The 57,068-nt window shown below is 66.8% G+C and carries 44 protein-coding genes, 1 tRNA gene, 2 rRNA genes and 5 pseudogenes (2 of these 52 only partly in view); 28 read left to right on the plus strand and 24 right to left on the minus strand.

Going from position 1 to position 57,068, the window contains the following annotated elements; translation table 11 throughout:
* The 6 genes from IAI58_RS20890 to tnpC (IAI58_RS20915) form a co-directional block, all read left to right on the plus strand.
* Positions 1-2,353, plus strand: a 23S ribosomal RNA gene (locus IAI58_RS20890) (it extends 386 nt beyond the left edge of the window).
* A gap of 138 nt (positions 2,354-2,491) precedes the next feature.
* A 5S ribosomal RNA gene (rrf, locus tag IAI58_RS20895) occupies positions 2,492-2,606 on the plus strand.
* Positions 2,607-2,655: 49 nt separating this feature from the next.
* Positions 2,656-2,732 (plus strand) — tRNA-Met (locus tag IAI58_RS20900).
* Positions 2,733-2,966: 234 nt separating this feature from the next.
* Positions 2,967-3,452: an IS66-like element accessory protein TnpA gene (tnpA, locus tag IAI58_RS20905; RefSeq protein WP_207449807.1), complete on the plus strand. Its 486-nt coding sequence runs from the start codon at positions 2,967-2,969 to the stop codon at positions 3,450-3,452.
* Entirely contained in the window at positions 3,449-3,799 is a 351-nt protein-coding gene (tnpB, locus tag IAI58_RS20910) for an IS66 family insertion sequence element accessory protein TnpB (protein WP_207449809.1), read from the plus strand. The genes tnpA (IAI58_RS20905) and tnpB (IAI58_RS20910) overlap by 4 nt, the downstream gene beginning before the upstream one ends.
* Positions 3,800-3,912: 113 nt before the next feature.
* Complete coding sequence (gene tnpC / locus IAI58_RS20915; protein ID WP_419555865.1) at positions 3,913-5,433, plus strand: IS66 family transposase; 1,521 nt, start codon at positions 3,913-3,915, stop codon at positions 5,431-5,433.
* A gap of 61 nt (positions 5,434-5,494) precedes the next feature.
* Here tnpC (IAI58_RS20915) and IAI58_RS23160 read toward each other — a convergent pair.
* A pseudogene (locus IAI58_RS23160) lies at positions 5,495-6,496 on the minus strand (IS5 family transposase); the annotation flags it as partial.
* Between the two features lie 332 nt (positions 6,497-6,828).
* Between IAI58_RS23160 and IAI58_RS20930 the strand changes: the two are divergent.
* From IAI58_RS20930 to IAI58_RS20940, 3 genes are all read left to right on the plus strand, one after another.
* Positions 6,829-7,110, plus strand: coding sequence for a formate/nitrite transporter family protein (locus IAI58_RS20930; protein WP_272874899.1), 282 nt, complete (start codon positions 6,829-6,831; stop codon positions 7,108-7,110).
* A 228-nt stretch (positions 7,111-7,338) separates the two neighbouring features.
* On the plus strand, positions 7,339-7,992 hold the full coding sequence (locus tag IAI58_RS20935; RefSeq protein WP_237182976.1) for a cytochrome c oxidase assembly protein: 654 nt from the start codon (positions 7,339-7,341) through the stop codon (positions 7,990-7,992).
* The gene (locus IAI58_RS20940) at positions 7,989-8,483 is read left to right on the plus strand and encodes a CopD family protein (protein WP_207451070.1); all 495 of its coding nucleotides are present in this window, start codon (positions 7,989-7,991) and stop codon (positions 8,481-8,483) included. The genes IAI58_RS20935 and IAI58_RS20940 overlap by 4 nt, the downstream gene beginning before the upstream one ends.
* On the opposite strand, the gene IAI58_RS20945 is transcribed toward IAI58_RS20940, so the two are convergent.
* Positions 8,450-8,983 (minus strand): DUF2231 domain-containing protein, encoded by a 534-nt coding sequence (locus IAI58_RS20945; protein ID WP_207451068.1) that lies wholly within the window; start codon positions 8,981-8,983, stop codon positions 8,450-8,452. The two genes, IAI58_RS20940 and IAI58_RS20945, sit on opposite strands and share 34 nt — an antisense overlap.
* A gap of 6 nt (positions 8,984-8,989) precedes the next feature.
* On the opposite strand from IAI58_RS20945, the gene coxB reads away from it, so the two are divergent.
* From coxB to IAI58_RS23165, 3 genes and pseudogenes are all read left to right on the plus strand, one after another.
* Positions 8,990-9,664 carry a cytochrome c oxidase subunit II gene (gene coxB / locus IAI58_RS20950; RefSeq protein ID WP_207451066.1) on the plus strand — a complete coding sequence of 225 codons (675 nt, stop codon included), beginning with the start codon at positions 8,990-8,992 and terminating at the stop codon, positions 9,662-9,664.
* Positions 9,661-12,150 (plus strand): cytochrome c oxidase subunit I, encoded by a 2,490-nt coding sequence (gene ctaD / locus IAI58_RS20955; protein ID WP_207451064.1) that lies wholly within the window; start codon positions 9,661-9,663, stop codon positions 12,148-12,150. The genes coxB and ctaD overlap by 4 nt, the downstream gene beginning before the upstream one ends.
* Before the next feature lie 393 nt (positions 12,151-12,543).
* Positions 12,544-13,186: pseudogene (locus IAI58_RS23165) on the plus strand (IS3 family transposase); the annotation flags it as partial.
* Between the two features lie 74 nt (positions 13,187-13,260).
* Here IAI58_RS23165 and IAI58_RS20965 read toward each other — a convergent pair.
* The gene (locus IAI58_RS20965) at positions 13,261-14,253 is read right to left on the minus strand and encodes a DDE-type integrase/transposase/recombinase (RefSeq protein WP_207451062.1); all 993 of its coding nucleotides are present in this window, start codon (positions 14,251-14,253) and stop codon (positions 13,261-13,263) included.
* 137 nt (positions 14,254-14,390) lie between these two features.
* Between IAI58_RS20965 and IAI58_RS20970 the strand changes: the two are divergent.
* Positions 14,391-14,519: pseudogene (locus IAI58_RS20970) on the plus strand (transposase); the annotation flags it as partial.
* Between the two features lie 7 nt (positions 14,520-14,526).
* Here the strand turns inward: IAI58_RS20970 and tnpC (IAI58_RS20975) are convergent.
* The 10 genes and pseudogenes from tnpC (IAI58_RS20975) to IAI58_RS21015 all read right to left on the minus strand — a co-directional run bounded on the left by tnpC (IAI58_RS20975) (position 14,527) and on the right by IAI58_RS21015 (position 24,313).
* A complete protein-coding gene (gene tnpC / locus IAI58_RS20975) occupies positions 14,527-16,125 on the minus strand; it encodes an IS66 family transposase (protein ID WP_207451060.1) in 1,599 nt (532 codons plus the stop codon).
* 45 nt (positions 16,126-16,170) lie between these two features.
* On the minus strand, positions 16,171-16,518 hold the full coding sequence (gene tnpB, locus IAI58_RS20980; RefSeq protein ID WP_207451058.1) for an IS66 family insertion sequence element accessory protein TnpB: 348 nt from the start codon (positions 16,516-16,518) through the stop codon (positions 16,171-16,173).
* On the minus strand, positions 16,518-16,973 hold the full coding sequence (tnpA, locus tag IAI58_RS20985) for an IS66-like element accessory protein TnpA (RefSeq protein WP_207451056.1): 456 nt from the start codon (positions 16,971-16,973) through the stop codon (positions 16,518-16,520). The genes tnpB (IAI58_RS20980) and tnpA (IAI58_RS20985) overlap by 1 nt, the downstream gene beginning before the upstream one ends.
* 55 nt (positions 16,974-17,028) lie before the next feature.
* On the minus strand, positions 17,029-17,475 hold the full coding sequence (locus IAI58_RS20990; RefSeq protein WP_207451054.1) for an Hsp20/alpha crystallin family protein: 447 nt from the start codon (positions 17,473-17,475) through the stop codon (positions 17,029-17,031).
* Between the two features lie 491 nt (positions 17,476-17,966).
* Positions 17,967-19,961, minus strand: a complete 1,995-nt coding sequence (locus IAI58_RS20995; protein ID WP_207451052.1) for a glycogen debranching protein — start codon at positions 19,959-19,961, stop codon at positions 17,967-17,969.
* A 104-nt stretch (positions 19,962-20,065) separates the two neighbouring features.
* Positions 20,066-20,939: pseudogene (locus tag IAI58_RS21000) on the minus strand (IS3 family transposase); the annotation flags it as partial.
* A gap of 17 nt (positions 20,940-20,956) precedes the next feature.
* Positions 20,957-22,117: an IS30 family transposase gene (locus tag IAI58_RS21005; RefSeq protein WP_208776119.1), complete on the minus strand. Its 1,161-nt coding sequence runs from the start codon at positions 22,115-22,117 to the stop codon at positions 20,957-20,959.
* A 62-nt stretch (positions 22,118-22,179) separates the two neighbouring features.
* Positions 22,180-22,437 (minus strand): annotated as a pseudogene (locus IAI58_RS23170) (transposase); the annotation flags it as partial.
* A gap of 24 nt (positions 22,438-22,461) precedes the next feature.
* On the minus strand, positions 22,462-23,529 hold the full coding sequence (locus IAI58_RS21010) for a universal stress protein (protein WP_207449678.1): 1,068 nt from the start codon (positions 23,527-23,529) through the stop codon (positions 22,462-22,464).
* 85 nt (positions 23,530-23,614) lie between these two features.
* Entirely contained in the window at positions 23,615-24,313 is a 699-nt protein-coding gene (locus tag IAI58_RS21015; protein WP_207449676.1) for a helix-turn-helix domain-containing protein, read from the minus strand.
* Between the two features lie 369 nt (positions 24,314-24,682).
* On the opposite strand from IAI58_RS21015, the gene ppsA reads away from it, so the two are divergent.
* Entirely contained in the window at positions 24,683-27,121 is a 2,439-nt protein-coding gene (gene ppsA, locus IAI58_RS21020) for a phosphoenolpyruvate synthase (RefSeq protein WP_207449674.1), read from the plus strand.
* Here ppsA and IAI58_RS21025 read toward each other — a convergent pair.
* From IAI58_RS21025 to IAI58_RS21040, 4 genes are all read right to left on the minus strand, one after another.
* A complete protein-coding gene (locus IAI58_RS21025; protein ID WP_207449672.1) occupies positions 27,118-28,125 on the minus strand; it encodes an asparaginase in 1,008 nt (335 codons plus the stop codon). The genes ppsA and IAI58_RS21025 overlap by 4 nt on opposite strands.
* Before the next feature lie 127 nt (positions 28,126-28,252).
* Positions 28,253-29,461: a 3-oxoadipyl-CoA thiolase gene (gene pcaF / locus IAI58_RS21030; protein ID WP_207449670.1), complete on the minus strand. Its 1,209-nt coding sequence runs from the start codon at positions 29,459-29,461 to the stop codon at positions 28,253-28,255.
* 32 nt (positions 29,462-29,493) lie between these two features.
* Positions 29,494-30,153, minus strand: a complete 660-nt coding sequence (locus tag IAI58_RS21035) for a 3-oxoacid CoA-transferase subunit B (protein WP_207449668.1) — start codon at positions 30,151-30,153, stop codon at positions 29,494-29,496.
* Positions 30,150-30,845, minus strand: coding sequence for a 3-oxoacid CoA-transferase subunit A (locus IAI58_RS21040; RefSeq protein WP_207449666.1), 696 nt, complete (start codon positions 30,843-30,845; stop codon positions 30,150-30,152). The genes IAI58_RS21035 and IAI58_RS21040 overlap by 4 nt, the downstream gene beginning before the upstream one ends.
* Positions 30,846-30,913: 68 nt before the next feature.
* Here IAI58_RS21040 and IAI58_RS21045 point away from each other — a divergent pair, with 68 nt between their 5' ends.
* Complete coding sequence (locus tag IAI58_RS21045; RefSeq protein ID WP_207449664.1) at positions 30,914-31,663, plus strand: IclR family transcriptional regulator domain-containing protein; 750 nt, start codon at positions 30,914-30,916, stop codon at positions 31,661-31,663.
* Between the two features lie 42 nt (positions 31,664-31,705).
* Here IAI58_RS21045 and rpoD read toward each other — a convergent pair whose 3' ends face one another.
* The gene (gene rpoD, locus IAI58_RS21050) at positions 31,706-33,481 is read right to left on the minus strand and encodes an RNA polymerase sigma factor RpoD (protein ID WP_237182589.1); all 1,776 of its coding nucleotides are present in this window, start codon (positions 33,479-33,481) and stop codon (positions 31,706-31,708) included.
* Between the two features lie 553 nt (positions 33,482-34,034).
* Here rpoD and IAI58_RS21055 point away from each other — a divergent pair.
* The gene (locus tag IAI58_RS21055; RefSeq protein ID WP_207449660.1) at positions 34,035-34,826 is read left to right on the plus strand and encodes an IclR family transcriptional regulator; all 792 of its coding nucleotides are present in this window, start codon (positions 34,035-34,037) and stop codon (positions 34,824-34,826) included.
* Positions 34,827-35,009: 183 nt separating this feature from the next.
* Positions 35,010-36,164, plus strand: a complete 1,155-nt coding sequence (locus tag IAI58_RS21060) for an acyl-CoA dehydrogenase family protein (protein WP_207449658.1) — start codon at positions 35,010-35,012, stop codon at positions 36,162-36,164.
* 15 nt (positions 36,165-36,179) lie between these two features.
* Here the strand turns inward: IAI58_RS21060 and IAI58_RS21065 are convergent, their stop codons facing one another.
* Positions 36,180-36,677 (minus strand): DedA family protein, encoded by a 498-nt coding sequence (locus IAI58_RS21065; protein WP_237182977.1) that lies wholly within the window; start codon positions 36,675-36,677, stop codon positions 36,180-36,182.
* A gap of 552 nt (positions 36,678-37,229) precedes the next feature.
* On the opposite strand from IAI58_RS21065, the gene IAI58_RS21070 reads away from it, so the two are divergent.
* From IAI58_RS21070 to IAI58_RS21100, 7 genes are all read left to right on the plus strand, one after another.
* A complete protein-coding gene (locus IAI58_RS21070) occupies positions 37,230-38,282 on the plus strand; it encodes an ABC transporter substrate-binding protein (RefSeq protein ID WP_207449654.1) in 1,053 nt (350 codons plus the stop codon).
* A gap of 2 nt (positions 38,283-38,284) precedes the next feature.
* Positions 38,285-39,391, plus strand: a complete 1,107-nt coding sequence (locus IAI58_RS21075; RefSeq protein ID WP_237182978.1) for an ABC transporter ATP-binding protein — start codon at positions 38,285-38,287, stop codon at positions 39,389-39,391.
* Complete coding sequence (locus IAI58_RS21080) at positions 39,388-40,224, plus strand: ABC transporter permease (protein WP_207449652.1); 837 nt, start codon at positions 39,388-39,390, stop codon at positions 40,222-40,224. The genes IAI58_RS21075 and IAI58_RS21080 overlap by 4 nt, the downstream gene beginning before the upstream one ends.
* Positions 40,221-41,009 (plus strand): ABC transporter permease, encoded by a 789-nt coding sequence (locus IAI58_RS21085; protein ID WP_207449650.1) that lies wholly within the window; start codon positions 40,221-40,223, stop codon positions 41,007-41,009. Before IAI58_RS21080 ends, IAI58_RS21085 begins: the two co-directional genes overlap by 4 nt.
* Positions 41,009-41,674: an RraA family protein gene (locus IAI58_RS21090; protein WP_207449648.1), complete on the plus strand. Its 666-nt coding sequence runs from the start codon at positions 41,009-41,011 to the stop codon at positions 41,672-41,674. Before IAI58_RS21085 ends, IAI58_RS21090 begins: the two co-directional genes overlap by 1 nt.
* A 233-nt stretch (positions 41,675-41,907) precedes the next feature.
* On the plus strand, positions 41,908-43,179 hold the full coding sequence (locus IAI58_RS21095) for an LTA synthase family protein (RefSeq protein ID WP_207449646.1): 1,272 nt from the start codon (positions 41,908-41,910) through the stop codon (positions 43,177-43,179).
* Between the two features lie 89 nt (positions 43,180-43,268).
* Complete coding sequence (locus IAI58_RS21100; RefSeq protein WP_207449644.1) at positions 43,269-44,270, plus strand: LLM class flavin-dependent oxidoreductase; 1,002 nt, start codon at positions 43,269-43,271, stop codon at positions 44,268-44,270.
* A 9-nt stretch (positions 44,271-44,279) separates the two neighbouring features.
* Here the strand turns inward: IAI58_RS21100 and IAI58_RS21105 are convergent, their stop codons facing one another.
* Positions 44,280-44,483 carry a hypothetical protein gene (locus tag IAI58_RS21105; RefSeq protein ID WP_207449642.1) on the minus strand — a complete coding sequence of 68 codons (204 nt, stop codon included), beginning with the start codon at positions 44,481-44,483 and terminating at the stop codon, positions 44,280-44,282.
* 185 nt (positions 44,484-44,668) lie between these two features.
* Here IAI58_RS21105 and IAI58_RS21110 point away from each other — a divergent pair, with 185 nt between their 5' ends.
* A complete protein-coding gene (locus IAI58_RS21110; RefSeq protein WP_207449640.1) occupies positions 44,669-45,160 on the plus strand; it encodes a hypothetical protein in 492 nt (163 codons plus the stop codon).
* Between the two features lie 21 nt (positions 45,161-45,181).
* On the plus strand, positions 45,182-46,006 hold the full coding sequence (locus IAI58_RS21115) for an NADPH-dependent oxidoreductase (protein WP_207449638.1): 825 nt from the start codon (positions 45,182-45,184) through the stop codon (positions 46,004-46,006).
* Positions 46,007-46,589: 583 nt separating this feature from the next.
* On the opposite strand, the gene IAI58_RS21120 is transcribed toward IAI58_RS21115, so the two are convergent.
* Positions 46,590-46,994 carry an EscF/YscF/HrpA family type III secretion system needle major subunit gene (locus tag IAI58_RS21120; RefSeq protein ID WP_207449636.1) on the minus strand — a complete coding sequence of 135 codons (405 nt, stop codon included), beginning with the start codon at positions 46,992-46,994 and terminating at the stop codon, positions 46,590-46,592.
* Positions 46,995-47,370: 376 nt separating this feature from the next.
* Between IAI58_RS21120 and IAI58_RS21125 the strand changes: the two genes are divergently transcribed.
* Entirely contained in the window at positions 47,371-48,663 is a 1,293-nt protein-coding gene (locus IAI58_RS21125) for an ArgE/DapE family deacylase (protein WP_207449634.1), read from the plus strand.
* A gap of 306 nt (positions 48,664-48,969) precedes the next feature.
* Positions 48,970-49,782 carry an IS5 family transposase gene (locus tag IAI58_RS21130; RefSeq protein ID WP_207449632.1) on the plus strand — a complete coding sequence of 271 codons (813 nt, stop codon included), beginning with the start codon at positions 48,970-48,972 and terminating at the stop codon, positions 49,780-49,782.
* A 61-nt stretch (positions 49,783-49,843) separates the two neighbouring features.
* Here the strand turns inward: IAI58_RS21130 and IAI58_RS21135 are convergent, their stop codons facing one another.
* The 3 genes from IAI58_RS21135 to IAI58_RS21145 form a co-directional block, all read right to left on the minus strand.
* Positions 49,844-50,890: a YihY/virulence factor BrkB family protein gene (locus IAI58_RS21135; protein WP_237182588.1), complete on the minus strand. Its 1,047-nt coding sequence runs from the start codon at positions 50,888-50,890 to the stop codon at positions 49,844-49,846.
* Between the two features lie 107 nt (positions 50,891-50,997).
* On the minus strand, positions 50,998-54,096 hold the full coding sequence (locus IAI58_RS21140; protein ID WP_207449630.1) for an efflux RND transporter permease subunit: 3,099 nt from the start codon (positions 54,094-54,096) through the stop codon (positions 50,998-51,000).
* Between the two features lie 7 nt (positions 54,097-54,103).
* Positions 54,104-57,068 carry the 3' portion of an efflux RND transporter permease subunit gene (locus tag IAI58_RS21145; RefSeq protein ID WP_207449629.1) on the minus strand. Its footprint extends 131 nt past the window's final position, so only the last 2,965 of its 3,096 coding nucleotides appear in the window; the start codon falls outside the window, past its right edge; its stop codon occupies positions 54,104-54,106.

A 57,068-nucleotide genomic window follows, 5' to 3' on the forward strand; every position in this document is an offset into this window, starting at 1 on the left:
GTAGGGGGACCACCCTCTAAGCCTAAATACTCCTTGGTGACCGATAGTGCACAAGTACCGTGAGGGAAAGGTGAAAAGCACCCCGACAAGGGGAGTGAAAGAGACCTGAAACCGAGCGCCTACAAGCAGTCGGAGCCCGCAAGGGTGACGGCGTACCTTTTGTATAATGGGTCCGCGAGTTTCTGTTTGCAGCAAGCTTAAGCCGTTAGGTGTAGGCGCAGCGAAAGCGAGTCCGAACAGGGCGCTGAGTTGCTGGCAGAAGACCCGAAACCGAGTGATCTAGCCATGGCCAGGCTGAAGGTGGGGTAACACCCACTGGAGGGCCGAACCCACGCCTGTTGAAAAAGTCGGGGATGAGCTGTGGCTAGGGGTGAAAGGCCAATCAAACTCGGAAATAGCTGGTTCTCCGCGAAATCTATTGAGGTAGATCGTCAGGCGAACACCGCCGGAGGTAGAGCACCGGAAGGGCTAGGGGGACCCAAAGTCCTACCAAACCCTACCGAACTCCGAATGCCGGTGAGTGCTACCTGGCAGACAGACAGTGGGTGCTAAGGTCCATTGTCGAGAGGGAAACAGCCCAGACCACCAGCTAAGGTCCCCAAATAGTGGCTAAGTGGGAAAGCATGTGAGACGGCCAAAACAACCAGGAGGTTGGCTTAGAAGCAGCCATCCTTTAAAGAAAGCGTAATAGCTCACTGGTCTAATAGCTGTTTTGCGGCGAAAATGTAACGGGGCTCAAGCCACTTACCGAAGCTGTGGATGCATCAGCAATGATGCGTGGTAGCGGAGCGTTCCGTAAGCCTGCGAAGGGAGACCCGTGAGGGCTCCTGGAGGTATCGGAAGTGCGAATGCGGACATGAGTAGCGACAAAGAGGGTGAGAACCCCTCTCGCCGAAAGTCCAAGGGTTCCTGCGCAAGGCCAATCCGCGCAGGGTGAGCCGGTCCCTAAGGCGAGGGCGACAGCCGTAGCCGATGGAAATCAGGTGAATATTCCTGAGCCCGCTAGAAGTGACGGCCGTGAACCGTTGTTCCTCCTTATTGGATTGGAGGGGCTGCCGGATCGGTCCAGGAAATAGCTCTAGCATATGGTCCGTACCCGAAACCGACACAGGTGGACTGGTTGAGTATACCGAGGCGCTTGAGAGAACCATGCTGAAGGAACTAGGCAAATTACTCGCGTAACTTCGGGATAAGCGAGACCCCATCTTGGGCAACCAGGGTGGGGTGGCACAGACCAGGGGGTGGCGACTGTTTAGTAAAAACACAGGGCTCTGCGAAATCGAGAGATGACGTATAGGGTCTGACGCCTGCCCGGTGCCGGAAGGTTAAGGGGAGATGTGCAAGCATCGAACCGAAGCCCCGGTAAACGGCGGCCGTAACTATAACGGTCCTAAGGTAGCGAAATTCCTTGTCGGGTAAGTTCCGACCTGCACGAATGGCGTAACGACCTCCCCACTGTCTCCAGCATGGGCTCAGCGAAATTGAATTCCCCGTGAAGATGCGGGGTACCCGTGGTCAGACGGAAAGACCCTATGAACCTTTACTGCAACTTCGCAGTGGTGCCAGGAAGGGGCTGTGTAGGATAGGTGGGAGGCTATGAAACCGGGGCGCCAGCTTTGGTGGAGCCATCCTTGAAATACCACCCTGCGCCTTTCTGGCATCTAACCGAGCCCCATTTATCTGGGGTCGGGACCCTGCGTGGCGGGCAGTTTGACTGGGGCGGTCGCCTCCTAAAGTGTAACGGAGGCGCGCGATGGTGGGCTCAAGCCGGTCGGACATCGGCTGTTGAGTGCAAAGGCATAAGCCCGCCTGACTGTGAGCGCGACAGCGCGAACAGAGACGAAAGTCGGCCTTAGTGATCCGGTGGTCCCGCGTGGAAGGGCCATCGCTCAACGGATAAAAGGTACTCTAGGGATAACAGGCTGATCTCCCCCAAGAGTCCACATCGACGGGGAGGTTTGGCACCTCGATGTCGGCTCATCGCATCCCGGGGCTGGAGCAGGTCCCAAGGGTTCGGCTGTTCGCCGATTAAAGCGGTACGTGAGCTGGGTTTAGAACGTCGTGAGACAGTTCGGTCCCTATCTGCCATGGGTGTAGGAGACTTGCGAGGATCTGTCCCTAGTACGAGAGGACCGGGATGGACATACCTCTGGTGTACCAGTTGTCGCGCCCGCGGCATCGCTGGGTAGCTAAGTATGGAACGGATAACCGCTGAAGGCATCTAAGCGGGAAACCAGCCTCTAAACGAGGTCTCCCTAAGGGCCGTGATAGACCATCACGTCGATAGGCCGCAGGTGAAAGGTCAGTAATGGCCTCAGCCGAGCGGTCCTAATAGCCCGATCGATCTCATTCATCTGCACCGCTGTCGTGGCAACACGACACCGCACGCAGCATCCAACCGCGACACACTCACTCAACACTCAATACAGATATCACCAACTCCCATTCATCAGCATCTGTGCTGCCAATGGAGAACGATCCGGCTCGGTGGCCCGGTGGCCATCGCGAGGCTGCTACACCCGATCCCATCCCGAACTCGGCCGTGAAACGCCCCAGCGCCCATGGTACTGTGTCTCAAGGCACGGGAGAGTAGGTCGCCGCCGGGCCACCAAGCCGGACCGTTCATCCAACAAACAGCACAAATACACACACCACCGCGGGGTGGAGCAGCCCGGTAGCTCGTCAGGCTCATAACCTGAAGGTCACAGGTTCAAATCCTGTCCCCGCATCCAACATCAAATAACAAACATACCAAACCGCCCCAGTGCATCACGCACAGGGCGGATTTGCCATGTCCGCACATAAAGACTTCCCCTCCTGAGCCGTTCAGCTCACAGGACCCCGGCAAACCAGGGGCGGTGCTTTCATGCAAGACGCCCGCTGTGTCAGCCGGTGCACAGGAAGGCCGTAAGCGTCGCGCCAGCAGCACATTGCGGCGTTGGATAGCGTTGTGATGCAAACGCGGTATGGGCAAGACGCTGCCAGTGCAGATTATCGATGCTGAGGACGCTCCTACGTTTAATCGTAGGAGTGTGCGCGAGACGCCGGTCGAGGTGATCACCCGCGGTGAGCGGCGGCGGATTTGGACGCCAGAACAGAAACGCGACATCGTTGTGGAGAGCCTGGAGCCGGGCGTCTCCCCGATCGCGGTCGCCCGGCGGCATGGAATTGGCAGCGGCCTGCTCTACACCTGGCGTCGGCAGATGGTGGAGGGTCAGTTCAAGGCGCGGCTGCCAGTCCCGCCGGGATTTGTGCCGGTTGCCGCGCTCCCAGACGACACAGGCGCGGCGGCGGAGCCGCCGGTGCGGCAGACCGCAGCCTCGGCCGCACTCTTAAGCGACACCTCCGCCTTGATCGAGATCGTGCTGCCGGACGGCGTGACAGTGCGGGTCGGCGCGGCGATGAGCGAGGTGGCGCTGCGCCGCGTGTTGTCCGCACTGGGCCGCCGGTGATCGCGCCACCGGCCGGACTGCGGGTCTGGCTGGCCTGCGGCGTGACCGACATGCGCAAGGGCATGACAGGCCTCGCGATGCTGGTGCAGCAGGGCCTGGCGGAGGATCCCTTCAACGGCGCGGTGTACGCCTTTCGCGGCCGTCGGACTGGGCTGATCAAGCTGCTCTGGCACGATGGGATTGGGCTGTGCCTGCTGACCAAGCGGCTGGAACATGGCCAGTTCCCCTGGCCGACCACCGCCACGACGGGCTGCATCGCCTTGTCCACGGCACAGTTGGCGGCGCTGCTCGATGGCTGCGAATGGCGTGCCCTGGGGCCGCGCCGCAGGCCAGAGCTGGCCGGGTAACAGCGCCGCGACGAGGACGGAAATGCTGGCTGCGACGCGGCGGCATCCGGCATCATCGTGGCGTGGAGATCGACCTCGACAGGCCGCCCGATGATCCCGCCATCCTGCAGCAGATGCTGCGCGATGCGGTGCATCAGCACGGCGCGCTGCATGCCGAGAACGACAAACTGCGGCTGCTGATCCAACGTCTGCTGCGACAGCAGTTCGGCCGCCGGTCGGAACAGCTCAGCCCGGACCAGTTGCAACTCGGGCTCGAGGATCTCGAGCAGACCGTCGCCGAGAACCAGGCGGGGCAGGATGCGGCAGCGGTCCGGCAGGGCCGCCGCCAGGCGCCACCCCGGCGTAGCCACGGCGCCTTGCCAGAACATCTGCCACGTTATGAGGTGCTGCTCGACGTCGCCTGGCAGGACTGCCCCTGCTGCGGCGGCGCACTGCATGCCATCGGTGAGTCGCGCACCGAGCAGCTCGACATCGTGCCCGCGCAGTTGCGGGTCCGCGTCACCCGCCGCCCGCGCTATGCCTGCCGGGCCTGCGAGGGCTGTGTGGTCGTGGCGCCCGCGCCGGAGCGGCCGATCGACGGCAGCATGGCCACCGAGGCGATGGTCGCGCATGTGGTGGTGAGCAAGTTCTGCGACAGCCTGCCGCTGTACCGCCAGGCGCAGATGCTGGCGCGGCAGGGCGTGGTGCTCGACCGCTCGACGCTCAGCAATTGGGTTGGCCGGGCCTGCTGGTGGCTGACGCCACTCTACGACCTGATTGTCGGCACAGCGTTGTCCACGGCCAAGCTGTTCGCCGACGACACGACGCTGCCGGTGCTCGACCCGGGCCGTGGCCGGACCAAGACCGGGTGGCTCTGGTGCTACGCGGTCGATGACCGGCCATGGTGCGGCCCAGGCGCTCCGATGGCAGCCTATGTCTATACCGAGGACCGCAAGGGCGCCCGCCCCGCCGGGCATCTGGCGGCGTTCAAGGGCATGCTCCAGGTCGATGGCTATGCCCGGTTCAAACGGCTGGCGGGCGACCGCGCCGATGGTTCGGTCCGCCTGGCGTTCTGCTGGGCGCACATGCGGCGGTCCTTCTACGAATTCCACGCCTCCACCCAGTCACCGCTCGCAGCCGAGGTGCTGGCCCAGATCCAGGCACTCTATGCGGTCGAAAGCCAGATCCGTGGCCATTCCGCCGAACACCGACACCGAGCGCGGCAGGAGAGAAGTCGGCCGATCGTCGAGGCCCTGCAGGCTTGGCTGCAGGCACAGCAGGAGCGCGTCTCCGCCGCCTCCGACCTCGCCAAGGCCATCCGCTACGCCTTGCGGCACTGGCCGGGCCTGACGGCGTTCCTCGACGATGGCCAGATTGAGATGGACACAAACGTGGTCGAGCGCGCCATTCGCCCCGTCGCCCTCGGGCGCAAAAATGCGCTGTTCGCCGGAAGCGATGGGGGTGCCCGCCACTGGGCGATTGCGATGACGCTCATTCAGACGGCCAAGATGAACGGTGTCGACCCGATGGCCTGGCTCATCGATGTGCTGGAACGCATCGTCTCCGGGCAGACCAAGGCTACCGAACTGGACATGCTGCTGCCGTGGCAGTGGAAGCGCAGCAGCCCTGCTACGGCATCCGCTATCGCGGCATAGCCGCCGAGGCTCAACCGCCATCCACCGTCAACGCAGTTCTAACCGTGCTGTCGCCACGACGCTTACCCTGCGCGCGGGCGATGCCGATGGTGCGCACGAACAGCGCCATGCGATGCTTCTGCACGGCGAAAACATGCTCGATGCCGGAGCGGATCCGGGTGCGTGATGCATTGGCCTTCGCCTGCGGTTCGGAGAGTTGGCGTCGCGGTGGTCTGCGGAATGGATCCTCTCGGACAGGCCGCGCCGCTCCAGCACCTCCAGATTGCGCTTCGTACGATACGCGGTATCTGCCCAGACGCGGCTGGCCGTGTTCTCGGGATCAAGTAGGCCCACGAAGCTGCGGCTGTCATGTTGGGCCGCATCCGTGACGGCCCAGCGGCGGATCAACCCGTGCCGTCGGTCGATGCCGATATGGCTCTTGTAGCCGAAGATCGGCACCGCGATCTGAATGGCCCGGCGCGGTGTACCTTCTGGTTTAGGCTTGGCCCTTCCGCGCTTGAGCGTCCAGCGGGCATCCCGGTCCTTCTGCGCCCGCTTGGCTGGCGACCAATCCGCCGGTATGCCGCCGTCGCGGATGGTGGCCTTCTCCTCCAGGGTGAGCTTCTGGCGGCGCGGCAATGATCGTGGCGTCGATGATCTGCCCACCCATGGCAAGAAAGCCTTTGGCCGCCAGCACCGCATCGAAGCGGCGGAACAGCCCCTCGATCGCACCGGCCTGCTTGAGTTGTTCTCGGTAGAGCCAGATCGTCTTGGCGTCCGGCACCGCCTGGTGCAGGCCAAGGCCCGCGAAGCGCATGAAGGACAGCCGGTTGCGCAGCTGGAATTCTGCCTGCTCATCCGAGAGGCTGTAGAGCGCCTGCAGCACCAGGATGCGGAACATCAGCACCGCATCATAGGGCGCACGTCCGCCGCGACTGCGGTCCGACCGCGCCAGCGCCGCATCCAGCACCGGACGGAAGACCTCGAAATCGACCACGGCCGCAAGGCGCTCCAACGGATCGCCCGCGGCGGAAAGTGCCGCATACCGCTTCTCGACATCGAAGAAGCCAGGCTGCCCCGCCATCGTCATTGCCTCCGCTGACCAGTGGCAGTGAATCAGCTTCACGCCTCAGCAGCGAGGTTCTTCGAAGTGTCCAGCTGCTCCGAGGCTTCAACGCCGCCCACAACGCCCGCCGCCAGCGCGTCCTCGACGGCAGGACGCTCGGCCAGGTTGTCAAGGAACGCCTCCGGGCGCGACGAAAGCTCGCCCGCCGCAAACCCGAAACACCTGAAGGTCGAGCCGGACCAGAGGACATCGCCCGCGCACGCCTCATTGCTGAGGACGCCAAGGAGGTTTCACAACCGGACAGTTAGGCAGAAGGTTTCGACAGAGCATTAGACGCTCTTTGCCATCTTTTGCTCAGCTATCTCGCTAACATGCTTGTCTGCCTGGCGGTGCGGATGTCCATGAGCGCACCCACGCTGTCGGCCAAGGTCCTGGCCATCGTCGGTCGGGTGATGATCTTTGTCACGGCCGGGCTGGAGCACTCCGCCGCCAACATGTTCATCATTCCTCTTGGGTGGCTGACCATGCCCGTTGAGGGCGTCGCCTGGATCGCAGGCCTGCGGAATCTCGTGCTGAGCAGCCTGGGTAACCTTCCTGGCGGATCTCTGCTCGCACTCGGCCTTTGGCCATGACGCACTTCGGGAGAATGCCTGACACGCAGTTACGATATTTTCACCCTTTCGCATCATCGGTGAAACCGTAACCGGAACCAGGACGTCAACCACATGGGTGGAGGGATGAGCACCAGACATCCACCCGATGGTGCTGTCCCTCGCTCCCCCGGGGTGATCAGCCGGCAACGTCAAGGTACCAAGTTCATGACCAGCTATTGTGGCGCCCCGCCAGATCCCGTGGAGCTGATGAGCCGCTGGAACCTGGATCCGGCCTTGTTGGTCGCGCTCGGCGCCGGCGCGCTCCTTGCGCGGCGATCCCAGCGCCCGAACCTAGTATTGGCTGCCATCGGGGTGCTGGCCTTGGCTTTCGTGTCGCCGCTATGCGCCTTGAGCGTCTCCCTGTTCTCCGTCCGCACCGTGCATCATCTGCTGATTGTCACGGCGGCGGCTCCTCTGCTGGCAATGGCTTTTCCGGCTCGTCTGGCGGTGCTTCCGGGTGTGGCCTTCGCCGTCGCCACGGCGACGCTGTGGGCCTGGCACCTGCCCTCCTTCTATGATGCGGCGCTGGCTCATACGGTCATCTACTGGCTGATGCAGGCCACGCTTCTGGCCAGCGCCTTCTGGTTCTGGCAGGCCATGTTCGCTGCCCCCCCGGTCACCGGCGCGCTCTTCGCCACCCTTGGCATGGCGCAGATGGGTATGCTGGGGGCGTTGCTCACCTTTGCAACGACCCCGCTCTATGCAACGCATGTCGCCACCACCCTGCCCTGGGGACTGGAGCAGGTCGCAGACCAGCAGATCGCGGGGCTCATCATGTGGGTTCCCGGCATCATCCCCTACGCCCTGGCGGTGGCTGTTATCGCCCGCCGTGCCTGGGTCAAGGCTGCCACGGCAGCATGATGATCACGGCCCTCAAGTTCCTGCATATCGCTGCCCTTTCCGTGTGGTGCGCGGGGCTGATCGGGTTGCCATTGCTGCTGGCCCGGCATGGGCCAAGCGATCGCCAGCTGGATTTCTCGAGACGTCGGCTGGTGACACATAACGCCTATGTCCGGCTGATCACGCCCGCTGCCGTCATTGCCATCGCGGCAGGCACGGCATTGATCTTCCTGCGGGGCGTCTTCGTCCCGTGGATGTTCGTGAAGCTGGTTGCCGTGGGCGTCCTCGTCGCGATCCATGCCTGGTTGGGGCATGTAACGCTGCAGGTCGGTGAGCAGCAGGGCCATTACGACGCGCCCGCTGGCGGCCCGCTGGTCGCGGCCTCGCTCCTGGCCATGACCGCGATCCTGCTGCTGGTGCTGGGCAAGCCTCCCATCGGGGACTGGTCAGTCCCGGCCTGGCTGCTGGAGCCGCGGGGTCAATCCCTGCCCGTCGCCGCGGTGCCGATGTGATAGTCGAAGACCAGTTTCCCGCCATGCCATCCCGTCATTCCCGTGAAGACCGCCGCGAAGCAGGACAGCAGGAGCCCCCAGGGCAGTACCGCCTGCTCGTAGCCCGTCAGCCGGAAGCCCCAGTTGGCGCCCAGAATGGAAAGCAGCATCACCGCGAGGATGAAGTGCGTCCAGCTCGCCGCACGGATGCGGATGCCCCGCACCATCAGCAGTTCCACCGTGCCCGACAGGCCCGCCGCCAGCCCCATCAGGAAGGCACCGCCACTGGCCCAGAGCGCAGCGCGCGCCCAGAAGACATCGCCTGTCCACCAGTAGAAGCCGTCCGCGCCGAGCGTGCTCATGGCAAGCGCGACCGGGAAGGCGACGAGCATCGCGTGGATCGGATGCCCCGCGAGAGCGATCCGCGATTCCGTCCGGTGGAAATGGGGGTGAGCCGAGATGGGATCGACCAGCGCGCCGCCCTTCCCGGGATCTTCAGAATGTTCAGAATCCAAGACCATCGCCCCATGTTAAAACGGCTCCGCGCCACGACAACGGCACTGGCTGTCGGCGGTTGCTCCGGTCCGCTCTCGACTCTCGATCCCGCTGGCCCTGCCGCCACCTCCATCGCGACCCTCTGGTGGGCGATGCTGGCTGGCTCCGTGGTGCTGACGCTCCTGGTCCTGACGCTGCTCGCGCTGGCCTTTGTCCGTGGCCCCCGCCGTGCGCCCGGAGGAACTTCGTTGTGGATCGGCTGGCTCGGCGTTGCCATGCCGACCACCGTGGTGATGGTCCTGCTGGGCTTCGCGCTTGCGCTGGGTGAGCAAACCATCGCGCGCTCGATGGCCGGTGTCGTCGTGGTCGAGGCCAGAGCCCACCAGTGGTACTGGGATTTCCGTCACGCCGGCGCAGAAGGTGAGATCGTGACGCGGAATGTCCTGCATATCCCGGCCGGTCGGCCCGTGAACGTGCGGCTGGAGGCCGCCGACGTGATTCATAGCTTCTGGGTGCCGCGGCTGGCGGGAAAGATGGATGCCATTCCCGGCCATGTGAACGTGCTGCGGATCGAGGCATCCCAGCCCGGCGTCTTCGAGGGCCAGTGTGCCGAGTTCTGCGGCCTGGACCACGCCGAGCACCGTTTTCGCGTCATCGCCCATGACGAGGCCGGCTGGGCCGCTTTCCAGCGTGGAGACCAGCCATGAACGTGCTTGCCCGTCATCGTGCGCTGACTGCGGTCTGGGGCTCCCCGCGCGGTTGGCGTGGCACTGTCATTTCGGTGAACCATTCCGACATCGGCAAGCGCTTCATTCTGGCTTCCTTCGCCTTCTTCGCGATCGGCGGGGTTCTCGCGATGCTGATTCGCGCGCAGCTGGCGACGCCAGGCAGCGCCTTCGTGGGGCCGGATATCTACAACCAGCTCTTCACGATGCATGGCAGCATCATGATGTTTCTCTTCGCTATTCCGATGTTCGAGGGATTGGCGCTTTATATGCTGCCGAAGATGCTGGGCAGTCGCGACATGGCCTTCCCGCGCCTTTCTGCCTATGGCTGGTGGTGTTATCTCTTCGGTGGCACCATCCTGATCGTGGCGCTGGTGCTGGGGGTCGCGCCGGATAGTGGCTGGTTCATGTACACGCCGCTCTCGTCCAAGACCTATACGCCGGGCATCAATGCCGATGTCTGGCTGCTTGGCATCACCTTCGTTGAAATCTCGGCGGTCACCGCGGCGGTCGAGATTACCGTCTCGATCCTGAAGCTGCGTGCGCCGGGCATGCGGCTCGACCGGATGCCGCTCCTCGCCTGGTACCTGCTCATCACCGCTCTGATGATGATCGTGGGCTTTCCGCCGCTGATCCTGGGCTCGATTCTGCTGGAGCTGGAACGCGCCTTCGGCTGGCCCTTCTTCGATCCGGAGCGCGGCGGCAGTCCTCTGCTCTGGCAGCACCTTTTCTGGCTGTTCGGCCATCCTGAGGTCTACATCATCTTTCTTCCGGCCGCAGGCGTGGTTTCCACGGTGCTGCCGGCGATGGCCCGTACCCGTATCCTTGGCTATGGCTGGATCGTCGCAGCGCTGCTGGCGCTTGCATTTCTGAGCTTCGGGCTCTGGGTGCACCACATGTTCACGACCGGCATCCCGCACATGGCGCTCGGCTTCTTCTCCGCAGCCTCGGCCCTCGTGGCGATACCAACTGCGCTGCAGATCTTCGCCTGGCTGGGCACGTTGTGGAAGGGAAAGCCTGAGCTGAAGCTTCCCATGCTCTACCTGATGGGATTCTTCCTGGTCTTTGTCATCGGCGGGCTGACAGGTGTGATGCTGGCGATGGTACCGTTCGACTGGCAGGCGCATGACACACACTTCGTGGTGGCGCATCTGCACTACGTCCTGGTCGGCGGCTTCATCTTTCCAATGCTGGCCGGTGCCTATTACTGGCTGCCCCACTTCACCGGCCGTGTCCGCGTGCCTCTTTTGGGCGAGGCGGCGTTCTGGCTTATCCTCATTGGCTTCAATCTCACCTTCTTCCTGATGCATCTGACCGGGCTGCTGGGCATGCCGCGGCGGATCTACACCTATCCGGCCGATATAGGCTGGACCTGGCTGAACCTGCTCTCCTCCGTCGGCAGCTTCATCATGGCCTTCGGTTTCGCGATGTTCGCGGTCGACGTTGCGCTGCAGATCTTCCTGACGCGTCGTAGCCGTCGCAATCCCTGGGGCGCCCATACGCTGGAATGGGCCATGATCATTCCCGCCCCCGCCTATAACTTCGCCAGCCAGCCGCATGTGGAGAATGACGAGCCACTGACCGATCCGGGGCTCCCGCTGCGGCTTGCACGTGGGGAAGGCTATCTGTCCGAGATCCGGAATGGCTGGCGGGAGACGATGGCCGTCGATATCACGACGGGGGCGGCAGACCATGTTGTCGTGCTGCCTGGCAACACCCGTCTCCCCATCCTGACCGCGCTGGCAACCGGATGCTTCTTCCTCGCGCTGCTCTTCGGCTTCTATTGGGCCGCACTGCTGCCCGTCGTCGTCGTCGTTGCGCTGACATGGCGATGGGCCTGGACGCTGGGCTGGCGGGAGGAGATCGGCCCTGTGACGATCCGGGCCGGCGAGACAGCCCTGACCCACCGGGAGACATCCGGCGCACCCGGATGGTGGGGGGCCGTCTTTCTGCTGGTGGCTGACGGCACGCTGTTCGGCTCACTCCTGTTCGGTTACGCTTTTCTCTGGGTCGTGGCGCCCAACTGGCCGCCGCCCGTGCTGATCGAAGGCAGCCTGCCGCTGGGCTTCGCTGGTGGTTTGGCGGCAGTGGCAGGCATTGTACTGACGCGCCGGGCAGCATCGGCCAGCATGGCGGGAGCCGGGGCATCCGCCTGCTGGTCAGCCCGCCTTGCCATGGGTGCCCAGGCCATCGTCATCGTTACCCTGGTATGGCTGGGCATCGCCGAGCTTCCCGCACCTGACAGCCACGCCTATGCCGCCGTCTGCTGGGCGCTCATCGCCTATGCTGTGATCCACGCCGTGATCGCGCTGCTCTGTGCAGCCTTCATCCGGGCGCGCATCGCCTCGGGCCATATCCGGAAGGGCCGCGTGCTGGAGCCCTCTGTGGCACAACTATTCAACGATTATGCGGGAGCCATGACACTGATCGTCCTGGCATGTGTCTTGGCGCCGGTGGTGCTGTCATGATGCTATTGGCTCGCGCAGGCACGGGATTGCTGTTCTGGATCTTCGGCTTCTCTGCCCTTTATGGCCTGCATGGAATTGGCTGTGCTTATGGGTGGCACGGAATAGAGCTGGCTGGAGGAACGCTGTTCCGCTGGGTCATGGTCTCCAGTTGGCTGTTGCTCTGCGGAGGAGGTCTTGTGCTTATCTGGTTCGCGCAGGCAGCACCGGCAGGGTTTGAGAGGCGTCTGAGAATCACCTCCGCTCTGGTCGGCTGTGGCGCGACCCTCATCACGGGAATACCGGTAGCCGTCACTTCTGCCTGCGTCTGACGTGTGAGGTCTGTTATTATGACGACACGTCGACCTGCACCGCCCCCGGTTCCCCGGAGGCTCCTATTCTTGAGAGGATGGAGCCATGACGAAGAAGACCTCGAACCGGCATTCGCCGGAGGTTCGGCAGCGTGCGGTAAGGATGATACTGGAGCATGGAGGCGACCACGCTTCGCAGTGGGCGGCGATCTGCTCGATTGTGGCCGAGATCGGCTGCACGATGGAGACGCTGGGCGGCTGGGTGAGGCAGGCTGAGCGCGACCGAGGCTTGCTGACGGGGCCGACCAGCGCTGAGGGAGAACGGATCAAAGCTCTGAAACGCGAGGCCCGCGAGTTGCGCAGGCCAATTAAACCCTGCGCAAGGCGTCGCTATATTTCGCGGTTGCGGAGCTCGACCGCCGCCCGAAGCTGCGATCGCCTTCATCGACGATCATCGCGAGGTCTACGGCGCCCGCCAAGTCTGGCGGCAACTCGGCTGCGAGGGCGTCGCGGTGGCCCGCTGCACGGTGGAGCGGCTGATGCGCGCCACGGGTCTACAGGGTGTGGTGCGCGGCAAGGGGATGAGGACCACCGTCTCAAGCCCGGCTACGCCATGTCCGGCGGATATGGTAGATCGGCAGTTCCTGGCGTCGGCGCCGGACGTGCTGCGGTTGTCAGATTCCACCTACCTCGCGACGTGGCAAGGGGTCATCTACGTCACCATTGCCCGCCGCATCGTCGACTGGCGCGGACGGCCTATGCAGGCTTTATCCTCTACGCACTGGAGCGGGTGACCTGAGCCCTGAAGTTCCTCCGGGCAGAACTACCTGTCTGGTTGTGAGACATCCTTGGCATTCTCGGCGATGATGCGGGCCTTGGCGATGTCTTGCGGCCCGGCCTGCCCGGCAGGCTTGGTGCCGCGCGGCTTTCGTCGCGCGGCAAGGCGCTCGGCGACAACCTGGTTTGGTGTCCGGCCCTGCAGGACGCGCTGTCGCCGGGCGTTATAGGCGGCGTTGAACCCGCGCAGCATCTGCTCGAGGTCGCGATGGGAAGAGATCGTGATGCCCAGCACTTCGCTCTCGATACAGCCGTTGAAGTGTTCCACCATGCCGTTGGTCTGCGGCGTATAGGGACCGGTGTGACGATACTCGGCACCCAGCTTGGCACAGGCCTTCTCGAAGGTCGGCGAGAAGCAACCGCCATTGTCGGTCAGCACATGGGTGATGCGGAATGGAAAGGCAGCCGCCGCCTCGCGCAGAAAGGAGACCGCGCTGTTCGTCGTCATGTCGTCCTTCACGGCCAGATGGACGGAGCACGAGAAGCGGTCGATGGCCACAAAGAGGTAGCGCTTGCGGCGCTGAAAATCGGCCGTTTGCAGCATGGGCAGCTGCTTGATATCAATATGAATGAAGCCGAAATCGTAGTCCTGGAACTTCTCCGCACCTCTGGCGGGACGCTCCGAGGCTACGGGACGACGCCGGTTCAGCCCCTCGGCCTTGAGGATGCGCCAGATGCTGTCGCGGTTGAGGTGCGGCAGGAAGTGCCGGACGACGAAGGTCGGGTCGTCGAGGGCGAAGTTGGTCCTCTCGCGCAGCAGGCAGACCACCGCGCGCTCCCCTGCGGTCGCCTTCCAGGGCAAGCTATGGGGGCGGGCGGAGCGGTCCAGGCAGTCGGCGGGCCCGCGCTGGCGCCACTTGCGGATGGTCTCGGTGCTGACGCCGTAGCGCTGGGTCAGCAGGCCGGAAGGCTCCGAGGAGCGGGCGATCTCGGCGCGGACGGCCGGAGTGGTGCGGGCATTCGCGTGGATCTGGTGCATAACTCACCTCCGCCCCAGGACAGCGCGTGGCAGGCACTCAAAGCGATGGCGATAATCTAGGCAGGAAACCCATACAACTTATTGGCGCTGCTGGTGTTTTATCTCCTGAACGGGTTTGAACGGCTCAGGAGGCTGAGATGGCGCGGTTGTTCTGGCTGTCGGATGAGGCTTGGGCTGCCATTGAGCCACACCTGCCGCGCGGCAGGCCAGGCAAGCCCCGCGTGGATGACCGGCGGGCGATCAGCGGCATACTGCACGTGCTCAAGGTAAGCGTCATCCCGTCCACGCAGGTGATGCGGTAAGCCTGAAGTTCCACGGCAGGAGTTTGTCGATGCGGCTGATGGTGTGGCCGCGGGCGAGGCGGTCGAGCACGGCGGCGATGTAGGCTTCTGGGTCCAAGCCGTTCAGCTTTGCGGTTTCGGCGACGGTGTAGATGATGGCGGCGCGATCGCCGCCTGCGTCTGATCCGAGGAGCAGAAAATTCTTCCTCGTCAAAGCGAGGCCGCGCAGCAGCCGCTCGGCGAGATTGTTGTCGATCGAGAGCCTGCCATCCTCGAGATAGCGCGCGAGTGCCTCCCACCGGTTCAGCACGTATTGCATCGCCTTGCCCAGCGTCGATTTGCCGGACAACCGGCGACGCTGGGTCAGCATCCAGTCGTGCAGGTCGTCGAGCAGCGGCTTGCCGCGGGCCTGGCGCTCGGCACGGCGCTGATCGGCAGGTTTGCCGTTGACCTCGGCCTCGATGGCGTAGAGGGCGGCAATACGCTGCAGGGCCTCCTCGGCGATCGGTGACTTCGTGGCCTCGAACACCTCGAACAGCTTGCGCCTGGCATGCGCCCAGCAGGCGACATGGGTGACCTGCGGCGGCTGGTTGCCGCGCGGTTGGGTCAGCGCGTCGTAGCCGGTGTAGCCATCGGCATGCAGCCAGCCCGCGAAGTTCTGGAGGTGCCCGCGTGGTCGCTCTCCCTTGCGGTCGGGCGAGTAGCGGTAGAACGCCGCGGGCGGCCCATGGCCGTTCCAAGGCCTCGGGTCGATGGCATAGACCCAGAACCGCCCCTGCCGCGTCCGGCCTCGCCCTGGCGCCAGCACGGCGATCGGGGTGTCGTCGGTCCAGATGAGGCCGTGCCGCAGCGCATAGGTGCCGATCGCCTCGGCCAGGCGGCTGAGCCACCAGGCACCGCGGCCGACCCAGTCGGCCAGGGTCTGCCGCTCGATCTCCACGCCCTCGCGCGCCAGGATGGCCGAGAGGCGGTAGAGCGGCAGGCCGTCGCGGTACTTCGAGACCAGCACATGCGCGAGCAGGCCGGGGCCCGGCCGCCCCCTCTCGATCGGCAGGTCGGGGGCAGGCGCCTGCAGGACGGCCTCGCAGGCCCGGCAGGCATAGCGGGGCCGGACGTGGCGGATGACCTTCAGCCGGGCCGGGATCTTCTCCAAGATCTCGGTGACGTCCTCGCCCAGCTTCGTCAGGCGCTTCGGGTCCGTGCAGCCGCAGCGGCAGGCGAATACCGGCTCCTGCAGGATCGTCTCCCGTGGCAGATGCTCCGGCAGCGGCTTGCGGAGCGCCGGGCGCCGCGGGTTGCCAGGCTGTCCCTTCGTCCTGGCCTTCTCCGCCGCGGCGGTAGCCTGCGCCTGGTCCTCCTCGGCATCGCCGATCAGCATTTCGAGCTGACCGATCTCGGTGGCCAGCTTCTCCGACGACTTGCCGTAGCGGTCCCGCCGCAGGGTGGCGAGCTGGACCTTTAGCTTTTCGATCTCAAAGATCGCGCTGCGCAACTCGGCATCGCGCTCGGCCAGCACCGCGTCGCGTTCCGCCAGCAGCGCGCGGAGCGCTGCGATCTCGGCGTCAGGCGTGTCGAGCGACGCGGCGTGCACGCCATGATTCTACGCAACGCAATGGCCGCTGCAATGGCAGACCGACTACACCGTGGCCTGCGGCCGCGCAGTCCAGGCGGGCATGCGCCAATCAATGCCCTCCACCAGCATCGAGAGCTGCGCCGCGGGCAGCGAGACAACGCCGCCCTGCGTCTGAGGCCAGACGAACCGGCCCTTTTCCAGCCGCTTGGCGATGAGGATCAGGCCCTGTCCGTCCCAGACCAAAATCTTGAGCAGATCACCACGGCGGCCACGAAAGCAGAACATCGCGCCGCTATAGGGATCCTGCGCCAGCATCGTCTGCACCTGCGCGGCCAGACCGTCAAAACCCTTGCGCATATCTGTCGTGCCGCAGGCCAGGAACACCCGCGTACCCGGCGGCGGGCCCAGCATCAGCGCACACCCATCCCAGCCAGCACGACGCGCAGTGTCGCTGCGTCGGCGCATCCGGTGATGCGGATGCTGGCGCCAGAGGGCAGCGTGATCTCGATCACGCCAGGCGCTGCGCCGCTGCCAGGCGACTGGGCCGGGCCAGACGGCGGGAGCTGCGGCGCCTCCGGTACGACCTCCACCGGCATGAAGCCCGCCATCGCCGTGGCCAGCATCTGCTTGCGCCAGGTATAGAGCTGACCCGTGCTGACGCCGTGCCGCTCCGCCACCACCTGGACAATCGCACCAGGCTCCAGCGTCTCCCGGACAATCCGAAGCCGTTCCTCCGTCGACCAGATCCGGCGCCGGACCTCCCGTACCCGAACCTCGACGCGGCGGCCCGCGCGAACTCCGGAGCCGCTCCTGCTACCGTCGTAAGAGGAGTTTGCGAGTAGTGCCGTCGTCGTGCTGTCCGTCATGCCAACCAATTCGGCGGACCAGCACCATCAACTCAAGGCCAGGCTCGGCTGACGCTTACTGCTTCACGCTCCGCGGCAGCTCGAAGACACGGCGGAAGGTGCCGAAGCGGCACTCGGACAAGGAGTAGTTCGTTGCCTTCTCCTCATGCTGCTCCTTCTTCTCACCCTTGATGACGAGCATCTTGCCGGACAGGCTCAGTTCCACATCCTCCGGCCCCAGGCCAGGCAGCTCAGCGATGATGCGGAATTCCTCGTCGCTTTCGACGACATCCACCGCGGGTTCGACAGCCGTGAACTGCATGTCGGAACGACAGGGCGCTGCCATCTCACCCCGGCGCAACAAGCCACCGTCGAAGCCACGCCGGAGGTTATCGAGAACGCGATCAACCTCTCCCCGCAGATCCACCTGCGGCTGCCAGAACCGCTCCGACGCCACAGAGAAAGGCAACACGGGTCGAGGCTGTTGTGAAGCCTTCAGAGCTGCGATTTTGATATCGTTCATAGTCATTCCTCCAGGTCCTGCATAATGCGGCGAACCGCATCGCTTCCCTGGCACAAGGATTCATTATCGCTGTGCCTGCTGCCCTGACCTGCATCAGGTTCCGATACCGCCTGCCCGCAGGCTGCCGATTTCGCCACCTCTTCTACCGAGGTGTAATCGATTGCTTTCGGAGGCCGCGGATGATCATGCTCCACAGCCAGCCCGCCTTTTGCTCTAAACTTGCCGCCAGACGGAAATGAGGTCGGATTCCCCGACAACCTCGAACAGCTTGTCGCTGGATTCGATAATCGGGACAGCCGAAAGTGCTGTGGCCGGACAGCAAACGGGCAAGCGTGCTGGTCGACGTATCCGAAAGAACGGCGACCACGCTGCATGTCATTATATCGCTTGCACCCATTCAATCACCAGGAGAGAGGCGCGCCAGCGCACCACGTCATGATCTATACCAGGCGCCTCTAGCGCGTGACCGCCACGCGCGACGGCGCAAACTTTCAACGAGAGACCAATACAAACAGACTTCTCGGCGGCAGGATCTGGCTTCTTGATGTCAGAGGCTCCGTGCTCGTATCGGCGACATCATGCGGGCTTGCCGCGCTTGTATCAATCGCGAGGCGCCATTCCCCAGCGGGCGGCAGCGGCAGATCGAACTGCGCCGGCCGGTTGGGCGAGCCGTTGAACAGCAGGCACAGCGCGGCTGGCGCCGCGGCGTCCTCATGAATGATACAACCTAACTGGTTGTCCGGCCCGTGCCAGTCCACGGCACCGCCGTGAGGTCCGATCCAGGTTATGTCCCTTGCAGTGTAGAAGCGGTCCGCAGACAACACGGGATGGGCACGGCGGAAGGCAACCAGGCGGCGCACAAAGCGCACGAGGTCAGCGTGCTTCGTCGCATTGGTCCAGTCATACCACGAAATCTCGTTATCCTGGTCCCAGGGATTGGTGTTGCCACGCTGAGTACGGAGGAACTCATCGCCGCCGAGCAGCATCGGAATGCCTCGTGCCAGCAGAAGTGTGGCCAACATGTTCCGGCATTGCCGCGCCCGCATCGCCTCCAGCGATGGATCGCCTGGAGGTGCGCTGGCTCCGGTATCCGCTCCGGATATCGGTGAAAGAGAAGCATCGGGAGCAAGTTGCGTCTGGTTATGACTGAGATCGTCACTCGCCCAGTCATTCAGGGTCGGTCCGTCGTGGCAGGTGATGAAGTTGATACTGCCGAGCGGGCCTTTTGCATCGCCTCCGAACAAATCCTCGCTGCCACAGAGGCGGGTGGCAAAGGCCCCGGCGGCGCCTGGGGCACCCTGCCAGAACCGGCGGACGTCATCACGGAATCGGCTGTTCCACTCGGCCCAGCGATCACCTGGCATCTCTCCCAGCTGAAATGCGCCGGCAGCATCCCATGACTCGGCGATCAACTTGGTTCCACGGAGCACGGGATCTTCGGCGATCTGCTCCAGCAACGGTGGGTTGGCGAGCAGCGCGCCATCCTCCCCCCTCCCCAGGACAGCAGCCAGATCGAACCGAAAGCCGTCCACATGCATTTCCATGACCCAGTAGCGCAAGCAGTCCACCAGCATGCTTCGGACGATCGGGTGATTGCAGTTCAAGGTATTGCCGCAGCCGGTGTAGTCGGAAAAACTGCCCATCGCCCCGAGCATGTAGTAGATGGAATTATCCAGGCCCCGGAAGGAGAAGGTTGGTCCGTCTGCGCCGCCTTCGGCAGTGTGGTTGAACACGATATCCAGGATCACTTCGATCCCGGCTTTATGCAGCGCCTGCACCATGGCTTTGAATTCCGTCAGCGTGGCGGAGCCCGGCGCAGTTGCGTAGGAAGACCGTGGCGCGAAGAACGCGATCGGGTCATAACCCCAGTAGTCTCTTACGGGGCGATCCGGCGCCTCCGGCAGGATGACCCATTCCGGCGCTTCCTGCACCGGCATCAGTTCCACCGCTGTGATACCCAAAGCCTGCAAATACGGGATCATCTCTGTCACGCCGATGAAGCAGCCGCCATGGGCCACGCCTGAGGACAGATGGATGGTGAAGCCACGCACATGGGTTTCGTAGATCAGGGTCTCGCGCCAGGGATGGCGTGGCATTGTGTCGCCACCCCAGTCGAACCGATGGGTGGTCAGCAATGCTCGCGCTTCGTCGGGGCGCGGTGCACCAACAACGGCAACAGCATAAGGGTCCAGCAGCAGACGCCGTGGATCGAACCGATGGCCTTCTTCCGGAGCCCAGCGCCCCTCGGCACGAAGCGCATAGCTGTATCCATCTGTCACGCCGGCAATACGAACATGCCAGACGTCCCCGGTCCTGTGCCGCGCCGGATCGAGCGCGATGATCTGCAGCAGGGCACCGGCGGGATCGAACAACAGCACTGAAACACGCGTGGCATGCCGGCTGACGACAGCGATGTTGAACCCGTCACTCGCCTCGGAGGCACCGAGCGGCAATGGCGTCCCAGGCTCCACGGTCAAGGCGGTCATGTTTTTCCCCTGGAAGCTGCTCTTCTGCCTTACTCCTGCACCCCCACTTCAGGTGATGTCCTGCGATTGGACTTGCCCTGGGAAAGTGGAGAGCGGTTGTTGAACTATGCGACGGCCTCGAAGGCACAAGGGCTCTGATAGGCAAGTGCTGAGTGCCGTCGCCGCGGATTGTAGAAGCTGTCGATATAGCGGCCAAGGGCGAGTTCGGCCTGCTGACGTGTGAGGAAGGTGGTTCGCCAGACCATCTCCGCCTTCAGGGTCTTGAAGACGGTCTCGACCATGGAGTTGTCGAAGCAGTTCCCCCTGCCACTCATCGAGATGGCGATGTCCGCATCGCGAAGCATCTTCTGGTACGCGCCCGAGCAGTATTGGCCACCTCGATCGGAATGCTGCACCAAGCCCGGTGGCGGTCTGCGCAACAGCAGGGCTCTTCGCAGCGCGGCCATGGGAAGTTCCTTCTTCAAGCGATCACCCACGGCCCAGCCGACGATCCGGCGCGAGTACAGGTCAACCACAATAGCCAGGTAGAGCCAGCCCTCTGCTGTCCAGATATACGAGATGTCGCTGCCCCACTTCTGGTCCGGCCCGGTGGTTGTGAAGTCCTGCTCCAGCAGGTTTGGGGCGACCGGATTGGTGTGCTGGCTGTCGGTGGTGCGCTTGAACCGCCGCTTCTGCAGCGCTTTCAGCCCATTGTCGCGCATCAAGCGGGCTAGCCGATGGCGCCCGATCGAGAGACCCTGGGCCTTCAGCTCGGCATGCATACGCGGACTGCCATAGGTCTCGTTGGAACAGGTGAAGTGACCGCGAATATGAGCCAGGAGGATCAGGTCCGCCCGCTGCCGCCGGCTGGCCATCCTCCCCTTCCAGGCATAGTACCCCGCTCGCACTCACGCCCAGAATACTGCACAGACGTGGCACCGGTGCTGTCGCCTTCTCCGCATCGATGAGCCGGAACTTCATCGACTTGTCTCCTTGGCGAAGAAGGCGGTGGTGGTTCAACTGGTCAGCGCAACGGCCTGGGCAAGGGTAGCGGCTGGTGTTTTGTAGCCAAGGGTTTTCCTTGGCCGGGTGTTGAGCCGCAGGGCGATCGTGTCGAGATCATCCTGGCTGTGAACGGATAGATCCGATCCCCTGGGCAGGTACTGCCGCAAAAGACCGTTGGTGTTCTCGTTGCTGCCCCGCTGCCAGGGGCTGCGGGGATCACAGAAGTATACCGCAACATCCGCCGCAACAGCGAAACGCTTGTGCTGGGCCAGCTCCATTCCGCGGTCCCAGGTCAGCGACGACATCAGCCCCCGCGGAAGTTGCTGGACCTGCCGGACCAGCGCATCAACCACGCTCTCAGTATCTTTGCCATCCACCTGGACGAGCATCAGAAAGCGGGATCGGCGCTCCACCAGGGTCGCAACATGCGTGTTCTTGCCACCTGAGAGCAGGTCGCCTTCCCAGTGGCCTGGAACAGCACGGTCCTCAATCTCGGCGGGGCGTTCGCGGATCGACACGGCGCCGATGATCTGCCCTCTGGGTTGTCCTTCCGTCGTGGAAGTCTTGGCGCGCCGCATCAGACGGCGGCTCCGGAGCGTCGCCAGCAGCTCTTTCTTCAGGACGCCGCGCGCCTGAATGAACAGGCTCCTGTAGATCGTCTCGTGCGACACCCGCATGGCCTCGTCGTCAGGGTACTCCACCTCAAGCCAGCCGGATACCTGCTGTGGCGACCACTGCTGCGCCAGCTTCTCTGCCACCACGGCCTGCAGAGACCGATGGGTGGCCAGCAGGCACGGCTTGGGGCGGCACGCTTGCTGCCAGCTTCGTCCATCAGCAGCCATAGCACGATACTGCATGCGGCCACCATTGCGGCCGATCTCACGGCTGATGGTCGACGGCGATCGGCCGAGTTGCGCCGCGATCTGGCGTAAAGATAAGCCAGCCACCAGACCCCGCGATATCTCCTCGCGCTCCTCCAGCGTCAGAGCGCGGGCAGATCGCTGCCGCAGCGGCGGCGCAATACCGCCTTTGGCTTGCAGCACACCAAAGATCGAGCCCGCGGGCTTGCCGAGAGCCCGTCCGATGTCACTGAGCGACTGGCCGTCCTTCCATCGGATCCAAAGCTCCCTTTTCTGCTCCGCAGATAAGCCAGGCCGGCCGGTTCGCGCCATCGTGGATCCTCCCGGAACATCATGAAATCAATCATGTTGCGCTGACCAGTTGAACCCACCTTTGCTTTTTTTAGCAGGTCCCGCTCTTGCCGCAGGATCTCGTTCTCCCGCCGGAGCCGCGCCAACTCCTTCTCCGCATCCGGGTGAGGGCCGGCCAGCAGCTCCGTCTCCTGCAGGCGACGTCTCCAATGGGTCAGCGTCGACTTGCCTACCCCGAGGTCGGCCGCCACTTCGCCCACCGGCCGCCCGCTTGTCGACAACAGTCGGACCGCCTCACGCTTGAACTCCTCCGTCCAGCCACGCTGGTGTGGATCTCCCATCGCGCCCTCCAGGTTCTCATGACCTTACCTGAGCGCTCTCCACTTCTCCCGGGGAAGTCCAGTGGCCCGTGATCCCATCTCGTGGGTTACCATGCCTCCATGGGGCTGGCTCTGTTCGCCCCGGCACTGTCGCTGGGCGAACAGAGCGGCGACACGGCCTGGCTGCGGCCGCCGAGATCGCACACCGTGGCTGCCGGCGGCGGCCGCCGTGCTTCCGCTCTGGGCTGGCCGCCGCGTTATTATGGAAGGCGGGCAGTGCGATAGCAGCACGGGGATCGTCGAGCTGTGCAGCAGGCTCCGCGTCACACCGCCCAGTACCACCTCCCGCACCCGGCCATGGCCATAGCCGCCGATCACCAGCAGGTCCGCGCCAAGATCGGCAGCCGCGTTCAGCAGCACGTCCTCAGCCAGCAAGCCACTGCCCAGCATGGCGGTGGACACGGACACTGCTGCGCCATGCCGAGCGAGGTGGCGCGCGATGTTCTCGGTCTGCACCTGGCTGGCGGCCTGCTCCTCAGGCCGGGCATAGACGGACAGCACCCGCACTGCCTCCGCGGCGCGGATCAGCGGCAATGCGTCACCGACCGCGCGCGCTGCCTCACGCCGTCCGTTCCAGCCTATCAGCACCCGCTGAGCACCGAAGCCGCGTGGCGGAGTCCGGGGCAGCAGCATCACCGGGCGGCCCGCGTCGAACAGGACCGCCTCCGCCAGCTCAGCCTCGGTACCGGCTTCATCCGAGCGGCCGAGGATGGCGATATCGGCGTAGCGGGCCTGCTGCACCAGCACCTGCGCCACCAGACCTTCCTCCAGGCGCCATTCCGCCTGGATGTTCTCGCGCCGGGTTACTTCGTCGAAGACCCTGCGGATCTGCTCCGCCTTCTCCCTGGCGAGCTGCTCCGCCTCGTCCAGAATCAGTTGCCATGTGTCGGCGCTGACAAAGCCGTCCACCGCCAGCAGCGGCCATTCCAGGCTGCTCACATGCAGCGCGGTCACATGCGCCTCATGGCGCCGTGCGAGCGATACGGCCGCGTCCAGGATGCCGGGCGCCGTCTCAGGGCTCGTCAGGCACACGAGAATGTCTTTCAGCGACATCGATTTGCTCCTGGGCTGGGCAGCCGGCGGGCCGCCTGTGTCGCAATGAAGTTGGGCCAGCTGGATACGGAACGCCGTGTATCTCTCAGGCGGCCACGCCTGTCAGGTCGGCGACTTCCGCCAGCCTGTCGTAATCGAGAAGATGCAAGTTATGGTGGTCCTCGATGGCGATCATCCCGTCCTTGCGGAGAATGGTGAAGACACGGCTGACCGTCTCCGCCGTAAGCTCGAGGTGGTCGGCAATGTCGTATCGCGACATCGGCAGCTCCAGGCGGTTGCCTCGGGTCCGACAGCGGTCGGCCAGATCGAGAAGGAAATGAGCCACCCGTTCCGTGGCGCTCCGGCATCCCAGCAGGATGAGCCGGTCCTGTGTCATCGCCAGCTTTTCCAAAGTGAAGGCCTGCCAGGATTGCGCGGCCACCGGCTCGCGGCCCATATGGGCATCGAGGTCCTTGCGCGCGAAAGCGATCAGGACGACCTCTGTGACGGCCTCGGCCGAGAAGCGGTGCTGCTGGACGCCATCGAGGCCGAAGATCTCTCCCGGCAGCGCGAACAGCACGATGAACCGCCGTCCATCGGGCAGCATCCGGCATACGCGAACCGTTCCCGAGACGACCTTGTAAAGCTTCTTGATCTCGGAGCCCTCTGCATAGATCTCCATGCCACGGAGGTATCGGCCTGGCCGTCCGGGAATGGCCCTGTTGTTCTGCTCCAACGCGACCGTGAAAGGGAAGGAAGCTGGAACGCCAGGGGCGGGCCTGGTGGCCAGCGTGACGTTTTGCATAGGCTCGCTCCACACTCAGACTAACCGCGGCACTGTCGCGGCACAGCTGCGTAGGCTCTATTCCAGAAAAATACGTTCCGTGAAATCACGTAAGATGCTGTCCGGGATTTCCGGTCGTCGATGTTCAACTAGCTGGTTCCAGAGGGCGTCAGAGCGAAGCGGGGTCCCGGGGGCGCTGCGACCCGCGCGATGCGCGGCTGCACCGGCACGGGGGGATTTGACGCACAGGAGGCGAGAACCCTCAAGTCAAGAAGTTGATAACGCCCAACGAGCGTGATTCGGCGACGCATGCGGGGCTTCGCCTGATCAATGTCAGTGCCGTCTGCGGCGATGCAGCCCAGATTGGCACGACATCTGGGAGTGCAGGCTATGGCCACAAGCGAAATGATCCTCTGGTTCAATCAGGTGGGCCTTGGCGATACGGCGAGGGTCGGCGGCAAGAACGCCTCGCTCGGAGAACTCTATGGACGCCTGACACCGGCAGGTCTCCGCGTGCCAAACGGCTTCTGCGTCACCGCGGATGCCTATCGCGCGGCACTGGACGCAGCGAATGCCTGGCCCGCGCTTCACACCGTGCTGGACGGGCTGGACGTCTCGGATATCCCGGCCCTGGCTCGTTGCTCGGCCGAGGCCCGCCGGATCGTCTACGAAGCCACCGGCCATGCACCGCTGCGCGCCGCGATTTTGGGCGCTTACCGCCGCCTGCTGCAGGAATGCGGCGCCGGCCTGGCACTGGCGGTGCGCAGCTCCGGCACAGCGGAAGACCTGCCGAATGCGAGTTTCGCCGGCCAGCACGAGAGCTTTCTGAACATCCGCGGGGAGGAGGCGCTGATCGAGGCCTACCGACGCTGCTGTGCATCCCTCTTCACCGACCGGGCGGTCGTGTATCGCCTCAACAACGGCTTTGATCATTTCAAGGTGGCGCTCTCCGTCGGCGTGATGCAGATGGTCCGCTCGGACCTCGCGGCCAGCGGAGTGATCTTCACGCTCGATACGGAATCCGGCTTCCGCGACGTCGTCTACGTCACCGGCTCCTATGGGCTGGGCGAGAATGTGGTGCTGGGCAAGGTCGATCCCGACGAGTTCTACGTACACAAGCCTACTTTCGAAGCAGGACATCGCGCCGTGCTGCGCCGCGCCCTTGGCCGTAAGCAGACGAAGCTGGTCTATGCCGAAGCCGGATCGGCACAGGCGACGGTCGACCTGCCGACACCCGCCGAGGACCAGGACCGCTTCTGCATCGGCGATGAGGAGGTGCTGTCCCTCGCGAAAGCGGCGCTGATCGTGGAGAGGCATTACTCGGCCGCGGCGGGGCAGGCCGTTCCGATGGATATCGAATGGGCCAAGGATGGCATCGACGGCCAGCTCTACATCGTGCAGGCCCGGCCGGAGACGGTAGGCTCGCGCCGAAAGGCCGGCTCCTTCGAGAGCTTCAGGCTCACCGGCACGGCTCCGGTTCTGGTGACCGGCAAATCGGTCGGGGAGCGCATCGCCAGCGGCCGCGTGCGCCGGGTGCGCGGGGCCGGGGATCTCGCCGCCTTCCAGCCCGGCGAGGTGCTGGTGGCCGAGACGACCAGCCCGGACTGGGAGCCCGTGATGAAGACGGCGTCCGCCATCGTCACCGAGCGCGGTGGCCGCACCTGCCATGCCGCCATCGTGGCCCGGGAGCTTGGCGTGCCGGCCGTGGTCGGCGCGGCGGGCGCGGCTGATATCCTGGCGGATGGCGCGGAGGTGACGGTGTGCTGTGCCAGGGGCGAGGTGGGCGAGGTGCTGGAAGGCGCCGTCCCCTTCGCGGTGACGCGCGTCTCCGCCGATGACACGGCCTTGCCGCGCACCCAGATCATGCTGAACCTAGCCAATCCGGCGCTCGCTTTCCGCTCCGCCATGTTGCCCAGCGCGGGCGTCGGGCTGGCGCGCATGGAATTCATCGTCAGCGAGCAGATCCGCGTGCATCCCATGGCCTGCATCCATCCGGAGAAGGTCGCTTCGCCACAGGAGCGGCAGGCCATCGCGCATCTGGCGCGGCACCATGCCTCGGCCGAGGAGTTCTTCGTGCAAACCCTTGCCGAGGGCGTGGGCACCATCGCCGCCGCCTTCTACCCGAGGCCGGTGATCCTGCGGCTATCGGACTTCAAGACCAACGAATACGGACAGCTGCTGGGCGGCCGTGGCTTCGAGCCGGCAGAGGAGAACCCGATGCTGGGTTTCCGTGGTGCCGCTCGCTATGCCCACCCGGCCTATGCACCCGCCTTCGCCCTGGAATGCCGCGCCATCCGCTACGTGCGGGAGCGGCTGGGCCTGACCAACCTGCGCGTCATGGTGCCCTTCTGCCGCCGCCTGGAGGAGGCCGAGCGCGTGCTGGCCGAAATGGAACGGCATGGGCTGAAGCGCGGGGAAGGCGGGCTCGAGATCTATGTCATGTGCGAGATCCCGAACAACGTGATCCTGATCGACCGCTTCGCCGCCCTGTTCGATGGTTTCTCGATCGGCTCGAACGACCTGACGCAGCTGACGCTTGGCGTCGACCGTGACTCGGCGACGGTGGCCTTCGACTTCGACGAGCGCGACCCGGGTGTCCTGGAGATGTTGCGCCTGGCCGTCAGTGGCGCGCGGCGCAACCACCGCCATATCGGCATCTGCGGTGAGGCGCCGGCGAATTACCCGGAGATCGCCGCATACCTCGTCTCGCTGGGCATCGAGGCGATCAGCGTCACGCCGGCAAGCCTGCTGCGGACCATCAACGTGGTGCGCGAGGCCGAGCAGCGCCAGGACGCGGCCGGCGCTCAGGAAACGGCGGCGCGGCCTTAGTATTCCCGGAAGATGCGCGTGATCTCATGCGGGTCCTGCGTCACCGTCAGGGCCAGCGAGAGCAGGATGCGCGCCTTCTGTGGCGTCAGGTTATCGGCCACCAGGAAACCCTGTTGCCGCAGCTTCGTCGTGCGGAAGGTGCGGCCGCTGCCGGCGCGGGTCGATTGCACCACGACCACGCCCCGCTTCGCCGCTTCCTGCAAGGGTTCCGCATCGCCGGGGCCACAGAAACCGGGGGCGAAGCCAGCCGAGACGATTCCCTTGGCCCCCGCCGCCAGGAAGGCGCGCACCGCCGTGCCGTCCGACCCCGCATAGGCATAGGCGATATCGACGCGCGGCAGCGCATCCAGCGCGCGGATGTCGAATTCCGTGTCTGGGGCCGCCCGGCGCAGAGGGCGGCGGTAGAAGGCCACAGCGTCGCCATCGGCGTGACCGAGGGCGCCGAAATCGGGAGAACGGAAAGTCTGCAGGCGGAATGTGGAGGTTTTCGTGACTTCCCGCGCTGCCATGATCTCGTCGTTGAGAAGCGTCAGCACACCCAGCCCGCGTGCGTCCGGGCAGGCCGCCACACGGATGGCATTGGCCAGATTCATCCCCGCATCGCTGGAGAGCGCCGAGGCCGGCCGCTGCGAGCCCACCAGCACCACCGGCACCGGCACCTTCAGCGTCAGGTTCAGCGCATAAGCCGTCTCTTCCAGCGTGGCAGTGCCATGGCCGATGACAATGCCCGCCAGGCCGGGCTCCTCCGCCACAAGGCGATCGCAGAGCAGCACCAGCTCCTTCCATTCGGGGAAGGCGATATTCGGGCTGGGAACCGCGCGGAAGCGCACCGGCACCACATCGGCCCAGTCCTGCACTTCGGGGAAGCGGGTCAGGATCTCATCGGCCTGCATCATCTGCCCGGTCGCGGCATAGTCGAGCGTATCGAAGGGCCCCGCGCCGATGGAAGCGATGGTGCCGCCGGTGCCGATGAAGGCGACGCGCGGCTTCGTGGATGCACTCATGGGGAGGACTCGTTGCCCGGGATGAAGGCGGAAAGCCTATACCGGCTGCCCCGGCATCCAAAGCCCCGGTGGCGGGATGCCGCGCGAGGGCCGCCCGGCGCGCCGGGCGGCCCTCGCGCACCGGTTGTCAGACCCGCTCAAGCACGATGGCGATGCCCTGCCCGACGCCGATGCACATGGTGGCCAGGGCATAACGCGCCCGGCGGCGATGCAACTCGGCCACGGCGGTCTGGATGATCCGGGCGCCGGACATGCCCAGCGGGTGCCCCAGGGCGATGGCACCGCCGTTCGGGTTCACATGCTCGGCATCGTCGGGGAGGCCCAGGTCGCGCATCACCGCCAGCCCCTGGCTGGCGAAGGCCTCGTTCAGTTCGATCACGTCGATCTCGGAGAGGGAGAGGCCGGCCTTCTCCAGCACCTTCCGCGTCGCCGGCGCCGGGCCGAAGCCCATGATGCGCGGCGGCACGCCCGCCGTCGCCATGGCCACCACCCGCGCGCGCGGCGTCAGGCCATAGCGGCCCGCGGCGGCCTCGCTGGCCACCAGGATGGCGCAGGCACCGTCGTTGACGCCGGAGGCATTGCCGGCGGTCACGCTGCCGCCTTCCTTGCGGAAGGGCGTGCCGAGCTTGGCCAGCGCCTCCAGCGTCGTCTCCGGGCGGGGATGCTCGTCGCGGGAGAAGATGATTGGGTCGCCCTTGCGGCGCTTGATCTCGACCGGGACGATCTCCTCGTCGAAGCGCCCGCTCTCCATGGCCGCCTTCGCCCGCTGCTGGCTGCGATAGGCGAAAAGATCCTGATCCTGGCGGGAGATCTGGAAATCGGCGGCGACGTTCTCGGCGGTCTCGGGCATGGAATCCACGCCGTATTGCGCCTTCATCAGCGGATTGACGAAACGCCAGCCGATGGTGGTGTCATAGATCTCCGCCACGCGGCCGAAGGCCTCGGCGCTCTTGCCCTGCACGAAGGGGGCGCGGGTCATGCTTTCCACGCCGCCGGCCAGCATCAGCTCGGCCTCGCCGGATTTGATGGCGCGCGCCGCCATCCCCGTGGCATCCATGCCGGAGCCGCAGAGGCGGTTGACGGTGGTGCCACCGACCGTATCGGGAATGCCCGCCAGCAGGGAGGCCATGCGGGCGACGTTGCGGTTGTCCTCGCCCGCCTGGTTGGCGCAGCCCAGGATCACGTCGTCCAGCGCGCTCCAGTCCATGCCGGGGTTGCGTGCCATCAGCGCCTTGATGGGGACGGCGGCCAGGTCGTCCGCGCGCACGCTGGCCAGGGCGCCGGCATAGCGGCCGATGGGCGTCCGAATGGCGTCGCAGATGAATGCTTCAGTCATATTACTTCCCTCAATATCCGTCCGGCCGCTCGTCAGCGCTGGTGAAGCTTCGCGCCGGTCTGCGCCTGCAGTGCCTCCAGCGTCAGGCCCGGCACCATCTCCAGCACCTCGAAACCCTTCGGCGTCACTTCGATGACCGCGAGATTTGTATAGATGCGCGTCACGACGCCCAGTGCCGTCAGCGGATAAGAGCATTGCTCCACCAGCTTCGGCTGACCGTCCTTGGTGGTGTGCTCCATGAGCACCCAGAGCCGCTTGGCTCCGGCGGAAAGGTCCATGGCGCCGCCGACGGCCGGCGCGTTATCCGCCGCCGAGGTCGCCCAGTTGGCGATGTCGCCATTCTCCGCCACCTCGAAGGCGCCAAGGACGCAGAGATCCAGATGCCCGCCGCGGATGATGGAGAAGCTGTCGGCCTGATGAAAGAAGCTGCCGCCGGGCCGCAGCGTCACCTGCTGCTTGCCGGCATTGATCAGCCAGGGGTCGGCCTGGTCCGGGGCAGGGGCGGGACCCATGCCCAGCAGTCCGTTCTCGGAATGGAAGACAACCTCGCGCTCCGGCGGCACGTAGTCGGCCACCATGGTCGGCAGGCCGATGCCGAGATTGACATACCAGCCTTCCGGGATGTCGCGCGCCATCCGCTCCGCCATCTGGCGGCGGGAGCGTGCCTGCACGTTTGCCTCGGTCGCGCTCATGCCGCCTTCTCCTGCACGCCCTCGCCATCGACGGGAACATGGATGACGCGGTTGACGAAAATTCCGGGTGTGATGACGGACTCAGGCGGGATGCCGCCGAGCTCGACGATGCGGTTGGCCTGGACGATGGTCAGGCTGGCCGCCGTGGCCATCACGGGGTTGAAGTTTCGGCCGCTGCTGCGGAAGGTCAGGTTGCCCCATCGATCCGCCAGCTCCGCCTGCACCAGCGCCACATCCCCGTGCAGCGCCGTCTCCAGCACGCAGTGCTTGCCGTTGAACTCGGCGGTGGGCTTCCCCCTGGCCAGCAGGGTGCCGTAGCTGGTGGGAGTATAGAAGGCCGGGATGCCGGCACCGGCGGCGCGCAGCCGCTCTGCCAGCGTGCCCTGCGGCACCACTTCCAGCTCGATCTCGTGGTTACGGAACAGCTCCTCGAAGACCACCGATCCGGCGCTGCGGGGGAAGGAGCATATGATCTTCCGTGCCCTCCGCAGTTCCAGCAGCCGCGCCAGTCCCAAGCGCCCCGCGCCGGCGTTGTTGGCGACGATGGTGAGATCCCTGGCCCCGTGCTCGATCAGCCCGTCGATCAGCACATCCGGCTGCCCGACTGAGCCGAAGCCGCCCACCAGCACCGTGGCGCCATCCTGGATGCCGGCCATGGCTTCGGCCATGTCCCTGACTTGCTTGTCGATCATGTCGCCTTCTCCCCGACCGATTGCCGAGAGATTGACCTGTTTGGGCGGAACGTGCAACGTTGTGCGCTATGCGAACACTCCCGGAGAAGCCCGAAACCATCGGCAGCCTGGCGCGGGGCCTTTCGGTGATCGAGGCTTTCAGCCCGCTGCGGCCAAAGGCCAGCATCGCCGACATCGCACGGGCCACCGGACTGACCCGCGCTGCCGCACGCCGGTGCCTGCTGACCCTGCAGGAACTCGGCTACGCCGAATTCGACGGGAAGTTCTTCACCCTGACGCCCAGGGTGCTCCGGCTCGGCGGCGCCTATCTCTCCAGCACGCCCCTGCCGGAGATCCTTCAGCCCGAGCTGGAGGCAGTGCGGGAAGCTGTGCAGGAATCCTGCTCCGCCGCCATCCTGGACGGGCCGGACGTGATCTACGTGGCACGCAGCGCAGCGCGGCGGATCATGTCGGTGTCGCTGGGGGTGGGCAGCCGGCTGCCCGCACATTGCACCTCGCTCGGCCGGGCGCTGCTCTCGACCCTGCCGGAAGCGCGGCTGGAGGCTTTCCTGGCCAGGCTGCCGCCGGGAACGGCGACGGAGCACACGCGCGCCGCCGTCGCCACGGCCCGAGCCGCTGGCTATGCCCTGGTGAACGAGGAGCTGGAGCCGGGCCTGCGTTCGGTCGCCATGCCCGTGCGGGATATGCGGGGACGCTGCGTCGCCGCCATCAATATCGGCGCCCATGCCGGCCGCGCGACGGATGAGGTGGTGGAGGAGCTGTTCCTGCCCGCCCTGCGCCGCGCGGTGGCCCGGCTGGCGGAACGCATCCCCGGATAAGGGAAGGGCGGGATGGTTACCCATCCCGCCCTTGCTTGTCTCTTACGCCAGAAAGGAGCGCAGCGCCCGGCCCCGCCGGGACTGCTGAAGCTTCTTCAGCGCCTTCGCCTCGATCTGGCGGATACGCTCGCGGGTCACGTTGAAGGTGCGGCCCACCTCTTCCAGCGTATGCTCATTCTCGGCACCGATGCCGAAGCGCATGCGCAGGATGCGCTCCTCACGCGGGCTGAGGCCGGAAAGCACGCTGGTCGCCGCGTCACGCAGGCTGGAACGGGCCGCCGCGTCGAAGGGCATCACCGCGTTCTCGTCCTCGATCAGGTCGCCCAGGCGGCCGTCATCCTCTTCGCCGATCGGCGCTTCCAGGCTGATCGGCTCGCGCGCCAGGCGCTGCACCGTGCGGACCTTGTCCGGCGACATGCCCAGCTCGCCCGCCAGCTCCTCCGGCGTCGGCTCGCGGCCGGCCTTCTGGGCGAAGCGGCGGCTGGTGCGCGCCACCTTGGCCGCCGTCTCCGTCATATGCACGGGGACGCGGATGGTGCGGGACTGGTCGGCGATCGAACGCGTGATCGCCTGCCGGACCCACCAGGTGGCGTAGGTGCCGAACTTGAAGCCACGGCGCCAGTCGAACTTCTCGACCGCGCGCATCAGGCCGATATTGCCTTCCTGGATCAGGTCGCCAAACATCAGGCCGCGGTTGCGGTAGCGCTTGGCGATATGCACCACGAGGCGGAGATTGGCCTGGACCAGCTCCTCCTTGGCGCGGCGCATCTGGCGCTCGCCCTGGGCCACGGCATTGCAGACCTCGCGCAGGCGCGGGGCCGACAGGCCGTTCTCGACCTCCAGCTTGGCGATCTCGGCACGGACGCCCTTCAGCTCCGCGGCCAGGTTGATCACCGGGGCACCACGGCGGCGCGGCTTCTCCAGCTTCAGCACGCCGGGAATCGCGGCCTCGCCGCCGTCCCAGATCCGCATGAAGTCGGTGGCCGAGACGCCGCAGCCCTGCGCGGCGCGCGAGGCGCGACCGTCCAGCGCCATCAGCTTGCGCTTGGCTTCCCGCACCGTGGCGACGAGCTGGTCCAGCCGGGCCGGGCGCAGGTGCACATTGGCCAGCAGGGTCGCCAGCTCGCGCCTGAGCTCCCGCGCTTCCTCGGCGGAAGCCTCCGGCAGGCGTGCGCGGGCGGCGAAGAGCGCCTCGAAGGAAGCCAGCACCTCCGGCTTCATCTTCTCCTCGAGGGTGGAATGCAGGCCAGGCTCGGCCTCATCCCCCTCGGGGCTGGTCTCGACGGAAGCCGCCGCATCGGCGGCCGCCATGGCCTCGACCTCCACCATGTCACGCAGCGGCACCTGGCCCTGCATCATGGAGTCGTACCAGGAGGTCAGCATGGTGAAAGTGCCGGGATGCTCGCAGAGCCCCGCCAGCATATCGTCGCGGCCGGCCTCGATCCGCTGCGCGACGGCGATCTCCGCCTCACGGGTCAGCAGGTCCGTGCCGCTCATCTCGCGCAGGAACATGCGCACCGGGTCATCGGTGCGGCTCATCGAGGCTTCGTCGACGTTGCCGTCCGAGCCCTGGCTCTCGCGCGCCGTGGTGGCCGCGCCGTCCTCTGTCGAGGCTTCGGTGCCTTCTTCGGCCTCCTCGGTCTCGTTCAGCTCCTCGTCGGGCTCGGGCTGACCCTCGTCATCCTCGCCGACCCAGTTGCTTGGCGCGGCCGCGGGAGTATCTCCCTCGCGGCGACCCCAGGCCCCATCGTGGAAATTCTCGAAGGCACCCGTCCGGGCGCGGAGCGCGGGCTCGTTCTCCACCTCGTCCTGATCCATCGTTGCCTGCGTAAACATCCCGTCCATGGTCTGAACCGCGCCCTTTCATAAGTGGATGCGGAGGACCGCCCCGCCATGCCGCACCGGAACCCTGACCCCAACGGCGAAGCACCACCCTTGGCACCGCAGGGAGCGGGGGCAGGCGATGCGGAGTCGGGGGAGGGCACGCGTTTCCGCGGCCGGGGCCTTACATAGGCAGTCCCGCGCCAGAGCACACCCCTAAACTGTCATCTTTCCTGTTCGTTGCCGGAGATCAGGCATGCGGAAAGAACAGGCACGGCCAGGAACCCGCCGAAGACAGGCTCTCCTGGTGGGCAACAGAGGGTGGAAACAGCGACCGGGCGGGGTCTTGGCGCCGATGGGCCGGAGGCGCAACCCCCTCCTGATGCACGAGATCTTGTGGCGCGGAATCGGACATTCTGCCTCTTCTCCATTCATTCCACTGAAGTTCGCGCCAAATTGGGTATAAAACGGTCATATTATGGCTTGCGGGGCTGGGGGCGGGAGCGGACAGTAAAATTTGTCCCGTCCATCCTTTCAGAGGATGAAACGCTTGCCCATCGCCGTCGAGTCCGAGAGTAGCCTTCGCACCCTGTCCCGCGCCTCAGCCCTGCTGCAGCATCTGGCCGGCGCGCCGATGCGCTGCTGGCGGCTGACGGACCTCGCGGTCGCTTCCGGCCTGCACAAGGCCACCGTGCATCGCCTGCTGGGCGGGCTGATGGCTGAGGGGCTGGTACAATCCCTTCCCGGTGGCTATACCCTGGGGCCGCAGGCCTGGCTGATTGGCCGCGCGGCCGCCCAGCGCTTCGATCTCAGTGGCTTCGCTACCCCCTTGCTGCGCCGCGTGGCGCAGGAGACGGGGGATGTCGCCCTGCTGGGGGTCATGATCGGCCACCACGTGCACTGCATGGCGCGGGAGGAGGGTGACTCGCCCATCTTGCCGACTTCCATCCGCGTCGGCGCCATCCGGCCTTTGGGCTGCGGTGCCCATGCCCTGGCGCTGCTCGCCGCCTTGCCCGCGGCCGAGGTGGAACGCGCCATCACCGTCACGGCACCGGAACGGGTCGGACGTTATGCGCCCATCACCGACGACTACCTGCGGCGGAGCGTCGTCGAGACACAGGCCCAGGGCTATGCCGTGAATGAAGGCGTGATCGTCAGCGGTATGACGGCGGTGGCCGTCGCCGTACGGGACTCCTGGGGGCGGCCGATCGCCGCCTTGAGTTGCTCCGCCATTTCGGAACGGCTTCTGCCGGAGCGGCGTCCCTTCGTCGTCGCTCTGCTGCGGCAGGAAGCCGGGAGGCTTGAGGCCATGTTGCGCCCGGCGACGGTCGAGGCGATCTGACGCCCGTGATCCACAGCCCTCCGGCTGACGCCGCTACCGCCGGGGGATCGCGATATTCGTGCGTGAATTGTTGATTGACTCTTCCTCCATCGTGGTTTGATCATCGGAGGTAATCCCGTTCCGTGGAATGGCCCGGCCATGGCTGGTCCTCTCCCTGGCGGGGCGAGAACCGAAGGTGTGTCGATGTCCCTCGCGCTTGCCACGTCGCCACTGCCGCCTGACCCGGCCGCGCTGATCGAGGAACTCGCCGGGCGGGCCGCGGCCTACGACCGCGAGGCCAGCTTCCCACATGAGAATATCGCCGCCCTGCACCGGGCCGGGCTCCTCGGTCTGACGGTGCCCCGCGCATATGGCGGGGCGGGGGCCGGGCTGGCCGAGGCCGCCGAGGCCATCGGCCTCGTCGCGCAAGGCTGCGCCTCCACGGGTCTGATCTTCGCCATGCAGCTGACGCAACAGGCGGCGCTGGCTCGTAATGAGCGCGTGTCCCCCGCCCTCCGGGCCCGGGTCGGCATGGATGCCGTGCGCCAGGGTGCGTTGATGAATGCGCTGCGGGTGGAACCGGAACTGGGCTCCCCCTCCCGTGGCGGGCTGCCACGGACCCTGGTCCGCCGCCAGGCCGATGGCAGCTTGCGCCTCTCCGGGCGTAAGATTTATTCCACCGGTGCGCCGGGTCTTTCCTGGATGCTGGTCTGGGCACGGGACGATGCCGAGGCGCCGAATATCGGCCTGGTGCTTGTGCCGGCCGGCGCGCCGGGCCTCCGCATCGAGGAAAGCTGGGACCACCTGGGCATGCGGGCGACCGGCAGCCATGACGTGGTCTTCGAGGATGTGCCACTGCCGGGCGATCATGCCCTGGACCTGCGCCCGCCCGCCGCCTGGGGCGCGCCGGACCCGGCCTTCGGCAACTGGAACGCGGCCACTCTGGGCGCGCTCTATACCGGCATCGCGCGGGCGGCGCGCGACTGGACCGTCACCTTCCTGCGGCATCGGGTGCCGACGGGGCTGGGGGCACCGCTGGCCACGCTGCCACGGATGCAGGAGAAGATGGGGGAGATCGAGGCCCTGCTGGCAGCCAATAAGCGGCTGATCGCCTCGCTGGCCCGCGACTTCGATGCCGGCCGAGCCGCACCGATGGCGGAGGCGCATGCGCTGAAGTCGCTGCTGGTGGAGAATGCCGTCCGCGCGGTGGAAACGGCTGCCGGCCTCGCCGGCAATCACGCCCATAGCCGGCGGAACCCGCTGGAGCGGCATTTGCGGGACGTGCTCTGCGGCCGCGTTCACGTGCCGACCGCCGAGGCGGCGCATGTGGCGGCCGGCCGTGCCGCGCTGCTGCCCTGAGGCGAGCCGGGTGGCTCAGGTCTTCTCGGTGACCGGCGGCGCGACCGCAGGCCGGCGCCAGTACTGTACCAGCCGGACGCCCAGATAGAGCACCACCGCCACGCCGATGGAGCCGAGGGCATAGAGCGTGCCCTTCTCCCCCAGCCAGCCGACGATGTACCAGCCGGCGGCGACGAAGGAAGAGGCCCAGAGTCCGGCGGCGATGAAGTTCAGCACCGCGAAGCGCGACCAGGGCATCTTCGCGACGCCGCATGCAGCCGAGGCGACGTTCCGCACGCCATAGACAAAGCGGAAGGTCAGCACAAAGAGCACGCCGTATCTGTTCAGGAAGCTGATGGCGGTGGCCATCTTGCGCTCCGCCCCCGGGATCTTGCGCACGGCACGGGTGCCGTATTTGCGCCCGAGGGTGAACCAGAGCTGGTCACCGAGGAAGGAGCCGATCCAGACGGAGAACATCAGCAGCCATGGATCTATCAGGCGGGTGGCCCGTCCCGCCGCGGCGGCCAGTAACACGAAAGTCTCACCCTCAAAGAACGCCCAAGCGGCTGCGGCCAAATAAGCCAGTGCCCCCCAATCGGCCCAGAACTCCGCCACTCGTATCAATCTCCCTGGCCAGATCCGCAGGCGCGACGATGCCCGAAACCACCGGGCAGAGGAATAAGAGTGTCACGCCCATGTGAGCTTTTTTGCGACGAGACGATGGTTTTGCACAATTTGTCACCGAGAGCATGCGATGGATCTGACCGGTGGCATGTCAGGCGCGGCCGCCCGTCAGAGCTGCCGGTCACGCGCGGAGAGCGACAGAAAGTTCCACTCAGCGAGACTAAATGCCTTCTCAGGCTCATGCCGCGCGAATCGCCCAGAGCACCGCAGATGCTTCCGCAGTTCACGATGCCGGTCCCCGGTATCGACGCCAAAATGCCTGCCAAACGGGCAAGACCAGTCGTTAAACGCCTGAAAACAGGGCGGGAATGATACCAAAATCAAGCTGACCGGCGAATACCGGGTTGCTAGCCCGGCGCAGCCCTGACCATCATGCGGCCCTCGAAGAAGGGGGCGGAACAGATGACAAGATGGATCGGGGCGATGCTTGGCGTCGCCAGCCTGGCCGCGGCGGCGGTGCCGGCCGCCGCCCAGGGCAATGGCCAGATCACCGTGATGGCTTACGGTGACGCCGTCTTCAGGGACAACTACATCGCGACTGTCGTGGAGCCGTTCCAAAAGGCCAGCGGGACACAGGTACAGTATTTCGCCAATCCCGGCAGTGCCCAGATGCTCGGTACCCTGCGCGCCCAGAAGGGCGACCCGCAGGTCGATGTGGTGATCATGGATACCACCACCGCCGCCCTGGCCTGTGCCGAGGGGCTGGTGGAGAAGGTGGCGCCGGCGCAGATGCCGGTGCTGAACGACATCGCCCAGCAGGCGCGCGACGCCGGGGGCGAATGCGGGCCCGGCGTGACCTTCGACAATCTGGTCATGATCTACAACACCGAGAACGTGAAGACCACGCCGACGGGCTTCGCCGACATGGCGGACCCCCAGTGGCGCGGGCGCGTCGGCCTCGGCGGGCCGCCTAACATCCAGGGGCTGGCGCTGACCGCCATCCTGGCCAACGCCAATGGCGGCAAGTGGAACGACATCTCCAAGGCCCTGCCGGCGCTGAAGGCCATCGCGGCCAATACCCAGACCTTCGACCCGAAGCCGGATGCCGTGACCATCGTCATGAACGGGCAGGTGGACTTCACCACCAACTGGAATGCCCGCGCCCAGCTGATGAACCTGCAGTCCAAGGGACGCGTCGGCGTGGTGCTGCCGAAGGAAGGCACGGCCTTCCAGATCAACACCATCAATGTCGTCGCCGGCAGCAAGAACGCGGCCCAGGCGCGCGCCTTCATGGCTTATGCCCTTGGCACGGAAGCCCAGAAGGCCTTCACCGAGCGCGTCTTCTACGGCCCCACCAACACCAAGGCGGAGATTTCGCCCGAGGCGCTGAACCGCACCGCCCTGGCGCCCCAGTACCGCGAGCGGATCGTCAATATCGACTGGGCGGAGATGCAGAAGCTGCGCGACAGCTGGAACCAGCGCTGGCGGCGCGAGGTCATCACGGCGGCGCGCTGACCTTGTCCGAGACCGACCCTTCGCCGCATCTGCGGCTGGATGGCCTTGTCCGCCACTATGCCGGTGCGCCCGCGCCGGCGGTGGACAAGGTCTCGCTGAGCCTTCCACGCGGCGCGCTGCTGGCCCTGCTGGGCCCCTCGGGCTGCGGCAAGACCACCACGCTGCGCATGATCGCCGGGCTGGAGACGCCAGATGCCGGCCGCATCCTGGTGGCGGGGCAGGATGTCACCGCGCTGCCACCGCACAAACGGCATATGGGCATGGTGTTCCAGTCCTACGCCCTGTTCCCGCATATGACGGCAGCCGGCAACGTGGCCTTCGGGCTGCAGATGCAGGGCATGCCGCGCGCCGAGCGTGGCCCGCGCGCGGAGGCGGCGCTGGAACTGGTAGGCCTCTCCGCCCTGGCCGGGCGTAAGCCCCGCCAGCTCTCCGGGGGCCAGCAGCAGCGCGTGGCGCTCGCCCGCGCCCTGGCCATCGAGCCCGACCTGCTGCTGCTGGACGAGCCGCTCTCGGCGCTGGATGCCAAGCTGCGGGAGGGCGTGCGGGACGAGATCCGCGCGTTGCAGCAGCGCCTTGGCACGACGGCCGTCTTCGTCACCCATGACCAGACCGAGGCCCTGGCCATGGCCGACCTCGTGGCGGTGATGAATGCCGGCCGGGTCGAGCAGCTCGCCGCGCCGGAGGATATCTTCGAGCGCCCGGCGACGCGCTTCGTCGCCACTTTCGTCGGTCGTGCCGCGCGCATCCAGGGCGTGCTGGAAGCCGGCGGCGTGTTGCGGGCGGAAGGCGGCGCCGCGCTGCGTACCGCGGGCACCGCGCCGGCCGGGCGGGTGGAAGCCTTCCTGCGCCCGCACCGCGTGCGCCTGCTGGGGCCGGGCGAGGCAGCGCCCGCCGGTGCCGGCAACCTGCTGGACGGCATCCTGGCCCGCCGCGTCTACACGGGCGAGGTCGTCTCGCTGGAGGCGCAGACCGCCGCCGGCCCCGTCACCGCCGAGGTCCATGCCGGCACGGAGGGCGCCTGGCGGGAGATGCAGCCCGGCGCACCGCTGCGGCTGGCCTTCAGCCCCAGTGACCTGCTGGTCTTTCCGGCACAGGGAGAGGCGGCGTGATCGGCTGGCTGCTGGCCCTTCCGGCGCTCTGCATCCTCGGGCTTGCTTTTCTCTGGCCGCTGGCCGCGCTCTTCCGCATCAGCCTGAACCGCACGCTGGAAAGCGGTGCCATGGAAGTGGCGGTGACCGGGGAGAGCTATGCGAGGCTGCTGGGCGACGACTTCACCTGGCAGCTGGTGCGGGACACGCTGGTTCTCTCAGCGAGCTCCTCCGCCGTGGCGGTGATGCTGGCGCTGCCCGTCGCGCTGATGGTGCGCGCCGCCTCGCCGCGCTGGCGCGGCCTGCTGGCGCTGATGGGCATCGCGCCGCTGCTGATCTCCGGCACCGCACGGCTGGTGGGATGGATGGCCATCCTGGGCGACCAGGGGATGATCAACGTGGTGCTGCAGGGCATCGGCATCACCGATGCGCCGCTCCGTATGATCAACAACTGGACCGGCGTGCGCATCGGCCTCGTGGAAAGCCTGATGCCCTATGCCGTGCTGGTGTTGCTGGCCGGGCTCGGCCGCTTGGACAGCCGGCTGGAGGAAGCCGCGGCCACGCTGGGCGCCAACCGCGTGCAGACCTTCTTCCGTGTCACGCTGCCCCTGGCGGCCCCGGTGCTGCTGGCGGCCTGGCTGCTGGACCTGGTGTTGGGCATCTCCGCCTTCATCACGCCCAAGCTGATGGGCGGCGGGCGCGTCTTCGTGCTGGCGACCGAGATCTATGATCTGGCGTTGGAAAGCGTGAACTGGCCGGCGGCGGCCGCGCTGGCGATGCTGCTGCTGGGCGGGCTTCTGACATTGATGCTGGCGCGTCTGGCTTTCGGCTGGACGCAGGGGAGGCGCGCATGAAGCCGACCTGGGTGCTGCGCGCCTTCGCCACGCTGGGCTACGCCGTCCTGATGGCGCCGGCCGCGCTGGTACTGGTGCTGTCCTTCAGCGCGGGCGATTTCCTCAACTTCCCGCCGCCGGGCTTCTCCACCCGCTGGTATGAGGCGCTGATCTCCAACGGCGCGATGATGTCGGCCCTCGGCACCAGCGCCATCCTGGCCACCGTGGTCGCGCTTCTGGCGCTGCTGGCGGGCGGCCCGGCCGCCTATGCCATCGCCCGGCTGGAATTCCCGGGACGGGGCCTGCTGGCGGCCATGCTGACGGCGCCGCTGCTGCTGCCGACGCTGGTGCTGGGCCTGGCCCTCCTGCTGGTGCTGCAACCGCTGGGGCTGGCCGCCACCTGGCCGGGGCTGGTGCTCGGGCATTGCCTCGTCGCCATTCCCTTCGCCACGCGCATCATGACCACCGCCTTCGCCGCCGTGCCGAAGGAGCTGGAGGCCGCGGCCTGGACGCTCGGCGCCACCCCGTTCCAGGCGGCGCTGCGCATCACGCTGCCGAATGCCGCGCCGGGGGCCATCGCCGCCGGCGTGCTGACCTTCCTCGTCAGCTTCGACGAGACGGTCATCAGCCTGTTCCTCGTCGGGCCGCGCCTGACGACCCTGCCGGTGGAGATGTTCCGCTACGCGGAGCAGACAACCGACCCGCTGATCGCCGCCCTGGCGATGAGCCTGATCGCCTTCGCCTTCCTGATGGTGCTGATCGTTGAGCGCCTGATGGGTTTCTCGAACGCCATGGGACGCAATTGATGCCGAAATATGTTGTTGAGCCGATGCCGGGCCAGATCAGCGCCGAGGTGGTGGAGCTGCTGGAGAAGACCGAGACGGCCACCGTCGGCCATTGGCGCCACTGGGGCTTCGTTGACCGTGGCATCCAGGGCCTGCTGCGCCGCCGCGTGGCCGGCACCGCCGTGACCCTGCAGATCCCCGGTCCCGATTCCACCCTGCTGCACCATGCCCTGGGCCTGTTGCGCCCCGGCGACATCCTGGTGGTAGACCGGCTGGGCGACAACCGCCATGCCTGCTGGGGCGGCGGCGTGACCGTGGCCGCCAAGGCGGCCGGCGCCAAGGCCGGCGTGGTCGATGGCCCCTGCACGGATATCGAGGAGATCGAGGCCTCCGACTTCCCGATGTGGTGCCGCGGCATGGCGCCGATCACCACCCGCATCTACGACCTTGGCGGTCGGATGAACGTGCCCGTCGCCATCGGCGGCGTGGTGGTGATGCCGGGCGACGCCGTGCTCTGCGACGATTGCGGCGTGCTGGTGCTGCCGCCGGCCGAGGCCGAGGCCGAGGCCCGGCGGGCCATCGAGACCCAGGCGCGCGGTCTGGAAGGCCAGGCCCTGGTGACCAAGGGCGCCAAGCTGGGCGAACGTTCCGGCGCCTCCGCCAAGGTGCTGGCCGGGCTCTCCTGATTCCGGCGCGGCGGGTGGGGGCTGATCCGCCCCGCCCGCTGCGATAGGATGAAGCCGAACCGCCAGGGACACGGCTTCTGCACACGATCTTCTCGCTGCTACCCGCCTTCCTGCCGCCGCTGCTGGCCTGGTTCGCCTGCCGGCGCGTCGCCAGGGTCCGTGGCTGGCACGCGTTCTGGCTGGATATCGCTTTTCCCATCGCGGCGCCGGCGCTGCTGCTGGGGCTGACCGACATGCCCTGGCTCACCGGTCTCGTCACCGGCCTGCCCCTGGCCGGCCTGGCCCTGGCCGATGCCACCAAGCGCGCCGTGCTGGATGAGCCCGTGGTCTTCAGCGATGCCGCCATGCTGCCGCTGGTGGTGCGGCACCCCTCCCTCTACCTGCCATTCGCCGGCACCGGCTGGGTGATCGGCGGCGCGGGCCTCGGCCTGCTGCTGTTGCTGACGCTGGCCATGCTGGAGCCACAGGCCCGGCTCGGCTGGCCCCTCCGCGCCACGCTGCTGGCGCTGGCGATGGTCCTGGCCGCGCTGCTGCTCATGCCGCCGAAATCCCTGCGCCGCGCCCTGGCCCGCGACCCCGCCATCGACACGGCCCGATTCGGCATCTTCGCCTGCCTTTCGCTCTATCGCTCCGTCGCCTGGGCGGAACGCCGGCCGCGCCGCGCCGCCCATCCCGCCGATCCGCCGGCCTTCCGGCCAGCGGGAGGCGGGAAGGCGCCGCATGTGGTGCTGGTACAGGCCGAATCCTTCTGGGACCCTCGCGAGACCATGCCGGACCTGCCGCCCGGCCTGCTGCCGCACTGGGACCGGCTGGGCGCCGAGGCCCTGGCGCGCGGGCGGCTGACGGTGCCGGGCTTCGGCGCCAATACCATGCGGGCCGAGTTCGCCGCGCTGACGGGCATCGGGCCGGACGGGCTGGGGCTGGACCGCTTCAACCCCTATTTCCGTTTCGCCGTGGCGGGGCTGCGTTCCCTGCCGCGCACGCTGCGGGCGGCCGGCTATCGCGCCCTGGTGCTGCATCCCTTCGACCGCCGCTTCTTCGGCCGGCACCGCGTGATGCCGGCGCTGGGCTTCGAGCGGTTCGAGAGCCAACGCCACTTCGCGGGCGCGGCACGCAAAGGGGTGCATGTGGCCGATGCCGCGGTGGCGGAGCGTGTCCTGCACCACCTCTCCGCGACGCCGGGGCCGGCCCTGGTCTTCGCCATCACCATGCAGGCGCATGGCCCCTGGCCGGGGGAGGACCCGCGCGCGGGTTGGCTGGCGCATCTGCGCGACGCCGATGCGATGCTCGGCCGCCTGGCCGATGCGGCGGCGCGGCTGGACCGGCCGCTGCTGCTCTGCGTCTATGGCGACCACCAGCCCGCGCTGCCCGGCGCCACCACCTGGACCGACCGGCGCACGGATTGGCTGCTCTGGCGCAGCGACCGTCGCTCCCAGGCGCCGACGCGCCGGGACATCCCGGCCGAGGGGATTTTCACGGCCCTGGCGGAGACGTTGCGGGAATGAGGCCGCCGCACTGGCACTGGGGCAGGGGCGGACACATGTGAAGGAACGACGCGCGGCACTGGCCGCCATTCCTTCAAAGGCCGTTCTGTATGATTCCCTTCTCCGTCCTGGATCTGGCTCCCGTTCCCGCCGGGTCCGACGTCTCGCAGGCCTTCCGCAACAGCCTGTCGCTCGCCCAGCATGCCGAGAACCTCGGCTATCACCGCTTCTGGCTGGCCGAGCACCACAACATGCCTGGCATCGCGAGTGCCGCGACCGCCGTGGTCATCGGCCATGTGGCGGCGGGCACGAAGCGCATCCGCGTGGGCTCGGGCGGCATCATGCTGCCCAATCACGCACCGCTGATGGTGGCCGAGCAGTTCGGCACGCTGGAGGCGCTCTTCCCCGGCCGCATCGACCTGGGCCTGGGACGCGCGCCCGGCACGGACCAGCGCACCATGCGCGCGCTGCGCCGGAACCTGGACGCGCATGGCGACAGCTTCCCGCAGGATGTCGTGGAGCTGATGGCCTATTTCCAGCCGGCCCAGCCGAACCAGGCGGTGCGCGCCGTGCCCGGCAACGGGCTGAATGTGCCGATCTGGCTGCTGGGTTCCAGCCTCTTCAGCGCGCAGCTGGCGGCCATGCTGGGTCTGCCCTTCGCCTTCGCCTCGCATTTCGCGCCGGATCTGCTGATGCAGGCGCTGCGGGCCTATCGCGAGGGCTTCCGCCCGTCGGAAACGCTGGAAAAGCCCTATGCCATGGTCGCGGCGAATGTCATCGCGGCCGATACGGACGCCGAGGCGAAGCGGCTTTTCACCTCTCTGCAACAGCAATTCGTCAATCTGCGACGGGGCACGCCGGGCCTGCTGCCGCCGCCGGTGGACCGTATCGAGGATTACGCCGCCCCGCATGAGCTGGCGGGCGCGAGCCGGGCATTGGCCTGCGCCTATGTCGGCACGCCGGAGACGGTGCGGCGCGGACTCGAAGGCTTCCTGCGCGAGACGGGCGCCGACGAGTTGATGGTGACGGCCCAGATCCACGACCATGCCGCCCGGCTGCGCTCCTTCGAGCTGGTGGCCGGATTGCGGGAGGAGCTGGCGCGGGCCGCCTGACCCGGCCTCTCAGGAGGAGGGAGGGCAGGCCGGCGGAGAATCCGCCGGCGCCGCCTTACCCCGCCACAGGCAATGCACGATGCGATCGGCCTCACGCGGGTCGAGCGGCGGCAGGTCGTCCTCTTGGCGGCGGTTGGTTCCGCCCTGCGCCTCGCGGTGCGCCGCCATCAGGGCGACGAGCGTGGCGGTGCCGATGGACCGGTGATGCTGCATGGTTTCCTGCTCCGAGTGGCTTCCGGCCCCACCCAACTGCGAATGCGAAAGATTCGCAATTCCTAAATGCGTGAGGCACGCTTCACGCGGTGGCCAGGGATCGTCAGCGCGGAAAGCACAGGCAGCCACGCCTATGGGCGCATTCATGATTCACACTGCCGATTCAGCGTGCTAGCCATATTGCCATGCCGATCCGACCGGAAATGCGCCGCCTCTATCCCAGCAACTGGGCGGCGATCAGCAGCGCGGTCCGCTTTGGCCGCGCTGCCGGCCAGTGTGAATACTGCGGAAAGCCGCATGGTGCCCGCATCGTCCAGCTGCGGGATGGCCGCTGGACGGCGGGCGATGGCCGCTGGCACGATCGCCGCGGCCGCCCGGCACCGACCCCGGATATCCTGACCTATGGTGAGGGGCGCGCCTGGCGCCGCCCTGTCTCCCTTGCCTGCTGCCATGCGCGCCACGACCCGCGGGAGAGCGACCCCCGCGTGCTGGTGGCCGCCTGCGGCGCCTGCCATCTGCGGCTGGACCGGGAATGGCATCGGCGGCAGCGCTGGATCACCTGGCGTTCCCGCTATGCCATCGGCGATCTGCTGGAAGGCATGTATGAGGCTCTGCGCCTGCCCTCGCCGCCGCCGCCGCGAGGCGCACGGCGCCGGCGCCGCGCCGCCATCGCCTGACAGAAGAAGGGATATCGCCTGATGGATTCGAGCCTCCGTGACTTGCTGGGGGCCCGCTATGGCGCCGCCGCGCCTGAGGGTGTTCTGCCACTGAACCCGGTGCTGGAGACGCTGCTGGCCCACCGTACCCTGCGGAGCTTCGATTCCCGCCCGCTGCCGGAAGGCCTGGCGGAGACGCTGGTCGCGGCGGCGCAATCGGCTGCCAGTTCCTCCAACATGCAGACCTGGAGCGTGGTGGTGGTACGCGACCCCGCCCGCCGGGCGCGGCTGGCCGAGCTTTCTGCAAACCAGGGCTTCGCCGCCAAGGCACCGCTCTTCCTGGCCTTCATCGCCGATACCTCCCGCCTGCGGCGCATGTCGGAACGTCATGGCGAGCCCATGGAGGGCCTCGACTATCTCGAGCTCTTCATGGTCGCCTGCATCGATGCGGGGCTTGCGGCGCAGAACGCGACGGTCGCGGCGGAATCCCTGGGCCTCGGCACCTGTTATATCGGCGCCCTGCGGAACCGGCCTGAGGAGGTGGCGCAGGAACTGGGCTTGCCCCCCGGCGCCGTTGCGCTGTTCGGCCTCTGCGTCGGCTATGCCGACCCGCAGGCGCCAGCGCCGCAGATCAAGCCGCGCCTGCCCCAATCCACCATCCTGCACCAGGAGCGCTACAATACCGCGCGGGAGCAGGAGGCCGTGGAATCCTACGACGCCACGCTGACGGCTTTCTCACTCTCGCAGGGCATAGGGCCGCAGGGATGGATCCGGCGCATGTTCACGCGCCTCGGCACCCCCGCCGCCTTGCAGGGACGGCACCGGATGAAGGAAGTGCTGAGGAACCTCGGCTTCCCGCTGCGCTAGCTGTTTAACCCCGGAGTTGCTCTGTTGAACCCTTCTGGCGGGGAATGCGCTGGAAGGGCTTCAAAGTCTGGGCACGAGGTCCTCGATGCGCGGCATGACGAAATCGGCGGTGCGGTGGCACGCGAGGCCTTGGCTGTTGGGCGCCGGACCTTTCCAACCTACGGCAGCCGGACCTCACGGCATGACTTCACCCAGGCCCAGCTTTTCGCGCTCCTGGTGTTGCCCCAGTTCCTGCGCACCGACTATCGCGGCCTCGTGGTCCTGGTAGCTGAGTGGCAGGAACTCCGAAGAGCCTTGGGCTGCGGAAGGTGCCGCACTACTCTACCCTCGCTTACGCAGAACGCCGCCTCGGCTCCGCGCTGACTGCGCGCAGCCATCAGTCGCAGCGCCGCGAACTCATCCTGCGCGTCCTCACCCATAACCTCATGATCCTCAGATCTCAGCCCAGAAGGTTTCAACAGAGCAGAGGTCGAGCAGATCCGTCTCGCCTGACTGGCGCCAGGCCAGCCAGTGGTGACGTCCACCGGGCCGCCTCCATCCGGCAGTGTCAGGATGGATGGTGCCGACGAGAGGCCCGGCCGTCTCAGGTTGCCTTCTGCACGACGCCCTTCATCGCGTCGCTGAGGCCCTTCACGATAGTGGACTGGATCTGCGTCATCATCGACCACTGCTGCATCTGTTGCTGCATCGCGAGCATGTCCGCCGTGGGTTCGGGGGCGATGGTCGGAACAGACGCATGCAGCGCGTCCTCCCTGCCGGCTGTGACCTGACCCAGAGAGAGGGTTATCGCCTCAAAGGTGGGGCTGCCCCCCGGAATGCCGACACCCCCAATGACCTGATCCAGGCTGGCGTCGTCCAATGGCACCAAGGCTGTCGGGGCGTCGTTCATGATCATCTTCCGATCGGCCTTTGCCTTGGCGGGCGCCGCTAGCACGCCAAAGCTTCGGTGCGCAAGCAACCGCAGGCCATTCAGCAACTCGCGGCCCATCCTGAGCCAACATCATGGCGCTTTCCATGACGGTGCAGAGCCTGTTGAACGACGCACCGCGCGGACTTCCCAGCAGTGCGAAGAGCGTCCACTATCTCGCATGGGAGGCAACGGGGCATGATCGAGGCCGAGTACGGCACCATCGTCATCGGCGGCGGCTCCGCCGGTGCATGGAGGACGTGCCCTATTACCCGCTTGGCCAGTTCAAGCAGCAGAGCGCGGCGCACGGGCTGCAGGGTTTACGACCCGGCTTCGCCAGGTTCTGGGGCGTGCAGCCCGCCTGACCTGGCTGCGCCAGGGACTTCTGAACCGGGCCCCTGCCTGTCTGCCCCGGCGCCATCCACCCATCCTGTCCGCCGCTGATCACGAGGTCCCGATGCCCGATCCCGTTCTGCTCGACCGCCTGCGCGCCGCCGTCGAAGCCAATTTCGACGCAGAGGTCGCCTTTTTGCAGGAGATCGTCCGCTTCCCCTCCAAACGTGGGCAGGAGGCGCCGCTGCAGGACTGGATCGCCCGTGACATGGCAGCGCGGGGCTATGCGGTGGACCGCTTTACCATCGCCGAGACGCCGCTCGCAGCCCATGCCAAGGCCGCGCCGATGATCGAGGCTGATGCGGCGGCCTCGGTGCAGGTGGTGGCGACACATCGGGCGGCCAATCCCACCGGTCGCAGCTTGATCCTGCAAGGACACATCGACGTGGTGCCGGAAGGCCCGCTCGAGATGTGGACCCACCCGCCTTACGCCGGCGTGGTGCGGGACGGCTGGCTGTATGGCCGTGGCGCCAACGACATGAAGGCCGGTGTGGCCTGCATGATCTGGGCGATGCAGGCGCTGCGCAGCGCGGGGCTGGAGCCTGCCGCCGACGTGCATGTGCAGACCGTGACGGAAGAGGAAAGCACCGGCAACGGCGCGCTGGCGACGCTGGCGCGCGGCTACCGCGCCGCCGCCTGCCTCATTCCTGAGCCCACCGGCCACACCATCACGCGCGCCCATACTGGGACATTGTGGTTCCGCTTCCGCGTGCGCGGCGTCCCGGTGCATGTGGCACAGGCGCAGCAGGGCACCAACGCCATCCTCTCCGCCATGCACATCATTCAGGCGCTGCAGGCGCACACGCGTGAACTGAACGCCGCCGCGCGCAGTGACCGCTGGTACTCCGGCATCCAGGACCCCATCAAGTTCAATCCTGGCATCATCCGCGGCGGCGACTGGGCCAGCTCCACCCCCGCATGGTGCGAGGTGGACTGCCGTATCGGCCTGCTGCCCGGCACCGAGGTCAGCGACGCCATGGCCGCCGTCGAGCGCTGCATCGAGCAGAGCCGCGCCGGCGATAATTTCCTGGCCAACAACCCGCCCGAGGTGTTGTGGCACGGCTTCCAGGCCGATGGCTTCGTGCAGGAGCCGGGGAGCGAGGCCGAGGCCGTGCTGGGCGCCACGCATGCCCAGGTGTTCGGCGCGCCAATGGGCGAGCGCATCACTACTGCGGTCAACGACACCCGCTACTACGGGCTGTACTACGACATGCCGGCTCTGTGCTACGGCCCCTCCGGCGAGGGCAACCATGGCTTCGACGAGCGTACCAGCCTGGAGAGCCTGCGGCAGACCACGCTGTGCCTGGCAGGTTTCATCGCCGACTGGTGCGGCACGCGCGAGCTGGCTGCGCCATAGGGTTCTGCCAGCTCTCGCGCCAGAGAGGCCCGGATTGGCGTGGGGCAGGCGTGGGTAGCCTTCTTGCTGGCTGAAGGGTGACTGGGAGCCTGAGATGGAGTGCGTGGACTGTGGTTCGGCCGAGGTAGCTGAGCGGCGGGACCGTCCGGTCCAGGGCTATCAGCGCTTCCGGTGCCGCGCCTGCAGCCGAGAGTTTAATGAGCGCAGCGCCGGGGTGCTAAGAGCTTATCCCACCAGGCATTGGGTTGAGGGCTTCCGAGATCCTCGTTCATGATGAGGAGATCTGTTCGGACGACGAAGCGGCGCATGCGAGATGACGGCTGGCGCCTGCCGGATGCGCTCTGGGCGGCGATGGAGCCGTTGCTGCCACCCCGGCCCAAACACCCGCTGGGCTGCCACAACCCACGTGTGCCGGACCGGGCCGCGATGGACGCCATCTTCTTTGTGCTGCGCACGGGCTGTCAGTGGAATGCGCTGCGGGAGACGAAGCTCTGCTCGTCCTCCTCGGCACATCGGCGCTTTCAGGAATGGACAGAGGCCGGAGTGTTCGAGGCGTTCTGGCGCAAGGGATTGCTGGCCTATGACGGGCTGCGGGGCATCGACTGGAGTTGGCTCGCACTTGACGGCGCCATGGGCAAGGCGCCGCTGGGCGGGGGGAAAACCGGGCCCAATCCAACGGATCGCGGCAAGCGCGGGGTCAAGCGCTCGGTGCTGGCCGACGGACGCGGCCTCCCTCTGGGTGCAGTGGTCGAGGGGGCGAACCGCAACGACCACCAGCTGATGCGCCAGACCCTGCAGGCCACCCCTGTTAAGCGGCCCAAGCCGACGCGCCGCCACCCCCAGAACCTCTGCCTCGACAAAGGCTTCGACTATGATGAGCCGCGTGCACTGGTAGCCGGGTTCGGCTTCACCCTGCACCTGCGCACACGTGGCGAGGAGGTCAGGGCCAAGCGGCACGCCAGAGCCAGGGCAAGGCGCTGGGTCGTTGAACGCACGCACTCCTGGCTGAACCGCTTCCGCTCCGTCCTGATCCGATGGACCAGGAAGCCTGCCAACCACCTTGCCCTGCTTCACCTTGCCTGCGGCATCATCACATGGCGTCGCGCCCTACCGGGATAGGCTCTAAGGCGGGTGTCCTCCGGCCGGGCTTCCAACCTGGCTCGGTCTGCGCCGGGCAGCCTCAGTTCTTGGCTACCGTATCGGCCATCGTGGCGCCGCGCTTGCCCATGCGCTGCTCTGGGCCGGTGGTGGTGTCGCGCGCCGTCTGGTGCTCCATCTCCGCGTTCAGCTCGGCGCCCACCAGCACCACGATGGCCGAGAGCCACATCCAGGTCATGAAGCCGATGACGGCGCCAAGCGACCCGTAGGTGGCGTCGTAGTTGCCGAAGCGGCCGACATAGAAGGTGAAGCCGGCCGAGACGATGGCCCAGGCCACCGCGGCGAAGATGCCGCCATAGCTGACCCAGCGCCAGCGCGCCTTCTCCCGGCTGGGACCATAACGGTAGAGCACGGCCAGCAGGGCGGTGATGGCCACCAGCAGGATGGGCCAGCGGGCCACGCGCAGCAGCAGTTCCGGCCCTTCGCCCAGGAACAGGAAGTTCAGCACCACCGGCAGCACCACGATGCATGCCATGGCGATCAGCACGAAGATCAGCGCGCCGAAGGTCATGCCGAGGGAGAGCAGGGTGCGGTAGATGAAGCCACGCTTCTCCTCCTCCTCATAGACCACGTTGAGGGCGTCCATCATCGCCTTGGTGCCCTGGTTGGCACTCCAGAGCGCGACCAGCAGACCGGCGACGACCCCGAACCCCAGGGCCTGCTGCGGGCTGGAGACCAGCCGTTCCAGCTGCTCGTTGATGATGGTCATGCCGCCTTCCGGCAGGAAGCCGGCGAGGCCGGCGAGGTGCTCCTGGATCGTCGCCCGGTCGGCGAAGAGGCCGTAGATGGAAACTATCGCCGTCAGCGCCGGGAAGAGCGAGAGCAGGGCGTAGAAGGTGACGCCAGCGGCCTCGGTCATGACGCGGTCGTTATTGGCCTCGGTCGCCACCCGCTTCAGGATGGACCACCAGCCCGCCTTCGGGATGTCGCTGGGGTTGGCGGCATCGCGGCCCTGTTCCCCCGGCGGCTGCCCGGCCTTGCCGCCAGCCCTGGCGGCGTCCTGCTCCATGTAGATACGTTCCAAGCGCTCGCTCAGCCTGCGCTCGACCGAGGCGTCCTTCCGGGCCATCGGATGCCTGCTCCTCTCCAGCGGCTCCTGCGGCTGGGCGCCGGGGTGGCCGTCAGCGAGGAAACGCCAGCCTGTCCATCTGGTTCCATTTCGCTGGTGCAGTAGCCTCAGGCTGGCGGGGTAGCCGGAGCGTGGCTTTCAGGCCGGCGGGCGGGCCGACGGCGCCAGCGGTCCAGCGCCAGATACACGACCGGCGTCGTGTAGAGGGTCAGCAGCTGCGACAGCAGCAGCCCGCCGATGATGGTGATGCCCAGCGGCCGGTGCAGCTCCGACCCCGCGCCGCTGGCCACCGCCAGGGGCACCGCGCCGAAGATGGCCGCCAGCGTGGTCATCAGGATCGGCCGGAACCGGTCCCGGCAGGCCGCGAGGATGGATTCCTCGCTGCCCGATCCCTGGCTCCGCTCATGCTCCAGCGCGAAGTCCACCATCATGATCGCGTTCTTCTTGACGATGCCCATCAGCAGGATCACGCCGATCAGGGCGATGACGCTGAGCGGCGTATTGGTGACCATCAGCGCCAGCAAGGCGCCGATGCCGGCGGTGGGCAGGGTGGAGAGAATGGTGATGGGATGGATGAAGCTCTCATAGAGCACACCAAGGACGATATAGATCACCGCCAGCGCCGCCAGGATCAGGATGGGCATGTCCGACATGAAGGACTGCGCCGCCGCGGCATTGCCGCCATACTGCCCGCGGATGGTATCGGGCAGCCCCACCTCCAGCTCCGCCTGCTGCAGCAGCGGCGCGACATCGCCGATCGCCAGGTCGGGCGAGATGTTGAAGCTGATGGTCGTCGCCGGATACTGGCCGCGATGCGTCACCCGCACCGGCGCCACATCCCGCTCCACCCGCGCCAGGGCCTTCAGCGGCACCGGCGTCCCGTCGGCGGAGGGGACGAAGATGCGGTCGAACTGCGTCGCATCCTGCTGCAGCGCCGGGTCGATCTCCAGCACCACCCTGTACTGGTTGCGCGGGCCATAGATGGTCGAGACCTGCCGCTGGCTGAAGGCATCGTTGAAGGTGTTGCTGATGTCGTCGATGCCGACGCCAAGCCGCGCCGCCGCGTCGCGGTCGATGATCAGCCGGTTCACCAGCCCGGTACGCTCCTGGTCCGAGGAGACGTCGTTGATGCCGGGTATGGTGCGCAGCTTCTCCACCATGGTCTCGGTCCAGCGGCGCAGCGCCTCCAGGTCCGGCCCTAAAAGGCTGTACTGGTAGGAGGCGTTGCCCGGACGGCCGCCGATCATCAGCTCCTGCTGCGGGCTGAGGAAGACCGAGGCGCCGGGGATGGTGGAGAGAGGCCCGCGCAGGCGGGCGATGACCTCGCTGATCGGCGGCCTTTCACCGCGTGGCTTCAGCGAGATGAAGAACTGCCCGGAATTGGTGGAGGCATTGAAGCCGCTGCCGATGGACCCGCTGATATTCTCCACCGCCGGGTCGGCGCGGATGATCTCGGCCGCGCGGGTGTGCAGGGCCTGCATGGCGGCGAAGGATGTATCCGGCGCCGCCTGCACCGTGCCGCGCAGCAGGCCGATATCCTGCTCCGGGAAGAAGCCCTTGGGCACGATGACATAGAGCCAGACCGTCAGCCCGACCAGGCCGAGCGTCGCCACCAGCATGATCCGCCGGAAGCGCAGCACGGCCGTCAGGCTGCGCAGGTATCCGCGCTGGATGCGGTCCATCATCCGTTCAAAGGCCCTGCCGAAGCGGCCGGGGGGGCGTTGCGTGTCGCTGGCCAGGCGCGCCGCCACCATGGGCGTGACGGTCAGCGAGATGAGGCCGGAGAGCACCACGGCCGTCGCCAGCGTGACGGAGAACTCACGGAAGAGCCGCCCCACGACGCCGCCCATGGCCAGCAGCGGCAGGAAGACCGCGACGAGGGAGACGGTGATGGAGAGGATGGTGAAGCCGATCTCGCTCGCGCCTTCCAGCGCCGCCTCGAGGGTCGGCAGGCCCTTTTCGCGCAGCCGCGCCATGTTCTCGATCATAACGATGGCATCGTCGACGACGAAGCCGACCGAGATGGTCAGCGCCATCAGCGACAGGTTGTTGAGCGAATAGCCCAGCCACCACATGACGCAGAGCGTGCCGAGCAGCGAGAGCGGCACGGAGATGGTGGCGGCCAGCACCGATGATTTCCGCCGCAGGAACAGCGCCACCACCATGATGACCAGGGCGATGCTAATGAGCAGCGTCTTCTCCACCTCGTGCACGCTGGCGCGGATGGTGGTGGAGCGGTCGTTCTGCACCTCCAGCCGGGTGCCGGCGGGCAGGAGGGCCTCCAGTTCCGGCAGCATGGCGCGGACGCCGTCCACCACCTCGATGACATTGGCGTCCGGCTGCTTGTAGACCTGCAGCAGCACGGAGGGGCTGTCGTTGTACCAGGCGGCCTGCCGCCGGTTGCGGCTGCCCTCGGTGACGCGGGCGATGCCGGAGAGGCGGACGATGCCGGTGTCGGTCGCCTTCACCACCAGCGTCGCGAATTGCTCCGCGCGGCTGAGGCGGTCGTTGAGGGAGAGGGTGGCGGACTGGTCCGGCCCCTCGATGCTGCCGATGGCCGAGGTGAGGTTGGCGCCGGTGATGGCGCTGCGCACATCCTCCAGCGAGATGCCGGCCGCGGACGCCGCCGCCGGGTCCACCGCCACGCGTATCGCCGGCTGGTCGGCGCCACCCACCTGCACCTGCGCCACGCCGGTCACACGGGACAGCAGGGGCCCGACGGTGCTGTCCGCCAGGTCGTAGAGCGCGGTCCCGGGCAGGCGGTCCGAGGTGAGGGCGAGGATGAAGACCGGCGAATCCGCCGGGTTGAACTTCCGTACCGTGGGCGGGCTCGGCATGCCGGAGGGCAGGTCCTGCCGCGCTGCGTTCACCGCCGCTTGCACGTCCCGTGCCACGCTGGCCTGGCTGCGGGAGATGTCGAACTGGATGATGATGTTTCCGCTGCCGGTGGAGGCGTTGGAGGTCATCTCCGTGATGCCGGCGATCTCGCCGATTCGGCGCTCCAGCGGCGCGATGACGGTCGCCGCCATGGTCTCCGGGTTGGCGCCGGGCTGGCTGACGCTGACCAGCACGGTCGGGATGTCGACGCGCGGCAGGGCCGAGACGGGCAGCCGCGCGAAGGCCACCATGCCGAAGAGCGCCAGCCCCACCGCCATCAGCAGCGTGGCCACCGGCCGGCGGATGAAGGGGGCGGAGAAGGAAGGCATGGCGCCGCTACTCCGCCGCCGCCGGACGCGGCCTGCGCCAGCGGTCGAAGCGTGACCGCGCACCTTCCAGCGCCAGATAGACGGCGGGGGTGGTGAAGAGGGTGATGACCTGCGAGAGCAGCAGGCCGCCGACGATGGAGACGCCCAGCGGCTGCCGCAGCTCCGCCCCCGTGCCGGTGCCGAGCATCAGCGGCAGGGCGCCGAGCAGCGCCGCGGCGGTGGTCATCATGATCGGGCGGAAGCGCAGCAGCGCGGCCTCGCGGATCGCCTCGCGCGGGGCCATGCCATGGTCCCGCTGCGCCTCCAGCGCGAAGTCGATCATCATGATGGCGTTCTTCTTGACGATGCCCATCAGCAGGATGATGCCGATCAGCCCGACCACCGACAGGTCCATCCCCGCCAGCTCCAGCGCCAGCAGCGCGCCGATGCCGGCGGAAGGGAGGGTGGAGAGGATGGTGATGGGATGGATGAAGCTCTCGTAGAGCATCCCCAGCACCAGGTAGATCACCACGATCGCCGCCAGGATCAACCAGGGCTGCCCGGCCAGGGAGCTGTTGAATTCCGCTGCGTCTCCGGCGAAGCGGCCGGCGATGGTGGAGGGCAGGCGCAGCTCGGCCTCAGCCTGCTGCACCGCTCTCACGGCATCGCCCAGGGCGTAGCCATCGGCCAGGTTGAAGCTCAGCGTCACGGAGGGAAACTGGTTCTCCCGCGTGACCAGCAGCGGGCCGTTGGTGCGGGTGACGCGAGCGATCTCGGCCAGCGGCACCTGTCCCTCGCTGCCGGTGACGCGCAGCTGACCGATGGCGGTGGCGTCGGTGCGGATGCGGTCGCTGGCCTCCATGACCACGCGATACTGGTTGCTCTGGCCATAGATGGTGGAGATCTGCCGCTGGCCATAGGCGTCGTACAGCGCGTTCACCACCGCCTGCATGGAAATGCCGAGCCGCGCGGCGCGGTCGCGGTCCACCTCCACCGCCAGCCGAAGCCCTTCGTTCCGCTGGTCGGAGGCGACGTCGCGCAGTTCCGGCCGGGCACGCAGCGCCTCCAGCAGCAGGGGTGCCCACTGCGCCAGCTCATCGGCATCGGCATCGGTCAGCACGTATTGATACTGCGTCGTGGCGGTGCGGGCGCCGATCTGGATGTCCTGCACCGCCTGCGGATAGGCGACGATGCCGGGCACACGCGCCATCGCCTCCTTCAGCCGCTCCATGACGGCGAAGGCATCGGCGTCCCTCTGGTCGCGCGGGCGCAGCACGGCGGTCACGCGTCCCGTGTTCTGCGCGGGGTTCAGCGTGCCGGAGCCGGCGACGGAGGCGACCGATGCAACCGCCGGGTCCTCCGCCACCACGGCGGCCAGGGCGTCCTGCATCTCCGCCAGCCGCGCGAAGGAGACATCCTGCGGCGCCTCGGTGGCGATGAGGATCAGCCCGGTATCCTGCTGCGGCAGGAAGCCCTTGGGCATGACGACATAGAGCCAGGCGGTCAGCGCCACGCTGGCCGTCGCCACCAGCAGCGTCGCCACCTCGTGCCGCATGGTGAAGGCCAGGGCGGTGGCGTAGCGGTCCCGCAGCCAGTCGAAGCCATGGGTGGTCCAGCGCGCCAGCCGGTTGGGCCGGTCCTGGTCCGTGCTGCGCAGCACCAGGGCGCACATCATCGGCGTCAGGGTGAGGGAGACGACCATGGAGACCAGCACGGTCGCCGTCAGCGTCTCGGCGAACTCCCGGAACAGGCGGCCGACCACGCCCTGCATGAAGAGCAGGGGGATGAAGACCGCGATGAGGCTGAGGGTGAGGGAGACGATGGTGAAGGCGATCTGCTTCGAGCCTTCATAGGCCGCCTGCAGCGGCTTCACCCCCTTCTCGATCAGCCGGACGATGTTCTCGATCATGACGATCGCATCATCGACCACGAAGCCCGCGGCGACGGTCAGCGCCATCAGGGAGAGGTTGTCGAGCGAATAGCCCATGACCGACATCACGGCGAAGGTGCCGATGATGGAGAGCGGCAGGGAGACGGCGGGCACCAAGGTGGCGCGCAGACTGCCGAGGAAGAGATAGATCACCCCCACCACCAGCGCGACGCTGAGCACCAGCGTGAACTGCACTTCATGCACGCTGGCGCGGATGGTCTCGGTGCGGTCGGAGACCAGCTCCAGCCGCGCGCCGGCGGGCATGGCGGTCCGCAGCTCCGGCAGGATGGCCTGGATCTGCGCCACGGTATTGACGATGTTCGCGCCGGGCTGGCGCTGCACGTCGATCAGGATGGCCTCGCGCCCATTGTACCAGGCGCCGTTGCGCGCATTCTCCAGCGTCTCCACCGCCTCGCCCACGTCGCGCAGCCGCACCGGCGCGCCGTTCTGGTAGGTGATGATGACGTCGGCGAATTCTGCGGGGGTGGTGATCTGGTCGTTGGCCAGGATGGTCGAGGCCTGGCGCGGCCCGTCCAGCGAGCCCTTGGGCGAGTTCAGGTTGGCATTGGTGACGGCGGTGCGGACCGCCTCCATCCCCAGCCCGTAGGCAGCGAGGCGCTCCGGATCGATGCGGAGCCGCACGGCGGGTCGCATATTGCCCTGCACCGTCACGCGGCCGACGCCGCTGATCTGCGCCAGCTTCTGCGCCAGCAGCGTATCCGCGGCATCCGAGAGCCGCGCGATGGGCAGGGTGTCCGAGCTCAGCGCCAGGGTGACGATCGGCGGGTCCGCCGGGTTCACCTTGGAATAGACGGGCGGGTAGGGGAGGTTGGAGGGCAGCGTGCCCCGCGCCCCGTCCAGCGCCGCCTGCACATCCTGCGTCGCCTCGTCCATGCTCTTGTTGAGCGCGAATTGCAGCGTGATGCGGCTGATGCCCGGGCCGCTGACCGAGGACATGGTGGTGAGGCCGGAGATCTGCGCCAGCTGCCGTTCCAGCGGGGCCGTGAGCAGCAGCGCCGCCGTCTCGGCCGAGGCGCCGGGCATCTGCGTGCTGACCTCGATG

Origin of the sequence: Roseomonas marmotae (genome assembly GCF_017654485.1) — a bacterium.
Lineage (GTDB): Bacteria > Pseudomonadota > Alphaproteobacteria > Acetobacterales > Acetobacteraceae > Pseudoroseomonas > Pseudoroseomonas marmotae.

Excerpts from the sequence above, each read along its gene's own strand:
- IAI58_RS21015 (WP_207449676.1), bottom strand. The coding sequence starts at position 24,313 with ATGCAAAACGTCACGCTGGCCACCAGGCCCGCCCCTGGCGTTCCAGCT.
- tnpA (WP_207449807.1), top strand. The coding sequence starts at position 2,967 with ATGGGCAAGACGCTGCCAGTGCAGATTATCGATGCTGAGGACGCTCCT.
- coxB (WP_207451066.1), top strand. The coding sequence starts at position 8,990 with ATGTTAAAACGGCTCCGCGCCACGACAACGGCACTGGCTGTCGGCGGT.
- IAI58_RS21040 (WP_207449666.1), bottom strand. The coding sequence starts at position 30,845 with ATGATCGACAAGCAAGTCAGGGACATGGCCGAAGCCATGGCCGGCATC.
- IAI58_RS21060 (WP_207449658.1), top strand. The coding sequence starts at position 35,010 with ATGTCCCTCGCGCTTGCCACGTCGCCACTGCCGCCTGACCCGGCCGCG.
- IAI58_RS20935 (WP_237182976.1), top strand. The coding sequence starts at position 7,339 with ATGAGCCGCTGGAACCTGGATCCGGCCTTGTTGGTCGCGCTCGGCGCC.
- IAI58_RS21100 (WP_207449644.1), top strand. The coding sequence starts at position 43,269 with ATGATTCCCTTCTCCGTCCTGGATCTGGCTCCCGTTCCCGCCGGGTCC.
- ctaD (WP_207451064.1), top strand. The coding sequence starts at position 9,661 with ATGAACGTGCTTGCCCGTCATCGTGCGCTGACTGCGGTCTGGGGCTCC.
- IAI58_RS20990 (WP_207451054.1), bottom strand. The coding sequence starts at position 17,475 with ATGAACGATATCAAAATCGCAGCTCTGAAGGCTTCACAACAGCCTCGA.
- IAI58_RS21125 (WP_207449634.1), top strand. The coding sequence starts at position 47,371 with ATGCCCGATCCCGTTCTGCTCGACCGCCTGCGCGCCGCCGTCGAAGCC.
- tnpA (WP_207451056.1), bottom strand. The coding sequence starts at position 16,973 with ATGACGGACAGCACGACGACGGCACTACTCGCAAACTCCTCTTACGAC.
- tnpC (WP_419555865.1), top strand. The coding sequence starts at position 3,913 with ATGCTGCGCGATGCGGTGCATCAGCACGGCGCGCTGCATGCCGAGAAC.
- IAI58_RS21070 (WP_207449654.1), top strand. The coding sequence starts at position 37,230 with ATGACAAGATGGATCGGGGCGATGCTTGGCGTCGCCAGCCTGGCCGCG.
- IAI58_RS21140 (WP_207449630.1), bottom strand. The coding sequence starts at position 54,096 with ATGCCTTCCTTCTCCGCCCCCTTCATCCGCCGGCCGGTGGCCACGCTG.
- IAI58_RS20995 (WP_207451052.1), bottom strand. The coding sequence starts at position 19,961 with ATGACCGCCTTGACCGTGGAGCCTGGGACGCCATTGCCGCTCGGTGCC.
- IAI58_RS21120 (WP_207449636.1), bottom strand. The coding sequence starts at position 46,994 with ATGGGCCGCGAGTTGCTGAATGGCCTGCGGTTGCTTGCGCACCGAAGC.
- IAI58_RS21045 (WP_207449664.1), top strand. The coding sequence starts at position 30,914 with ATGCGAACACTCCCGGAGAAGCCCGAAACCATCGGCAGCCTGGCGCGG.
- IAI58_RS21095 (WP_207449646.1), top strand. The coding sequence starts at position 41,908 with ATGCCCTGGCTCACCGGTCTCGTCACCGGCCTGCCCCTGGCCGGCCTG.
- IAI58_RS20940 (WP_207451070.1), top strand. The coding sequence starts at position 7,989 with ATGATGATCACGGCCCTCAAGTTCCTGCATATCGCTGCCCTTTCCGTG.
- ppsA (WP_207449674.1), top strand. The coding sequence starts at position 24,683 with ATGGCCACAAGCGAAATGATCCTCTGGTTCAATCAGGTGGGCCTTGGC.
- IAI58_RS21010 (WP_207449678.1), bottom strand. The coding sequence starts at position 23,529 with ATGTCGCTGAAAGACATTCTCGTGTGCCTGACGAGCCCTGAGACGGCG.
- IAI58_RS21130 (WP_207449632.1), top strand. The coding sequence starts at position 48,970 with ATGCGAGATGACGGCTGGCGCCTGCCGGATGCGCTCTGGGCGGCGATG.
- IAI58_RS20945 (WP_207451068.1), bottom strand. The coding sequence starts at position 8,983 with ATGGTCTTGGATTCTGAACATTCTGAAGATCCCGGGAAGGGCGGCGCG.
- pcaF (WP_207449670.1), bottom strand. The coding sequence starts at position 29,461 with ATGACTGAAGCATTCATCTGCGACGCCATTCGGACGCCCATCGGCCGC.
- IAI58_RS21005 (WP_208776119.1), bottom strand. The coding sequence starts at position 22,117 with ATGGCGCGAACCGGCCGGCCTGGCTTATCTGCGGAGCAGAAAAGGGAG.
- IAI58_RS21090 (WP_207449648.1), top strand. The coding sequence starts at position 41,009 with ATGCCGAAATATGTTGTTGAGCCGATGCCGGGCCAGATCAGCGCCGAG.
- IAI58_RS21110 (WP_207449640.1), top strand. The coding sequence starts at position 44,669 with ATGCCGATCCGACCGGAAATGCGCCGCCTCTATCCCAGCAACTGGGCG.
- IAI58_RS21115 (WP_207449638.1), top strand. The coding sequence starts at position 45,182 with ATGGATTCGAGCCTCCGTGACTTGCTGGGGGCCCGCTATGGCGCCGCC.
- rpoD (WP_237182589.1), bottom strand. The coding sequence starts at position 33,481 with ATGGATCAGGACGAGGTGGAGAACGAGCCCGCGCTCCGCGCCCGGACG.
- IAI58_RS21085 (WP_207449650.1), top strand. The coding sequence starts at position 40,221 with ATGAAGCCGACCTGGGTGCTGCGCGCCTTCGCCACGCTGGGCTACGCC.
- IAI58_RS21025 (WP_207449672.1), bottom strand. The coding sequence starts at position 28,125 with ATGAGTGCATCCACGAAGCCGCGCGTCGCCTTCATCGGCACCGGCGGC.
- IAI58_RS21105 (WP_207449642.1), bottom strand. The coding sequence starts at position 44,483 with ATGCAGCATCACCGGTCCATCGGCACCGCCACGCTCGTCGCCCTGATG.
- tnpB (WP_207451058.1), bottom strand. The coding sequence starts at position 16,518 with ATGCTGGGCCCGCCGCCGGGTACGCGGGTGTTCCTGGCCTGCGGCACG.
- IAI58_RS21135 (WP_237182588.1), bottom strand. The coding sequence starts at position 50,890 with ATGGCCCGGAAGGACGCCTCGGTCGAGCGCAGGCTGAGCGAGCGCTTG.
- IAI58_RS21035 (WP_207449668.1), bottom strand. The coding sequence starts at position 30,153 with ATGAGCGCGACCGAGGCAAACGTGCAGGCACGCTCCCGCCGCCAGATG.
- IAI58_RS20965 (WP_207451062.1), bottom strand. The coding sequence starts at position 14,253 with ATGCACCAGATCCACGCGAATGCCCGCACCACTCCGGCCGTCCGCGCC.